The organism is Flavobacterium magnesitis, from assembly GCF_041729735.1.
GTDB lineage: Bacteria > Bacteroidota > Bacteroidia > Flavobacteriales > Flavobacteriaceae > Flavobacterium > Flavobacterium magnesitis.
Map to the genome: position 1 here is coordinate 1 of NZ_JBCFQK010000024.1, position 57,671 is coordinate 57,671.

40 protein-coding genes and 1 CRISPR repeat array (1 of these 41 running past the window's edge) are annotated in these 57,671 nt (G+C 33.2%); of the genes, 19 read left to right on the plus strand and 21 right to left on the minus strand.

Annotation, left to right across the window (positions count from 1 at the left end; all coding sequences use genetic code 11):
- The first annotated feature begins 10 nt into the window (after positions 1–10).
- A CRISPR array of direct repeats spans positions 11–2,154; the repeat unit is 36 nt; unit sequence GTTGTGGTTTGATTAAAGATTAGAAAACACGATATT.
- A gap of 162 nt (positions 2,155–2,316) precedes the next feature.
- Positions 2,317–2,877: a transposase gene (locus tag AAGV33_RS13870; protein ID WP_373392729.1), complete on the plus strand. Its 561-nt coding sequence runs from the start codon at positions 2,317–2,319 to the stop codon at positions 2,875–2,877.
- Here AAGV33_RS13870 and cas2 read toward each other — a convergent pair.
- The 14 genes from cas2 to rsfS all read right to left on the minus strand — a co-directional run bounded on the left by cas2 (position 2,874) and on the right by rsfS (position 17,104).
- Positions 2,874–3,203 carry a CRISPR-associated endonuclease Cas2 gene (cas2, locus tag AAGV33_RS13875; RefSeq protein WP_373392731.1) on the minus strand — a complete coding sequence of 110 codons (330 nt, stop codon included), beginning with the start codon at positions 3,201–3,203 and terminating at the stop codon, positions 2,874–2,876. The genes AAGV33_RS13870 and cas2 overlap by 4 nt on opposite strands.
- Entirely contained in the window at positions 3,179–4,093 is a 915-nt protein-coding gene (gene cas1, locus AAGV33_RS13880; protein ID WP_373392732.1) for a type II CRISPR-associated endonuclease Cas1, read from the minus strand. Before cas1 ends, cas2 begins: the two co-directional genes overlap by 25 nt.
- 250 nt (positions 4,094–4,343) lie before the next feature.
- The gene (locus AAGV33_RS13885; protein ID WP_373392733.1) at positions 4,344–5,804 is read right to left on the minus strand and encodes a sialate O-acetylesterase; all 1,461 of its coding nucleotides are present in this window, start codon (positions 5,802–5,804) and stop codon (positions 4,344–4,346) included.
- A gap of 96 nt (positions 5,805–5,900) precedes the next feature.
- Positions 5,901–6,650: a shikimate dehydrogenase family protein gene (locus AAGV33_RS13890; protein ID WP_373392735.1), complete on the minus strand. Its 750-nt coding sequence runs from the start codon at positions 6,648–6,650 to the stop codon at positions 5,901–5,903.
- Positions 6,650–8,047: a tetratricopeptide repeat protein gene (locus AAGV33_RS13895; RefSeq protein WP_373392737.1), complete on the minus strand. Its 1,398-nt coding sequence runs from the start codon at positions 8,045–8,047 to the stop codon at positions 6,650–6,652. Before AAGV33_RS13895 ends, AAGV33_RS13890 begins: the two co-directional genes overlap by 1 nt.
- 322 nt (positions 8,048–8,369) lie before the next feature.
- Entirely contained in the window at positions 8,370–9,551 is a 1,182-nt protein-coding gene (locus AAGV33_RS13900) for an aspartate aminotransferase family protein (protein ID WP_373392739.1), read from the minus strand.
- Between the two features lie 126 nt (positions 9,552–9,677).
- Positions 9,678–11,312: an OstA-like protein gene (locus AAGV33_RS13905; protein ID WP_373392741.1), complete on the minus strand. Its 1,635-nt coding sequence runs from the start codon at positions 11,310–11,312 to the stop codon at positions 9,678–9,680.
- Between the two features lie 174 nt (positions 11,313–11,486).
- Positions 11,487–12,266, minus strand: coding sequence for a superoxide dismutase (locus tag AAGV33_RS13910; RefSeq protein ID WP_373392743.1), 780 nt, complete (start codon positions 12,264–12,266; stop codon positions 11,487–11,489).
- Positions 12,267–12,282: 16 nt separating this feature from the next.
- Positions 12,283–12,543 carry an acyl-CoA-binding protein gene (locus AAGV33_RS13915; RefSeq protein ID WP_373392744.1) on the minus strand — a complete coding sequence of 87 codons (261 nt, stop codon included), beginning with the start codon at positions 12,541–12,543 and terminating at the stop codon, positions 12,283–12,285.
- Positions 12,543–13,196: a phosphatidylserine decarboxylase family protein gene (locus tag AAGV33_RS13920; RefSeq protein WP_373392745.1), complete on the minus strand. Its 654-nt coding sequence runs from the start codon at positions 13,194–13,196 to the stop codon at positions 12,543–12,545. Before AAGV33_RS13920 ends, AAGV33_RS13915 begins: the two co-directional genes overlap by 1 nt.
- Complete coding sequence (locus AAGV33_RS13925) at positions 13,186–14,076, minus strand: phosphatidate cytidylyltransferase (RefSeq protein WP_373392746.1); 891 nt, start codon at positions 14,074–14,076, stop codon at positions 13,186–13,188. The genes AAGV33_RS13920 and AAGV33_RS13925 overlap by 11 nt, the downstream gene beginning before the upstream one ends.
- Before the next feature lies 1 nt (position 14,077).
- The gene (locus tag AAGV33_RS13930; protein ID WP_373392747.1) at positions 14,078–14,680 is read right to left on the minus strand and encodes an LUD domain-containing protein; all 603 of its coding nucleotides are present in this window, start codon (positions 14,678–14,680) and stop codon (positions 14,078–14,080) included.
- 110 nt (positions 14,681–14,790) lie between these two features.
- Entirely contained in the window at positions 14,791–16,716 is a 1,926-nt protein-coding gene (ftsH, locus tag AAGV33_RS13935) for an ATP-dependent zinc metalloprotease FtsH (RefSeq protein WP_373392748.1), read from the minus strand.
- 16 nt (positions 16,717–16,732) lie between these two features.
- Positions 16,733–17,104 carry a ribosome silencing factor gene (gene rsfS / locus AAGV33_RS13940; protein WP_373392749.1) on the minus strand — a complete coding sequence of 124 codons (372 nt, stop codon included), beginning with the start codon at positions 17,102–17,104 and terminating at the stop codon, positions 16,733–16,735.
- A 96-nt stretch (positions 17,105–17,200) separates the two neighbouring features.
- On the opposite strand from rsfS, the gene AAGV33_RS13945 reads away from it, so the two are divergent.
- The 18 genes from AAGV33_RS13945 to AAGV33_RS14030 all read left to right on the plus strand — a co-directional run bounded on the left by AAGV33_RS13945 (position 17,201) and on the right by AAGV33_RS14030 (position 50,771).
- Complete coding sequence (locus AAGV33_RS13945; protein ID WP_373392751.1) at positions 17,201–17,929, plus strand: biotin--[acetyl-CoA-carboxylase] ligase; 729 nt, start codon at positions 17,201–17,203, stop codon at positions 17,927–17,929.
- Positions 17,930–18,341: 412 nt separating this feature from the next.
- Positions 18,342–20,027 carry a sodium/sugar symporter gene (locus AAGV33_RS13950; RefSeq protein WP_373392752.1) on the plus strand — a complete coding sequence of 562 codons (1,686 nt, stop codon included), beginning with the start codon at positions 18,342–18,344 and terminating at the stop codon, positions 20,025–20,027.
- A gap of 181 nt (positions 20,028–20,208) precedes the next feature.
- Entirely contained in the window at positions 20,209–24,273 is a 4,065-nt protein-coding gene (locus AAGV33_RS13955) for a hybrid sensor histidine kinase/response regulator transcription factor (RefSeq protein ID WP_373392754.1), read from the plus strand.
- Between the two features lie 504 nt (positions 24,274–24,777).
- Positions 24,778–26,175, plus strand: a complete 1,398-nt coding sequence (locus tag AAGV33_RS13960) for a hypothetical protein (RefSeq protein WP_373392755.1) — start codon at positions 24,778–24,780, stop codon at positions 26,173–26,175.
- Positions 26,176–26,218: 43 nt separating this feature from the next.
- Complete coding sequence (locus AAGV33_RS13965) at positions 26,219–29,230, plus strand: SusC/RagA family TonB-linked outer membrane protein (RefSeq protein WP_373392757.1); 3,012 nt, start codon at positions 26,219–26,221, stop codon at positions 29,228–29,230.
- An 11-nt stretch (positions 29,231–29,241) separates the two neighbouring features.
- A complete protein-coding gene (locus tag AAGV33_RS13970) occupies positions 29,242–30,846 on the plus strand; it encodes a RagB/SusD family nutrient uptake outer membrane protein (RefSeq protein ID WP_373392759.1) in 1,605 nt (534 codons plus the stop codon).
- 1 nt (position 30,847) lies between these two features.
- Positions 30,848–32,488, plus strand: a complete 1,641-nt coding sequence (locus AAGV33_RS13975) for a glycoside hydrolase (RefSeq protein ID WP_373392760.1) — start codon at positions 30,848–30,850, stop codon at positions 32,486–32,488.
- Between the two features lie 141 nt (positions 32,489–32,629).
- A complete protein-coding gene (locus AAGV33_RS13980) occupies positions 32,630–35,065 on the plus strand; it encodes a sugar-binding domain-containing protein (RefSeq protein ID WP_373392761.1) in 2,436 nt (811 codons plus the stop codon).
- 145 nt (positions 35,066–35,210) lie between these two features.
- Positions 35,211–36,578, plus strand: coding sequence for a glycoside hydrolase family 27 protein (locus AAGV33_RS13985; protein ID WP_373392763.1), 1,368 nt, complete (start codon positions 35,211–35,213; stop codon positions 36,576–36,578).
- On the plus strand, positions 36,578–38,515 hold the full coding sequence (locus AAGV33_RS13990; RefSeq protein WP_373392765.1) for a family 43 glycosylhydrolase: 1,938 nt from the start codon (positions 36,578–36,580) through the stop codon (positions 38,513–38,515). The genes AAGV33_RS13985 and AAGV33_RS13990 overlap by 1 nt, the downstream gene beginning before the upstream one ends.
- 164 nt (positions 38,516–38,679) lie before the next feature.
- Entirely contained in the window at positions 38,680–40,692 is a 2,013-nt protein-coding gene (locus tag AAGV33_RS13995; RefSeq protein WP_373392767.1) for a DUF2264 domain-containing protein, read from the plus strand.
- 163 nt (positions 40,693–40,855) lie between these two features.
- Positions 40,856–42,424, plus strand: a complete 1,569-nt coding sequence (locus AAGV33_RS14000) for a rhamnogalacturonidase (protein WP_373392769.1) — start codon at positions 40,856–40,858, stop codon at positions 42,422–42,424.
- 152 nt (positions 42,425–42,576) lie between these two features.
- A complete protein-coding gene (locus AAGV33_RS14005) occupies positions 42,577–43,953 on the plus strand; it encodes a TolB family protein (RefSeq protein ID WP_373392771.1) in 1,377 nt (458 codons plus the stop codon).
- Positions 43,954–44,041: 88 nt separating this feature from the next.
- Entirely contained in the window at positions 44,042–46,414 is a 2,373-nt protein-coding gene (locus AAGV33_RS14010) for a hypothetical protein (RefSeq protein ID WP_373392773.1), read from the plus strand.
- Positions 46,415–46,527: 113 nt separating this feature from the next.
- A complete protein-coding gene (locus AAGV33_RS14015; protein WP_373392775.1) occupies positions 46,528–48,783 on the plus strand; it encodes a hypothetical protein in 2,256 nt (751 codons plus the stop codon).
- 153 nt (positions 48,784–48,936) lie between these two features.
- Positions 48,937–49,968 (plus strand): GntR family transcriptional regulator, encoded by a 1,032-nt coding sequence (locus AAGV33_RS14020; RefSeq protein WP_373392776.1) that lies wholly within the window; start codon positions 48,937–48,939, stop codon positions 49,966–49,968.
- A 172-nt stretch (positions 49,969–50,140) separates the two neighbouring features.
- A complete protein-coding gene (locus tag AAGV33_RS14025) occupies positions 50,141–50,575 on the plus strand; it encodes a CBS domain-containing protein (RefSeq protein WP_373392778.1) in 435 nt (144 codons plus the stop codon).
- A gap of 10 nt (positions 50,576–50,585) precedes the next feature.
- Positions 50,586–50,771 (plus strand): membrane or secreted protein, encoded by a 186-nt coding sequence (locus AAGV33_RS14030; protein ID WP_373392780.1) that lies wholly within the window; start codon positions 50,586–50,588, stop codon positions 50,769–50,771.
- Here AAGV33_RS14030 and AAGV33_RS14035 read toward each other — a convergent pair.
- The 7 genes from AAGV33_RS14035 to AAGV33_RS14065 form a co-directional block, all read right to left on the minus strand.
- Complete coding sequence (locus tag AAGV33_RS14035; RefSeq protein ID WP_373392782.1) at positions 50,768–51,769, minus strand: FAD:protein FMN transferase; 1,002 nt, start codon at positions 51,767–51,769, stop codon at positions 50,768–50,770. The two genes, AAGV33_RS14030 and AAGV33_RS14035, sit on opposite strands and share 4 nt — an antisense overlap.
- 10 nt (positions 51,770–51,779) lie before the next feature.
- Positions 51,780–53,045 carry an NADH:ubiquinone reductase (Na(+)-transporting) subunit F gene (nqrF, locus tag AAGV33_RS14040; RefSeq protein WP_373392784.1) on the minus strand — a complete coding sequence of 422 codons (1,266 nt, stop codon included), beginning with the start codon at positions 53,043–53,045 and terminating at the stop codon, positions 51,780–51,782.
- A gap of 19 nt (positions 53,046–53,064) precedes the next feature.
- Complete coding sequence (nqrE, locus tag AAGV33_RS14045; RefSeq protein ID WP_373392786.1) at positions 53,065–53,679, minus strand: NADH:ubiquinone reductase (Na(+)-transporting) subunit E; 615 nt, start codon at positions 53,677–53,679, stop codon at positions 53,065–53,067.
- A 45-nt stretch (positions 53,680–53,724) separates the two neighbouring features.
- Entirely contained in the window at positions 53,725–54,408 is a 684-nt protein-coding gene (locus tag AAGV33_RS14050) for an NADH:ubiquinone reductase (Na(+)-transporting) subunit D (RefSeq protein ID WP_373392788.1), read from the minus strand.
- A 36-nt stretch (positions 54,409–54,444) separates the two neighbouring features.
- Positions 54,445–55,152: an NADH:ubiquinone reductase (Na(+)-transporting) subunit C gene (gene nqrC, locus AAGV33_RS14055; protein WP_373392790.1), complete on the minus strand. Its 708-nt coding sequence runs from the start codon at positions 55,150–55,152 to the stop codon at positions 54,445–54,447.
- Positions 55,145–56,326, minus strand: coding sequence for an NADH:ubiquinone reductase (Na(+)-transporting) subunit B (locus tag AAGV33_RS14060; RefSeq protein ID WP_373392792.1), 1,182 nt, complete (start codon positions 56,324–56,326; stop codon positions 55,145–55,147). Before AAGV33_RS14060 ends, nqrC begins: the two co-directional genes overlap by 8 nt.
- Before the next feature lie 129 nt (positions 56,327–56,455).
- Positions 56,456–57,671 carry the 3' portion of a Na(+)-translocating NADH-quinone reductase subunit A gene (locus AAGV33_RS14065; RefSeq protein ID WP_373392794.1) on the minus strand. It continues 140 nt past the right edge of the window, so the window shows 1,216 of its 1,356 coding nt (coding positions 141–1,356); the start codon falls outside the window, past its right edge; it ends in the stop codon at positions 56,456–56,458.

A 57,671-nucleotide genomic window follows, 5' to 3' on the forward strand; every position in this document is an offset into this window, starting at 1 on the left:
TATATAGTATGTTGTGGTTTGATTAAAGATTAGAAAACACGATATTTCTTTCAATTCTCCAACCTTGTATTGAATGTTGTGGTTTGATTAAAGATTAGAAAACACGATATTGATACGAATGCGGACGATATAATGAACGAGGTTGTGGTTTGATTAAAGATTAGAAAACACGATATTTCGGGTCATGAATTCGATATTACTTTATCAGTTGTGGTTTGATTAAAGATTAGAAAACACGATATTATTTGAGATAGTGGCATACTCAAAAGAGCTGTTGTGGTTTGATTAAAGATTAGAAAACACGATATTTCTGAAATAGATATTGTTTCTCAACCAAGCGTTGTGGTTTGATTAAAGATTAGAAAACACGATATTAGCTTATTTACTTCTCCATTATCTAGTACGTTGTGGTTTGATTAAAGATTAGAAAACACGATATTACAGTTTATTCTGTTTCTGAAAATCAATTAGTTGTGGTTTGATTAAAGATTAGAAAACACGATATTCGCTTAGGAGAAATAGGTAATACTACTGCGTTGTGGTTTGATTAAAGATTAGAAAACACGATATTAGGATTGTTTCAGTATGTCACAAGTACTGGGTTGTGGTTTGATTAAAGATTAGAAAACACGATATTTTTGTCATTGAAAGAAGCTGAGGAATTAGGGTTGTGGTTTGATTAAAGATTAGAAAACACGATATTTGTTAACCATGTTGTGTTAAGAAAAGAAAAGTTGTGGTTTGATTAAAGATTAGAAAACACGATATTTGTTTCAATTTGATAAATTATCCTATTACAGTTGTGGTTTGATTAAAGATTAGAAAACACGATATTGGAATAGTAAAAACATTTGAAGTAATTACAGTTGTGGTTTGATTAAAGATTAGAAAACACGATATTGTCTGCGCCCATGGTTCCTAAGAACACTGGGTTGTGGTTTGATTAAAGATTAGAAAACACGATATTGTAGCAACAAAACAAAATTAGTACTCCTAAGTTGTGGTTTGATTAAAGATTAGAAAACACGATATTCAGCCATAAACAAATGATTGTTCAGGCTAAGTTGTGGTTTGATTAAAGATTAGAAAACACGATATTTCTTACAAGTTCACTGTCTAAATTAGATCAGTTGTGGTTTGATTAAAGATTAGAAAACACGATATTGGAAAAATTAAGTATTTAAACTTAAACCAAGTTGTGGTTTGATTAAAGATTAGAAAACACGATATTCGTTTCAAGAGAGATATGAAACCAGGGGCAGTTGTGGTTTGATTAAAGATTAGAAAACACGATATTATTATCGAAGAAATCTTATTCGAAAACAACGTTGTGGTTTGATTAAAGATTAGAAAACACGATATTCAAGGAGGTGCAAGAGATTATATTCAAGAAGTTGTGGTTTGATTAAAGATTAGAAAACACGATATTCAATCATTTGCTTTTGGTATTAATCGCAATGTTGTGGTTTGATTAAAGATTAGAAAACACGATATTCTTAACAGGATTACCAAGCCATTGAGCCTTGTTGTGGTTTGATTAAAGATTAGAAAACACGATATTAGCAGCTGGCTCATTGAACGCTTTTGATTCGTTGTGGTTTGATTAAAGATTAGAAAACACGATATTTTAACATAATTATTTTTCTCAATGTTTACGGTTGTGGTTTGATTAAAGATTAGAAAACACGATATTAGCACGTAATCGATAGTATAACAAGTAAACGTTGTGGTTTGATTAAAGATTAGAAAACACGATATTTAGTGTATTGAAAGGATATAATGAAAAAACGTTGTGGTTTGATTAAAGATTAGAAAACACGATATTTCGATTCATAGGTACCACAGAATAAGCCACGTTGTGGTTTGATTAAAGATTAGAAAACACGATATTCAAGAAACCTTATTTTTTATATCCATTTAGTTGTGGTTTGATTAAAGATTAGAAAACACGATATTTCATAGTAATAGATTTTTAATTGGGTACAAGTTGTGGTTTGATTAAAGATTAGAAAACACGATATTGAAACTATTACAGTCGATAGCGATACGGTAGTTGTGGTTTGATTAAAGATTAGAAAACACGATATTTTTATTTGAACATCACAAAGATTGGATGTCGTTGTGGTTTGATTAAAGATTAGAAAACACGATATTAGTTGGCTTGTTACCTTCTAATAATCAAAGGATTAAATTGAAATATCGTATAAAAAAATGCTTCTTTTCAGTTCGTGATAGGCTGATTTGGGGCATTTTTTTTGTTGTATCAAATTGAGAGATTTTTTTATATTTTTATAATCTGTTAGAAAAATTTGTGTAATGAAAAGTAGAAAAAATAATCGAATAAAAGGATTCGATTATTCAAGCAATAATATTTATTTTGTCACGATATGTGTTCAAAATCGTGAATGTTGTTTTGGATACGTAGGGACAGGTCGCGACCTGTCCGTACAGGATTCCAATGAAAATCATCATTCCAATGAAATTCATCCCAATGAAAATCCAGAAAATATCATTTCAGGAGTAAAAATGAATTTGAATTTGTATGGTAAAATTGTTGAAGAACAAATAATTTGGCTGCAAGAGCAATATTTATATGTTGATATTCATAATTACATTATTATGCCAAATCATCTCCATTTAATTTTAGAAATTATTAAAGATGATTCGGTTAAAATTAAATCTTTATCGAGCTTAATTGGAGCTTTTAAAACAACCTCTTCAAAATTTATTCATAAAAAAGGATTCGAAAATTTTGCATGGCAGCGTTCTTTCCATGACCATATCATTAGAAATGCAAATGCTTATGACAACATTTATGCTTATATTGACTTGAACCCTCAAAAATGGTATCAAGATTGTTTTTTTGAAAAAAATTAAAACAATTCTAATTGTGTAGGCTGAGGTGCTGATGGTATGGCGGCTTTTCCCCAGAAGTTCAGGATATTACCAAATTGTTTATCGGTTATTCGAAGTACACTTACTTTTCCTAAAGGCGGGAGTAATCTATGAATTCTTTTTTCATGAACATCGGCACTTTCGCTACTGGCGCAATGACGTACATAAACCGAATATTGCATCATCGAAAATCCATCTTTCAATAAATTGTTTCTAAATCCAGACGCATTTCTTTTGTCTTTTTTTGTTTCTGTGGGTAGATCAAAGAAAACAAATAACCACATTATTCGATATCCGTTAAGCTCCATAATACTGGATATTTAATTTTTTTTCGATTTCCTGTAAAACATTGTTGAAGAGAACTTGCCGTTTTTTGCAAGGCTATCATCAAAGGACTTTTCTCCTCTTTAAAATAAACCGTTCGGGTTAAAATTTGTAATAATTCGGACTTAATAACTGTGTTTAGTTCTTGTTCATCAAAACGCTGCATAATTTCAAAGACTTTTTCATCTACAATAGGACGAAACGGTTCCATGATGTCATCGGCAAGTGCAAAAGCATTGTATTTACTTTTATGGTGAATTCCTAATGTATTTAATAATCCGCTTCCAGAAAGCGCTCTTGCAGTAGCTGCTCTTAAAATGGCGTAGCCGTAATTCAGGAAATTATTAGGGTAGTCGCCATATCGTTCTCGTTTAATTCCATCGAATTCTAAATTAGGCTGAGGAAAATATTTCCAATATTGTTGTGCTGCAACTCCTTCCATATTAGATGAATCTCCACTTAATACCTTACTGGCCAGAAATGCAAAACTGTTTTTGGAATTCGTTATTTTTTCGAGTAGAAATCCCTGGTTTTTGATTTTTTCAATTATAGTTTGCTGCCATAACTGTTTTTTTAAAGGTATAGAAGCTTCAATTTGATTTTTGAATATTTCCTGTTGAATATGATGGCTGTTGAGGTTTAAAAACATTCCATTAGGAAGGTGATTCTTTCCGCAGATAATAATAGAAGTGTTGTTTTCAACAAGTAAATTCATAGCAGGAATGCTGAGGTAAATTTCATTATGATCGAGAACAAGAAAGCCAATATCCTCAATTGGGATAGCACTTTCCTTAATTTCTGATTTTAAAACTAATTGGTTATTTTTTGTAGTTATCGAAAATTTATTTTCAATTAAAATAGTTTTTTTTAACATAATAAGCTCGTTTTAATTGTTAGATTGTTGTAGTTGTATTAAAGGTTTGATTACTAGTAAACTACAGTGATAGTTTTTATTAGTTTTAAAGATACTATAAATTTTGAAGCAATTCACAATAAGGATTATTCCGTTGTGAAAGCATTTAAGGCGATGTAGTTATTCATAACTACATCGCCTTTTCCAATAAAAAAAATCCCATTTTGAACGTTATGTCCAAAATGGGATTTTTTAGTTATTAGAAAATCTTTTATTTAAAAAGTTTTTCCCAGGGATTGTCGCTTCTAAAAGGAACGGCAGGAAGTCCTTCTTTATTGATAAAATTAGATTGAGCGGCTTCATTCCAGCCGAAACGTACTGAATAGGGATGTTGAACTTCGGGTGAAGAAACGATTACCTTGTTATCTTTTATTTCGGCTTTTGCGGGTAGAAATTTACCATCCGCTCCGGCAATATTAAACCAGTCTAACGGTTTTCCATCACGGCTAATTAAACCACTTCCTATGTTTGAAAAACTAACTTCAATAGTATTGTTTACAATTTTCATTTTTTGGAATACAGGTCCAGAATAAATCACATTTTTTTGATGGTAAGCTTTATTTGCCGCAACCAGACTTAATCGGCGACCTACTTCCCATTTGTATCCAGGATGTAAATCGGCGGTGTTGTCAACCAAATCAGTAATGGAAATCATTGCTGTGTTTTTCAAATGTAATGCAAGTGCCTGTGCTTCCCAAAATTCAGGAAGAGTTTCGGTGGTAAGTGGTCTGTCTTTAGAAGCTGAATAATTGTAAGGTGCAATTTGGACAAAATAAAAAGGGAGTTTTTTGTCTTGCCAATCGTTACGCCAACTTTCGATTAAGGTTTTGAATTTGTAAGTATAACGAATATTTTCGTTCAGAAAACAATTGGATTCTCCTTGATACCACAGCATTCCTTTTAAAGCAAAGGGAATAAGCGGTTGAATCATAGTGTCGTAAAATTTTCCAGAATCACCACCATCATTGTTTAGTTTGTCTAGAATTTTTCCGTTTTTGAGTTTAGGTTCAAATTCTAATTTAGAACTCTGAATCCAAGGCTCAATTCGACTGCCGGGAACAGCTGCCGAAATCATTCCTATAGGTACGTTTAATTTGGCGTATAAATCTTTTGCAAAATAATAACCAACAGCCGAAAAATCGACAAGTGGTCTTCCCATTGCTGATTCCCAACCCGTATGTTCTGGATTGGGATCCATGTATTTTCGACGATCAAGGAAAATGCGAATGTTGGTATTTTTAGCAGTATTCAAATCATCTTCAGGCGGTTTGTTTCCTTTTATCGCTGTCTGGAATTTACTATACTTACGCATCGCATACTCCATATTGGATTGCCCAGAACAAAGCCAGACTTCACCAACCAGAATATTTTTCAATACAATTGTGGTTTTACCTTTAATAGTCATGTCTTTTGGTGTGAAAGAGGCTTTCATAGCGTTGAGTTTCACCGACCAATTTCCTGATTGATCGGTAACTGTATTTTTGGTTTGGTTTGCAAAACTGACTGTTATTTTTTCGCCAGCAGCTGCAGTTCCCCATATAGGCACTTTTTGTTGTTGTTGTAAAACCATATTGTGTCCTAATATTTTAGGAAGTGTAATTTGGCTAAAAAGAGGGGAAGTACATAATAATAAGATGCTTAATGTTATGAATTTTAGTTTTTTGAAATACATATATTATTTTTTAAAAATAAAACGGGGTGGCTAAAAAAGCACCCCGTTTCTAAGATTGTCAGTATTTTTAGTTTGGATTTTACTAAAGTTACTGTGTTATTTGTTCCAAATTTCCCAAGCTTTTTCAGCTTGAAAAATAAGCATATCCAAACCGTTTTTTGTTTGTGCGCTTTGTGCTGCAGCATTTTTCAAGAATTGCGTTTCTGCTGGATTGTAAATCAAATCGTAAGCGATGTGTTGTTCAGTAAACAATTCATACGGAATATCTGGACAAGCTTCTATATTTGGACTTGTTCCAATGGGTGTTGAATTGATGATGATTTGGTATTCCTGAAATGTTTCGGCGTTGATTTGACTATAATCAATAGCGGTTTCAGATGCTTTTCTGGAAACAAATGTATATTCGATACCTAATTCTTCTAAAGCAAAAGCAACTCCTTTTGAAGCGCCTCCTGTTCCCAGAATTAATGCTTTTTTATGATGGGCTTGCAACAAAGGTTTTAAGGATTTTAAAAATCCAAAATAATCAGTGTTGTAGCCTTTTAGTTTGCCTTTTTTAGTGATTTTAATGGTGTTTACAGCACCAATTTTTTTTGCTTTTTTAGATAATTTGTCTAAAAAAGGAATGACTTCTTCTTTATACGGTATAGTAACATTTAAGCCTTTTAAATACTCGGTATTCTTAATAATTTCAGGAAATACATTAATTTCCTGAATATCAAAATTTTCGTAAGTGTAACCTTGGTATTTTTCTTTTTCGAATTTAGTTGTAAAATGTCCTTTAGAAAAGGAATAACTGATATTGCGCCCCAGTAGCCCGAAGCGCTTTCTAGAATTTTTGGTCATTATTGTTTTTTATGTTTTTCGATATAATTTTGTACCATTTTTTTTGTCCAAACTACAGGAAATAAGTCTTCGATCAGGATATAGTTGTCAAAATTCAATCGAAGTCCGTTGCTTAAATGAAATTTGGCTTTTCTGTTGTCTTGAATCATAAAATAAAGACCTGCTAAACGGTATTCTATTTCGTTTTCTTCCGGGAAATAATCCGCTGCTTGTAATAAGGTGTGAATAGCGCTTTCAAATTCGCCAAGAAACTGTAAAATATCTACCCAAAATAACCAGGTGTCTAGCTCGGTATCTCCAAATTCTACTGCTTTTCTATAACCAAATTCAGCTTCTTCAAAAAAGTTCATTTGTTTGTTTATAGAAGCGTATCTTTTCCAATACAAACGATTTTGATTGTCAATGGCTAAAGCTTTGTTTACATAAAATAATGCTTTTTGAAAGTTTTTTTCGCGTAAATAGAAATCAGTAATAGCAATCCATCCTTTGTCTAAAAGCGGATCTTCGTGTACGGTTTCGTTATAAAATTTAAGCGCTAAAATTTTATTACCTAATTTCTCATGACATTTACCTATTCGAAGCAAAGCATACGAAGTGGCATCGTCTAATTCGATGGTTCTACTGTAGCTTTCAATAGCTTCATCAAATTTACCTAAACGTTCCAGAGCTTTGGCTTTTTCCATAAAAGCACCTAAAAACTCATCGTCAATAAGTGTCGCATAGTCAAAAGCACGAATGGCTTTTTCATAATCTTTTAGTCCGTAATGCAATCTTCCTTTTTGATGCCAGGCAATTTCGCTATATGGATTTTTCTCAATATAGTTGTCTAAATAAGTGATAGCATCTTCGTTTTGATCTAAAAACTCAAAGCAATACACTACATTGTACAAGGCAGATTGATCTTCGATATCTTCTTCCAGGCATTTAATAAAACTCTCTTTGGCCAATTCCAGATTGTCCATAAAAAGATATTCCATGCCTATTAAATTATACACATCGGCATAATCATCGGTATATTGTAAAGCAATTTTTAGTAATTCAACGGCTTTTTCATGTTGGTCTCTTTTCGAGTAAATGTTTGCCTTTTGAATATAAATTTCTTCATTATTGGGTTCTATGGCATACAGCTCGTTGAGTAATTTCTCAGCTATATCCAATTTGTCATCATAAACCAGCATTTCAACTTGTACCAGCTTTAAGCCCGTAGACTTGGGGTGTTGTTCTAATGCTAGTTTAAGCGCTTTTTTAGCTAAAGCGGCCTTACCTGTATCAAGATAATGAAGTATGATTTCTTCAAATTCTTCAGAGTCAAAAAAGAGGACTTTGTTGGTTTTCAACATCGACTCAAATTTGGATAGAGATAAGTTATAATCTTCTTCTTCGTTGCTTAGTTGCATACTTTCTGTTTTTAGAATTTGGCCTAGCTTAAAGTTAGGCATCCTTAGTGTTATTTTTGAAGAAAAAAATGAATTATTGTGAACAATTTAATTAACAAGATTTTAAATGGCAATATCAATAATCAATGGCAATTTCAATTTCAATAATCAATCTGAAATCAAAAATTGGTATTCGAAAATCTTAGAGCCTGCTTAAAATTCATTAAAATTAATTTCCCCTGACCCTAAAGGGTGTAATTTTGATGAATTTTCAAGAAATTTTCCACCCTTTAGGGACGGGGAAAAAGAAAATTTCTTTTTTTAAATAAATTTAAACAGGCTCTTAAATCGATATTTCGTTCATTACTTCGAGTATTATATTGCATCCTTCACGTATTTCTTCGTTAGAAATGGTTAAAGGAGGAGTAATCCTGATGGCACATCCTTCAAAGAGTAGCCAGAATAATATGAGTCCTTTGTCTTGACATTTTAAAATAACTTCATTTGTGATCGAAGCATTTGCTGTCATAGCAGCAAGCATCAATCCTTTTCCTCTAACTTCTTGTATCAAAGGATGTACCAAAAGTGACCTGAAAAGCTTTTCTTTTTCTAAAGCTTCGCTCATTAGGCTGGTTTCGGTTATTTCTTTCAAAGTGGCTAGGCAAGCTGCCGCAATGACAGGATGTCCGCCAAAGGTAGTGATGTGACCTAATTTAGGATTTTCGGTTAATAAATCCATCATCGCTGATGAAGCAGTGAAAGCACCCACTGGCATTCCGCCACCCATTCCTTTTCCCATGGCAACAATATCTGGAACTACATCGTAGTTTTGGAAACCAAATAAAGTTCCCGTTCGTCCAAAACCAGGTTGAATTTCATCGAGAATCATCATGGCACCCACTTCAGTACATCGGGCACGTACTTTTTTCAAGAAATCATTTTGTGGTTCTATAAATCCCGCACCACCTTGAATGGTTTCGAGTAAAATTCCAGCGGTTTTAGTCGTTATTTTTTCTAAATCGACCTCGTTGTTGAAAGTGATGAATTCTACATCTGGTATTAATGGGCGAAAAGCTTGTTTGCGTTCTTCAAATCCCATGACGCTCATAGATCCCATAGTATTTCCGTGGTAGGCATTATGGCAAGAAATCAATTGGCTTCTACCAGTAACTCTACGGGCTAGTTTTAAAGATCCTTCAATCGCTTCGGTTCCAGAATTGACTAAATAGGTTTTGTCTAAAGGAGCGGGGAGGAGCGAAGCCATTAGTTTGCAATATTCTACTGCAGGACTTTGCGAATATTCGCCATACACCATCACGTGCGAATATTTATCCAATTGGTCTTTTATTGCTTGATTGACTCTTGGCGGTTGATGTCCTAAGGTACAGGCCGAAACTCCTGCAACAAAATCCAAATATTTTTTATTATTAGTGTCGTAGATGTAAGAACCTATGGCGTGCGAAACTTCCATTCCTAAAGGATATGGTGAAGTTTGCGCTTGGTATTTTATAAAATCTGAATTCATTTTTTTATTTCTTAAGTCCTTAGTCACTAGTCCTTAGATTCTAATCTTTAAAAACTATTAAATTTAAAACTGAAAAGACTAATGCCCAAATTTGAAAACTAAGGACTAGGTACTATGGACTAACAGCTACTTCTTTTTCTTCTTCTTGTCGTAATCTAAAGTTTCTTTTCTAATTTTCATGGGGACATTTTCTTCGGCTTCTTCTTTTTTGCCTTCTTCAATCATTTTATCATTGTACTCATTGTCTTCCTCAGTAAAGATGTCGTCTTTCGATTTTATTCTTTCGTCGCCACGCCATTTAAATCCTTTGAATTTCCTGTCATGCTCGTCGAGCTCGTCTTCTGGGTATAATATACCTTCAACATTTTTTATAAAGTTGATTTCTTGTATTTTATTATTATCAAAAATAATATTGATATTGCTACTTACTGTTTTGTTTATTCCAATTAGTTCTTGAGCTTCATTGCGTGAATAATAAATACTTTCTGCATTTTTTATAATATCTACATTGTGTAATTTTCCTTCTAGAAATTTTCCAAATAAATTTTGTCCTTTTACTTGATTAAAACCTGTTCCGAGGGTGTCTTTTGAAATAATAAAAGTATTACCGAGGACTTTTAGGGAATCCAGCTTTTTAGTTTTATTATCACCTATAAGATGCATAATGTCTCCTGTAATCTGGCTTTCGCCATTCCATAAAATTGGATTACCGATGAGTTTTGTAAGTGAGTTTTTAGCACTAGAATGAATCGAATCGCATTTTCCACTCATATCGATTTTGAAAAAGCGTACATTATTAAAGGCGCGAACAATTCGATTGTCTTCTTTTCCTGTTACCATCAACTTTTTTCCATGAATATACATCGAATCCTTTTCGACTAAATTGATGGCTACAGCTCTTTTGGTTACAAACATCGAATCTTTTTGCTGAAAAACCTCGGCATAATGTCCCTTTATTATTCCTTTATTGATGGAGTCTGTAATTTTTACATTTCGTGTTGCCGAAGCAAATTCTTTATTCCTGTCATAATACAAACTGTCTCCTTCTATCAGTCGGTTGTCATACTTGATGTACGATTTCCGAAGAAAATGAGCGAGATTTTTCTTGGAATCATAAAATCCTTTTTCGGTATAAATAAAGTTGGTTGCACTTGTTATAGTTGAAGGACCAAAAAGATAGGAATGCCCAGAATTACTATAATAATCCAAATGATTGGATTTTATTACATATTTTGGGTTTGTTACAACAACTTCGGTTAAAAACTTGAATTTTTTTTCGGCAACAAAATACCTGCCAGATTTACTCACTAAGGTGTTTTCTTTGTTAATAATAGTTCCTTTAGTATTGTAAAAAACTTCTTGAACGTTTCGGTCAAAATTGATGGTATCTGTTGAAAGGGTGGCATCGGGAGAAGTCATCACGGCATCTCCAGTAGCAAATGCTTTTTTTACATTTCCGTTGTATTCTGCGTATTTACTGTTCAAATAAAGCGTGTCGCCTTGAACTAATTGTACATTTCCAAAAGCTTTAATGTAATTTTCTTTTTGAAAAAAATAGGCTTTGTTACAAGTCAGTACTACGCCATCATGGTTTACTACTACGTTTCCAGTTAGTAAAAAAGCATCAGGCATTTCGGTTTGATTCACATCAGCGAAATCAGAATGTTCTACAATTATTTTTTTAGGTGTTTTTTGAGCGTTTACTTTTATCGAAGTAATTAAAAACAAACTAAAACAGATGAAAAATAGCGATTTATTCAAGGGTATATATTTTCGTCAAATTTATGAAAAAGGAAACAATACTAATAAATATTACTATTTATTTATGATTTAGAAATGGGGCTTTTTGTAATAAGTTGTTTTTGATTTAATGAAAAAAAGCTGAAACATACTTAAAGTAATGCGTCAGCTTTTATAATTTGGATTATAAAGAATTTAATATCTCTTCTTTATAAACGTATTTTGATAATTTTCGTTGATCTTTTCCCAGTTGATTACATTGAAAAATGATTCGATATAAGAAGCTCTGCGGTATTGGTATCCTAGATAATAAGCATGTTCCCAAAGATCCAAAGCTAAAATAGGAGTTCCTGGAACAGCAGCGTTTTTCATTAAAGGATTATCTTGATCTTGAGAACTGGTAATTTTAAGTTTTCCTGCTTTGTCTACAATTAACCAAACCCAGGCAGAGCCAAATTGTTTTGTAGCCTCTTGTTTAAAAGCATTTTTGAAATCAGTAAACGAACCAAAATCTCTATTGATAACAGATGCTATAGTGTCTGTTGGAGTTCCGCCAGCATTAGGAGCCATGGATTTCCAATACAATGAATGGTTGTAATACCCGCCAGCATTGTTTCTTAATTCGGTATCGTTGATGTTGAGTTTTGCTAATATGTTTTCGATAGACATATTCTCATATTCCGTTCCCGCAATTGCTCTATTGAGGTTATTAGTATAGGTTAAATAATGTTTAGAATAATGTACTTCTAAAGTAAGAGGTGAAATAGAAGGCGCTAAAGCATCATAAGGATAAGGTAATTTTTCTATTAAAAATGAACCAGGATCCGCTTTTACATCGTCTGGAAATCCAATAGTTACTTTTTCTTGTGCAGTAGGAAGTGGAACTTCTACAACTTCGGTTAGTTTTTTATTGTTGCATGAAATTAAAAAACTAAAAATAAGCAAGTTTGCAATTGTAAAAAAAAACTTTTTCATTGTAATTGTACTATTTTTAAAGCGAATTGATAATTTCAATATAGTTTTCTTTAGCTTCATCAGATGAAATATGACTAATTTGCATCCAAGCATTTGTTTTAAAAGCATCTCTCAAATGGAAATTAGTAGTTTGTCTAATTTCTACTGTGCCCATGGTTGCCTGTTTGTAAAAAGCATACAATCTTAATTGAACATCTTGAGGTAAAGATGCTTGAGTCATTTTTGCAGCTTTTTCAACAGCTTCATTAAACCTAGTATCTAAATCTTTTTTAGTCATTATTTTTTTGTTGCAATAATTGTTTTTCCTCCAATTGCTTTTTGGTTCAAAACTACATTTATTGGAGTGCCTAAAGGTAAAAATAAATCTACTCTAGAACCAAATTTAATAAAACCTGCATCAGTTCCCTGAACAACTTGCATTCCTTCTTGTGCGTAATTTACAATTCGGCGTGCCAATGCTCCGGCAATTTGACGGTATAAAACAGCACCAAAAGTATCATTTTCTACCACAACGGTTGTTCTTTCGTTTTCCTCGCTGGCTTTTGGATGCCAGGCCACAAGAAATTTACCTGGATGGTATTTGCTGAATTTTACAATTCCATTCATAGCATATCGCGTAACGTGTACGTTAATTGGCGACATAAAGATAGAAACCTGTAAACGTTTGTCTTTAAAATATTCTCCTTCGTACACTTCTTCGATAACCACTACTTTCCCATCAACAGGAGCTAGAATTAAATCATCGTTAGTAAGTACTGCTCTTTTAGGATTTCTAAAAAATTGTAGAATGATGATTAAAAACAAAACTGCAAAGATTTGAACTAACATTCTTAGCCAATAGATATCGATAAATTTGTCGGCAAGTAATAGTACAGCTACTGTAAAAACTATACCTAATGAGATTGATGGAGCTCCTTCTTTATGAAACATAATTTAAAATTTGGTAAAATAAAAATATAAATGGTGCTACAAATATAACACTATCTAGTCTATCTAGCACACCTCCATGTCCTGGCATGATATTTCCGCTGTCTTTTACTCCAGCAATTCGTTTAAATTTAGATTCTATTAAATCGCCAATAGTACCAAAAACTCCAACAATTGCAGCAATTGAAGTCCATATTAGTATAGATTTTTCGCTAAACTCAGGTCTGGGTCTAATGTAATATTTAGAGATTAAATAACCCGCTAAAATAGCAAAAAGAAGCCCTCCTACAAACCCTTCGATTGTTTTTTTAGGTGAAATTCGTTCAAAAAGTTTGTGTTTTCCAATGGATTTTCCAACGATATAAGCAAAGGTATCATTGGTCCAAATAAGAAGAAATAATCCAATTATAATTTTAGGATTATAGTCTTTTATACCAAATGAAATTTTAGTGATAAATACAAAAGGAAGTATAATGTATCCAAATAAGTATAAGTATTTGGACGAAGTACTTATTTTTTGAATGTTATCATAAAAAAGAAAAAGAATACATTTTATAGAAACAACTAAGGTTATGGCTAGTAATATAATATTCAGTTGTTGAATATTGACGTTGATTTCAATAGCAGTTCCAAAATATTGATTGATTGTAGCTGTGGTTATTTTGTTGTAATGGCTAATTAATGTTATTCCAGTATAAAGAATTGTTCCTGCAATTAACGGTAGTATTTTGTTTACTTGAGTTAAACTACAAAATTCATAAATGGCAATAACCAGAAATAAGCCAAAGAGTATAAAAAAACTTTCGGTTGAAAATAATATAGAAGCTATCAATAATAGGATATAAATAGCACCTGATATTGATCTTTTTAAAGTTTCATTCATTTTAAAGATCTTCTAAAAGCAATAAATAAAGATTTTTAGCAGAACTCCCGTATTGGGTAAAGTCTTCTTCTTTTGCTTTTTCAAAATATTTTATAGCTGTAATGTTGGTAGGATAATCTCTTTCGTATTTCTTTTTTATAGCACTTAAACCGTCGCTTTTCATAGCAAGAATTTGGCTTGTTGTTGCCAGAACTACTATGTTAGTTGGTAATTCGTTAGGCTTAAGTTGTTTGATTTGTTTAGACGAAAATAGGATAGAACCTTCTTCGGCAATCAAATTTTCACAACTTGATAATAGAAATTTAGGATTAGTAAGATTTTTATAAATGAGTTTGTTTTCGTCTAAAAGTCCAAAAAGATTAGAATCGTAGCAAAGCACTTCGCTTTCAAACCAGTCGTTTTCTTCTAAGATATTTTCGAAATGATCTTTTACTTCTTGAGCATTTTCGCAGTATAAAAATTTACCTCCATTTTTTTTAAAATTGAAGATAAATCGTTCGTCTACAGAGATGTTGTTTTCAGGAAAGAAATTGTTGTTTTGACTTTCTTTTTCCTCATCTGATGCCGAAATACTAGATCCAAAAAGTTTTCTAAAAAGACTCATATTTTGTAGGGTACTTGATATATTATATGTAACCGTCCAAAGATAAAAAAATCTTAATTCAAAACGGCGTTTTGAATTAAGATTTTAAATAATTTATATTAAATGCCTTATTAAGAGACTGTTTCTTCTAAGTTTTTGTCAAAGCTTCTTTTTCCAAAAATAGCTTCTAAGTCGTCTTTAAAAATCACTTCTTTTTCGATAAGAATATCAGCAAGTTGATTTAATTTGTCTTTGTTCTCTTCTAAGATTTGAATGGCTCTCTCGTACTGACTTTCTATAAGTGCCGATATTTCAGTGTCTATCACTTTGGCAGTTTCATCAGAATAAGGTTTAGAAAAACTATATTCGCTTTGTCCTGATGAATCATAATAAGTAACATTTCCTATTTTATCATTCAAACCATAGATAGTAACCATAGCGCGGGCTTGTTTAGTCACTTTTTCTAAATCACTTAAAGCACCAGTTGAAATACGGTTAAAAGTTACTTTTTCAGCAGCTCTTCCTCCCATAGTTGCACACATTTCGTCTAGCATTTGGTCAGGACGTACAATTTGACGTTCTTCTGGTAAATACCAAGCCGCTCCTAAACTTTGCCCACGAGGAACAATAGTTACTTTGATTAGTGGTGCAGCATGTTCCAACATCCAGCTTACTGTAGCATGACCTGCTTCGTGAATTGCAATTGCTTTTTTCTCCTCTGGAGTAATGATTTTGTTTTTCTTTTCCAAACCACCCACAATTCTATCAACAGCATCAAGGAAATCTTGTTTGTCAACAGCAGTTTTGTTATATCGAGCAGCAATTAGCGCCGCTTCGTTACATACATTGGCAATATCAGCACCAGAGAAACCTGGAGTTTGTTTTGCTAAAAAGTCTAAATCTAAACCTTCTACTTTTTTCAAAGGAGCAAGGTGTACTTTGAAAATTTCAGCACGTTCACGAACGTCTGGCAAGTCAACAAAAATTTGTCTGTCAAAACGTCCTGCACGCATTAAAGCTTTGTCAAGAACATCGGCTCTATTTGTTGCAGCAAGTACAATTACATTCGTATTTGTTCCAAAACCATCCATTTCTGTCAGCAATTGGTTCAAAGTATTTTCACGTTCGTCGTTTCCGCCTGACATGTTGTTTTTACCTCTGGCTCTACCTACAGCATCAATTTCGTCAATAAAAATAATGGCTGGCGATTTTTCTTTGGCTTGTTTGAACAAGTCACGTACTCTTGAAGCACCAACACCTACAAACATTTCCACAAAATCAGAACCTGATAAAGAGAAAAAAGGAACTTGAGCTTCTCCGGCTACTGCCTTAGCTAATAAGGTTTTTCCTGTTCCCGGAGGTCCTACAAGTAAGGCTCCTTTTGGGATTTTACCACCTAAATTGGTGTATTTTTCAGGGTTTTTCAAGAATTCTACAATTTCTTGTATTTCTTCTTTAGCACCTTCTAATCCAGCAACATCTTTAAAAGTAGTTTTTACATCATTTTTTTCATCAAAAAGTTTTGCTTTAGATTTTCCGATGTTGAAGATTTGTCCTCCACCACCAGCGCCACCACCAGACATTTTTCGCATGATAAAAATCCATACTCCAATGATGATGATTACAGGAAGTAAGCTTATAATGATATCAGACCAGTTGCTTGCTTCTTTAAAATCATAATCAACTAATTTTTTTTCTGCTTTAGCAATGTCTAATTTTTCTTGAAAAGACTTTAAATCACCAAATTTTGTAGTGTAGTGTGGACCTTTATTCGGTCTGTCAAACATGTCTTTTGCTACTTTTTTATTGGCAGGATCTTTTAATCCTGCATCAGAAAGGTAGATTTCAGCATCTTTATTATTAAAAATAATAACATTTTTAATTTCGCCTTTAGTCAACATGCTGTCAATGTTAGACGACTTTAATTGAGCAGGCTCTTGTAAGCTAGAACTTCCAGTTACAAAGCTTATAAATAAGAAAATAAGTAATATGGCTGTGTATACTAACCATGGACTTACTCTAAATTTATTAGGATTCGGATTGTTATCTTTTGCCATTATTTTTTATCTTTCTTTAATATTTGTTTGCAATTGTAGTAATTTTTGCATCTCCCCACAAACTTTCGATATTATAATATTCTCTAATTTGTTTTTGGAAAACGTGAACTACAATATTAACATAGTCCATAAGTACCCATTCGGCGTTGTCAGTTCCCTCAACATGCCAAGGTTTGTCTTTAATTTCTTTTGAAACCGTTTTTTGAATGGAGTTAACAATTGCGTTAACCTGGGTATTTGAATTTCCGTTGCAGATAATAAAATAGTCGCAAACTGCGGTATCAATTTCTCTAAGATCGAGAATATCTATGTCATTTCCTTTTACTTCTTCTATTCCTTTGATAATGTTTGCCAATAGGTCATCATTATTTACAGTCTTTTTTGCCATGAATTATTTTTATAATAAGTGTGTAAAGTTACCATTTTTTGTCATTATTTTTGAACCTTAACATAATATTAAAATATGTTACAAAAATAATTGCTAATGAAACTAATCAAACTCGATGCCATAGATTCTACAAATGATTTTCTTAAAGGCTTGTCGAACACTCAGGAGCTAGAAAACTATACTGTGGTAACTGCTGAAAATCAAACAAAAGGAAAAGGGCAGATGGGGGCAGTTTGGAATTCTGAAAAGTCTAAGAATCTAATAATGAGTGTTTTTGTTAAGGATTTGTTAGTAAGTGTAGATGAGATTTACCAACTGAATGTTGCAACGGCATTAGCTGTAATTCAAGTACTAAAAACTTTTGATATTCAGAATTTAAGTATTAAATGGCCTAACGACATTATGTCAGCTAATTTTAAACTCGCTGGCATTTTAATTGAGAATAGTTTTAAAAGTGACGGAACCATTACAACAATTATCGGAATAGGTTTGAATGTAAACCAAACTAATTTTGATAATTTGCCTAAAGCTTCTTCGATGGCAGTGGTTGCAAATTCTACCTTTGATAAAGATCAATTAGTTGTTTTGATTATTGAAAGATTAAAAGTGAATTTTGAACTTCTAGCTTCTAATTCTCAAATTTTATGGGATAGTTATATGGAACTACTTTTTAAAAAAGAGGTTCCAATGCCGTTTTCAATTGATAATGGAAAACCTTTTATGGCAATTATAAAAGGAGTTTCTACCAACGGAAAACTGATTCTTCTGTTAGAAAATGATGCAATTGTAGAATATGGTCTCAAAGAAATTCAAATGTTGTACTAAATCAATATTGTAAAGAACCAAAAATCTTTTTAAATTGTTTTTTATAATGATTTCCACGCTTTAATTTTATTTTTTTTAGGTTCTTTTAAAAAAATATATTAATAATAAATCCTATTAATGTGTTGTTTAATAGTGGTTTAGGTGTTTGTTGTTTTTTAAATGTGAAAACAACATTTAAAAAAATGATGTAAATAAGTATTTTTATTTTACTTTTGGATTTCGTTTTTCGTAAAAAATCAATCAGAATAAAATTGATGTGCTATTTTATCATGAAAATTTTAGCGAAATTCAGAAGCCGTAAATCTTAATTTTAGAGTATTCTTAGATTATTAAAGACAGTATCTAAATGATTGATTTTTGGACAAAAAACTAAATCTAAAAACTTATTAATTAACTAAACAACCATTTTCTTATGAGCTCAAGTCTCGAATTTGCAGATTATGCAGTATTCATTGTCTACTTTTTAGTAGTCTCAATCTACGGATATATTATCTATCGCAAACGCGAAAAAAACGAACACGATGCTAAGGCGTACTTCTTAGCCGAAGGAACTTTAACCTGGTGGGCTATTGGAGCTTCACTTATCGCATCAAACATTTCTGCTGAACAGTTTATTGGAATGAGCGGGGAAGGATTCTTCTTAGGAATTGCTGTTGCTGCTTACGAGTGGATTGCTGCAATTGCGTTAATTATAGTGGCAGTTTGGTTTATTCCTGTTTATTTGAAAAACAAGATTTACACCATGCCTCAATTCTTAAAAACACGTTACAACGATTCAACGGCTTTGATTATGGCTGTTTTCTGGTTGTTTTTGTATGTTTTTGTAAACTTAACTTCCATTTTATACTTAGGAGCGGTTGCTATTAATGGATTAGCAGGAGGAGAATACCTTCATGTTATTATGTTAGGATTGGCTGTTTTTGCTTTAATTATCTCTCTTGGAGGTATGAAAGTAGTAGCTTATACGGATGTTATTCAGGTTGCGGTATTGATTATTGGAGGTTTAGTAACTTCTTATATCGCTTTAACTACAGTGGGAGAATATTTTGGAGTAGGTAAGGATGCTATTGCAGGATTTAATGTTTTGATGGAAAAAGCACCAGAACATTTCAAAATGATTATTCCAAGACCAACAGCAACTTCTACACAATTAGAAATTGATAAATACCTTACTTTTCCAGGGATGATGTCTTATTTAGCAGGTATCTGGATTATCAATTTGAACTATTGGGGATGTAACCAATACATTACGCAAAGAGCTTTAGGAGCTGATTTACAAACGGCTCGTACAGGAATTTTGTTTGCAGGTATATTGAAATTATTAATGCCTGTAATTGTAATGTTACCTGGTATTGCTGCTTATGTTTTATACGAAGGAGGACATTTACCTCAATTAGTAGGAGGAAAAGACGGAGCTTATTCAGCGATGTTAACTTTCTTGCCAACAGGATTAAAAGGATTATCAGTTGCGGCTTTGACTGCTGCTATTGTGGCTTCGTTAGCTGGTAAAGTAAACAGTATTTCTACCATTTATACCTTAGATGTTCATAAAAAATACATTCAAAAAAATGCTTCAGACAGCGCTCAGGTAAACATTGGTCGTTATGCAGTTTTTGCTTCAATGGTTCTTGCTGTATTGTTTACTTGGAACGATGTTTTAGGAATTGGTGGAGTTGGAGGATTTACTTACATCCAAAAATACACAGGATTCATTAGCCCTGGAGTTTTTGCTATGTTCTTTTTAGGTATGTTCTGGAAGAGAACTACTGGAACGGCTGCTATTGTGGGTGTAATTGCAGGTTTCTTATTATCGGTTTTATTCAACGAATTTGCACCAGCGATGTTTGGAAACGAAACGTTATTGTACACAGCTTGGCCAAATGGAAAAGGTGGTTTTGAGATTCCATTCCATATTTGTATGGGATTGTCATTTGTATTTACAATGATACTTATGATTGCAATCAGTTTTGCAGGACCAAAAGTAAACCCGAAAGCATTCGAATTAGATACTGAAATGTTTAAGGTGAAACCACAAACAACAGTATTAATCATTATTACATTATTAATTATCGCTGCTTTATACGTGAAGTTCTGGTAAAATATTAAAAAATTATATTTATAAAAAGTGCGATTTAATTTAATTATTTCGCACTTTTTTTATTCTAAGTCAATGCTGAATTTATCAAACAACACTTTGAAGATTTTATTAGATTAACTAATTTTATTATATCTTGTGCTGTTAAATAAAAAACAATTTGCAAATATTTAAACCCTACATTTTGAAACATTTAGCCTTATTATTAACACTTGTTTTTTCTCCATTTATAAGTATATCACAAGAATATTCAGTTCGGTTTCTTGATATATTAGATGGATTATCAAACAATTCGGTTACTACTATTTATCAGGACAAAGACGGCTATATGTGGTTTGGTACTTATGATGGTTTAAACCGATATGATGGCTATACTTTTAAGGTTTTTAGGAATGAGATTAATAACGAAAATTCATTATCAAATAATACTGTTTATTGTTTAGAAGGAGATGCAAAAAGACAAATTTGGATAGGCGGGAATAAAGGAGCAAGTGTTTATGATAAGTCAAAAGCTTTGTTTTATCCCGTTAAGTACAAAGAAGGAGCGACTGGAGCCACAAAAACTTTAAAAAATGTGGTGCATCAAATTAAATCAGTTTCTGATGATTTGGTACTATTGGCTACACAAAACTCAGGATTATTAGCTTTTGAAGAAGGTTCTTTTATTGGAAAAACGATTCCGCTAAGCCAATTAAAGAATGCATATAATTATGAGGTTCTGGGAATCCAAAAAGATAAAAAAGGCATTAGTTCTTGGGTTTATGTTAGAAATTTAGGGATTTGTAATTACAACTATAGTTCTAAAAAAATCAAGTTGATTGCGCCATTGCTTATGGATGTAAAGTGCATGGAAAGTGATAGCAACGGAAATCTTTGGATAGGAACAGATGAAGGACTTTTTCTATTTAATACAACTACTTTTTCCATTTCAAAAAATTATTTTGCTAATAAATGCATTGTTTCGAATATTCTTAGCGATAAGAAAAATAAATTATGGATTGCTACCGATGGATGTGGGCTGTATACTGTAGATAAGGTTAATAATGTGGCAATTTCATATCGAAAAGATAATCCACAGCAAATTATTAAAAGCAGTTCGATTTGGAGTGTGTATGAAGATTATTTTGGAAATATATGGTTCGGAACGCTTCGCGGTGGAATTAGTATGATAAGTGCTGCTCCCAAATATTTTAAAACTATAAAATACAATACCAAAGAAAATAACCTGGCTCAAAATTTTATTTTGTCGAGTTGTGAAGATGAAAATCAAAATTTATGGATTGGAACCGATGGAGCAGGATTGCGTTTTTGGAATCGGAAAAATAATAGTTATACTATTTATAATAATAATCCAAATTCGTCAAACTATATTACCAGTAATTTTATAACCAACGTTATTTCCGATAGTAATAATGAAATATGGCTGTCAACATGGGCTGGAGGCATCAATCGAATTAATCCTAAAACCAATTCGATAAATCATTATTCTTGTTATAATCCGTTTACAAAACAAGTAGAAAAAAATATTTGGTTGGTTTATGAAGATGCTCAGAAAAATATTTGGGCAAGTGCTACTAACGAAGGTTGTTTGTATCTTTTTAATCGAAATAAAAATTCGTTTTTGCTTTATGATAAAACCATTAACAACCTACAATGTTTAACTCAAACCAGCGATGGAAAGCTGTGGGGTGGAAACTATACTTCGATTGTTTGGATAGATAAAACCAATAAAAAAAAGGGAGAGATAAATATAGGTTATCCTGTTCGATCTATACATGAAGATAAAAACAAGCAACTTTGGGTGGCTACACAAGAAGGTGGATTGCTGCTTTTTAATCGAGAAACCAATGCTTATAAAAGATTTACAACCGCTGATGGTTTGTCTTCTAATACTATTTTGAGAATATTAGAAGATAAAAAAGGCAATTTATGGATGAGTACTTATAATGGTTTAAGTAGGCTGAATATAAAAACAAAAACCTTTCGGAATTTTTCTGCAAATGATGGTTTGCAAAGCAATCAGTTTAGTTTTAATGCCGCTTTGAAATTGGATTCAGGTGAATTTTTATTTGGAGGAATCAATGGTTTTAATTTGTTTTATCCTGAATCGATAAAAGAATCAGTTTCGAATACTAAAATTCTTCTTTCTGGCATAACTGTAAATAATGAACCCATTGAGACTAAACCCGAATTGATTTCGGAATGGAATGAGAAAAATCAAATCAAAGAAATTCGATTGCCATACAATCAAACTACATTGGCAATAACATTTGTCGCTTTAGATTATTCGAATGCAAATATGATTAATTATGCCTATTTCTTAGAAGGCTGGGATAATCAGTGGAGTAATGTGGGGCAAAATCGACAAGCTAATTATCCACATCTTTCAGAAGGAACCTATCTTTTTAAGGTAAAAAATTCCAATTTTCAGGATAAATTCAGCAAAGCAGAAGAAACACTGATTCGAATTGTGGTTTTACCACCTTGGTATCGCAGTTGGTGGGCATATCTTTTGTATTTGATCATTGGAGTAACCATTATTTATAATTATATCCGATACAGTAAATACAAAGAGCGATTAAAGTATAAGGTTCGAATAGCAGAATTAGAAAGAGAAAAAGAGAAAGAAATTGCCGAAAAACAATCGTCGATGTTTACCTATATTTCTCATGAATTCCGTACGCCGCTTTCGTTGATTATAAATCCTTTGAAGAAAGTGATTAAAAAGGAAGAAGTTCAAAATGATTCATCCAAAGGCGATTTACAAATTGCTTATCGAAATGCAAGACGTCTTTTAAGTCTGGTTGATCAATTGTTACTTTTTCGAAAAGCCGAAAACGATGCCGATGTATTGCGATTGTCTGAAATCAACATGAATCATTTGGCTGAAGAAGTCTATCAATGTTTTGTAACCCAAGCCAAAGACAAAAAAATAGACTATACATTTGAAGTTCCTGAGCAAACTATTTCCATAATTGGAGACTATGAAAAAATTGAAATTTCATTGTTTAATTTGGTTTCGAATGCTTTCAAATATACTGACGTGGGTGGAAAAATTGCATTGAAATTAACTGAAACTGAAAAAGAAGTTTCAGTTGTAGTTTCGGATACAGGAAAAGGAATTGCAACAAAAAACATCGAAGCTATTTTTGAAAAATTCAAACAATTGGATTCTAATATTTCTATTAGTACTGGTTTTGGTATCGGACTTTATATTGTGAAATATTTTGTGGATAAACATAAAGGAACAGTTTCCTGCGAAAGCGAAATAGGAAAAGGAAGTACGTTTACATTACGATTTTTGAAAGGGCAAGATCATTTTGCTGATTTACCAATTAGTACCAATGTTCCAAAAATGAGTGAATTAACAGAAGAACTTTTGGTTGCTGATTTGGATGAAAATAACGATTATGACACTAATAATTTAGACGAAGAACTCAATAAAGAATTGCTCACCGATAAAAAATCGATTTTAATAATTGATGACAATGCTGAAATTCGAAATTATTTAGTGCAGTTGTTTTCTAAAACGCATTTGGTTTACAGTGCAATAAATGGTTTTGAAGGTTTGAAATTAACTAAAAAGCAAATGCCTGATATTGTAATTTCGGATGTTGCCATGGAAGTTATGGACGGACTGGAATTGTGTAAAAAAATAAAAGAAAGTGAAGATTTGTCTCATATTCCAGTGATATTATTGACGGCTTCAAATAATCCTGAAACGCATTTGCAGGGAATAACAGATGGAGCCGATGATTACATTACAAAACCATTTGATGATGATATTCTTGTAGCGCGTGTAGATACTTTATTGAAAAACAGAAGTAATTTGAGAAAATACTTCTTAGACAGTATTACCTTAAAAGAAAACGCCCAAAAAGTCCCAGCGGAATATCAGGATTTCTTAAAAAGATGTATTGATATTATTGAAGCAAATCTAGGAAATCGGGATTTTTCGATTAAGAATTTTGCTTTCGAAATGGGAATGAGTCACAGTAGTCTGTATAAAAAGATAAAGATCATTTCCGGAGAAACTTTAAATGCCTTTATGCGTTCCATTCGTTTAAGAAGAGCTGCCATGTTATTACTTACCGAAAACATGAATATTGCTCAGGCAAGTGCCGAAGTAGGATTTGAAGATCAAAAATATTTCAGACAACAATTTGTAAAACTTTTTGGTATGACTCCTTCCTTATATGTCAAAAAATACAAAGATTCATTTAACAAAGATTTGAATATTATTAAATAGTTATTTTCCTAATTAAAATCATTTTTACATATTGTTTTTTTACAAAACAATTATAATCACAAGTAATCCTAATCTTATTAATAATATGATTGGGATTTTTTGTTGATTTGAAAAATTTATAACACATAATTTGCAGACAAAGTAAATAAAGTCAGATTTTTTTGTTAAATCGCATTTTTTGAAGAATTTGTCCTTATTGTTTTCAAATTTACCCTTGTTTTTTTTCGAATTTACCCCCTATGGATAACGCTATTTAATCATTCCTTTGCTTAGATGATAACCATATTATTTCAAATTTGAGATTTGTCTTAAGTTAAATTATCATAAAAAAGAAAACCGATCCACACTAATTTATTAACCATACTAATTAAAAAGGAAGCTTATGAAAAGTATAAAACCCTAATAAAAAATGTTGCATAAAAACTAAGAATTACTATTAAAACCAAACTAGTTGTTTAGAACACAATAAAGAATTACGTAAACAACTGCAAAAACTAAAACCATATGAAAAAACTTTCTTATTTATTTTTACTAACTTTTTTAATGCTCTTTTTCACAGGATGTCAAGAAGATGAGCCAAGTTTTCCCTCATCCGATGACCCAACGATTGTGGTTTCTACCAATGAAATTTATGGAGCTCCAAACAGAAAGTTTGAGATTAAAGCAACTTTGAATGATGATTTAGGATTAAAAAGTGTAAGAATCCAAATTCCTGAATTGAGCTTAGACAAAATGATCAATTTTTCAACAGACCCACTTTTAACAACTTATAATTTAAGTTATTTTTTCGAAGTTCCTGCTGATAGAGGTGTGTCGGAAGCTTTTAAAGTTAAACTAACAATTACAGATGTTTCTGAAAATTCAATTGATCAGGATATTAATTTACGTTTGGATGGCGAATTTAGCGCTCCAGCAATTAGTATGATTACACCTAAAGAAGGTACTGTAGTTTTATTATCATCAAGTAACCAATTACCAGTAAATTTTGTTGTTAATGATGATTCAGGCATTGATTATATTGAGGTTAAATGCGAGGCATTAGGAATTAGCGAGATGGTTCAATTAACAGGATCTCCTCAATCGTATACGTTTAACAAAACTTATACTTTGCCAGTGACCGCTGCCGAGTATGTGTTGACTATTACAGCAAAAGATAAATTTGCAATTCCAAATATGGGAACATTAAATCTCAATATTGTTGCAACCAATGAGTATCCTGCTATTTATTTATGCGATCAACCCAAAGGAACTAATTTAACTACCGATGCCGTAGGAGTGCCAATGTATTTCCATGAAAAAGTGGGACAGGATTTTGAATTTAAATATTATGCAGATACGGATAATAAAGAAATTTATTTCTTAGGTCAGGAATCTGATTTTGCACCACATTGTTTTGGCTTAAATTCTTCAGGAGATTTAATTGATGATGTTACTTCCTCAGCTATTGTTTTGCCAACTAAAGGTTACTACAACATAAAAGTTAATCCAAGTACACTAGTTTACACGGTAACAAAATATACTCCAACAAGTCAGGTTTGGGCTAATATTGCTAATGGTTTATGGCACGATGTAGAAGCACAAAGAAAACCTTTCGTTAGTGTATGTGGTGCTGGTATTCAAGGTGCAACATGGGATACCTGGGATGCCTGGGTCCAAAAAGGTTTACACTTAGCTAATAATCCAGACAATCCATACCAATTAGTAGGTGAGTATACTTTGACAGGACAAATGGAAGCCACTTTTACAGGTCAGTGGTGGAGTCCTTCCTGGAGATTAATAAGAAATGGTATTGCTACTATGTCTCCAGGTGAAAATGGAAATGCTAAATATCCTGCCGCTCCAGGTGTTTATAAAGTGGTTCTGGATACAGAATTAGAAAGAGCGTTTATCACTAAAAAATAGTTTGTTATAGCTGATATAACATTAATTAAAAAAATATCTTGATATGAAATATAAATTTATAGGCTTACTAATTGCTATATTATGTAGCTCGGCAGCCTTTGCACAAATTACAGTAAAAGGAACTGTTAAAGATAAAGCAGCTATCCCTGTTCCTGGTGTGAACGTTTTTGTAAAGGGAACACAAGCTTCGGCATCAACTGATATGGATGGTAAATATGCTATTGTAGTTCCAAATAGTGAAGCACAGATTGAGTTTTCTTTTATTGGCTTTGCTACACAAACCATAACAGTAGGTCAAAAAACAGTATTAGATGTAGTTTTAGCAGAAGACAATCAAACGTTAGACGAAGTTGTGGTAGTAGGATATGCTACTGTAAAAAAGAAAGATGTTACCAGTTCAATTGCATCTGTAAAAGGAAAAGATTTACAGACCATGACAGTAGGTAATGTTACCGAATCATTGCAAGGAAAAGTTGCGGGAGTTCAAATTACTGGAGCTGGTGGTCCAGGTGCTCAGCCCAGAGTACTTATTCGTGGAATTTCAACAGTAAACCTGAGTACTGATCCATTGTATGTAGTAGATGGAATTCCAATGGGAACAAATATTAATTTCTTGAGTAATAATGAAATTGAATCGATGGATGTTCTTAAAGATGCCTCTGCAAGTGCTATTTATGGTTCTCGTGCTTCAAATGGAGTTATCTTGATTACTACCAAAAAAGGAAGATCTGGAAAAACAAAATTCACTGTAGATATGAGTACAGGCTATCAAATTATGGATAAGCCTTATGATATGGCAAATGCTGAAAACTATGCTAACATCTTAAATGAAGCTTATAATAATTCAGGTTACACAGATTATTTACCTAATGCAGAACAATACAGAGGAAAAACTACTGATTGGTGGAAAGCAGGTATAAGTAAAGGTTCATCAGTAACTAATACTTCTATAGGTGCTACAGGAGGTTCAGAAAAGCATACTTATGCTATCAGTTTGAACTATTACAATTCAGATTCTTTTTATGAAATTGGTGGATGGAAAAGAATCACCTCTAGAATTGCAAATGATTTTAAATTTACTGATAAATTTTCGGCTGGTGTAACCTTAAATCCACGTTATGAAACCTGGGGAGGACCTGGTAACTGGGCTGATTTTGTAAAGATTGATCCAATTACTCCAATCTACAAACCAGCAGATCAATTAAACGGTACCGAAAATGAATACAGTATTTATGCTCGTTCCCCTTCTTATGTGTGGAATCCTGTAGCTGCTGTAAAAAGATACGATGATTATAGTGATTTGTATAATTTAAATTCAAATGCTTATTTGCAATACGAACCCATTAAAGGTTTAGTTCTTAGAACACAGGGATCGATTGAGTTTGGAAATAATATTCGAAATATATTTAGACCCGATTTTGTAATTGATGCAGCACATGAAAAAGCAGAAATCAACAGTGTAGAAAGAAAAGCAACTACAAATGTGGATTGGACATGGCAATCTACGGCGACTTATTCTAAAACATTTGCCGAAAAACACAATACGAGTTTCATGGCAGGTCTTACTATGGAAGAGTATGAATCATCAGATGTGTGGGGTTATGGAGAAGGAGTGCCAAATAATTCTGATTTGATGAGAGAAGTAAGTGCAGCCACTAAAAATCGTAATAGTAGTGGAACAAGCTGGTCTAATTCGTTAATGTCTTATATTTCTCGTTTTTCTTATAATTATGATAGTAAATATTATTTAACAGCTTCGTTTAGACGAGATGGTTCATCTAAATTTATGGCTAATAATAAATGGGCTAATTTTCCAGCAGCATCTGCTTCTTGGCGAATTTCGAATGAGGATTTCATGGCAAATGCTAATTCTACAATAAATAATTTAACATTTAGAGCTGGTTGGGGTAGAGTTGGTAATCAGAATTTACCAGCAGCCGTCTATCAGTCTAATATTGGACAAGGCTATTATGTTATTGATGGTAATGTGGTAGATACTTCATTTCCTTCAACTATGGCTAATCAGGATATCCGTTGGGAAATGGTTGAAGACATTAATTTTGGTCTTGATTTTGGACTTTTTAATAATAAAATTTCAGGGACATTAGAATACTATCAAAAAACAACAAAAGATATGTTGTTCTTGAAACAATTCCCTACTTATAGTGGTTTTCCTGCTAATGCAACTATTTGGACAAATGTTGGGTCAATGCGCTCTAATGGTATTGATTTACTTTTATCATATAAAAATAGCAAAGGTGATTTTACGTATGGGGCCGATTTGACTTTTACCACTGTTAATGTTGAAATGATTTCACTATCTACTAAAGGGGAAAAATTGTATGGTTCAAGCAATAGAACACTTACAGCGGAAGGTGAAGCACCAGGTTATTTTTATGGTTATGTAGCGGATGGTTTGTTCCAAAATCAAACAGAATTAAATTCTCATACGGATGATCAAGGAACTAAATTACAGCCTTATGCTCAACTGGGGGATATTCGTTTTAAAGATGTAAATGGAGATGGAAAATTAGATGATAAAGACCGAAAAAAAATTGGTTCTCCTTGGGCTGATTACAATATTGGTTTGAATTTGAATTTTGCCTACAAAAATTTTGATTTAGTTGCTAATTTCTATTCTAGTATTGGAAACGAATTGGTAAACCAAAATATTTCAGACTTGTACAACGGAGCAAGCTTAACAAATAAAGTAAATGGATTAGATCAAAAAGCTTGGCATGGAGAAGGAACATCCAATTATATTCCTAGACTTTCTAAAGATGATAATAATGAGAACTACACTAAATTCTCTTCTTTTTATATAGAAGATGGTTCTTTCGTACGTATGAAAAATCTTCAACTGGGTTATTCCTTCTATAATAAATTTGGATTAGATAAATTAAGATTGTCTTTATCAGGTCAAAATTTATGGACATGGACAAAGTATACCGGAGTGGATCCTGAAGTTGGAGGAGGAGTTTTAGGATCAGGATTTGGAGGATGGAACTATCCAGTTCTACCTACAATTTTGTTAGGACTTAATGTAGCATTTTAATAAAAAATAATATGAAAAAAATAATAGTATCAATACTAACTTTTGCTGCTGTTGCAGTTTCTTGTAGTGATTTTATTGAAAAAGACGAAAGAGGAAAACAAACCTTGGAGAATTATTTTCAAACAGCACAAGAATGCGAAAATTACGTAAACGAATTAACCCGTAGATTGTTATTAGCTAATGAGTGGTGGGTATTAGTTGCACCAAGAATGACAAACGAAATGGCAACTGATGATGCCTGGATGGGAAATACAGGACAAGACAACAGTTCTCACAGACCAGCTTCTCAATACCTTATTACTCCTGATAATATGGGAAATCTAAATGGGATGTACACCGCTCATTATTATACAATACAATCTTGTAATATAGGTTTGGCTAAAATGGAGTTAGCTCCAATTAGTGAGTCTCAAAAAAATCAATACATAGGAGAATCATTATTTGTTCGTGCATATTGTTATTATGAGTTGGTTAACAATTACGGAGGTGTTCCATTGTATACTACCGCTCTGGGAACTAATGATTTAAAATTGGCACGTAGTTCAGTTGAGGAAGTATATGCTCAAGTAGAATCAGATCTTAAAGAATCGGCTGCAAAATTAGAGAATGTTGAAGCAGCAAGAAATGGAAGAATCAATAAATGGGCAGCTTATGCTTTATTAGCGCGTGTTTCTTTATTCCAGGAAAAATGGGCTGAAGCGAAACAATATTCCAATAAAGTAATTACTGAAGGACCTTTTTCATTAGAGCCTAATTTTATAAATATTTGGGATGTTAATAACCATAATGGAGTAGAATCTATTCTTGAGGCACAATCATCTGGTGTTCAGGATAGAAATTTAGGAAGTGCAATACCTACTTTTTCTGGAGCCAGAGGAGAGGATAAAAAGAATTTCCCAAGTAATGATGCTATAGATGTACTGGATGGCTGGGGATGGTGTATGCCTACCAGCGATTTAGAAAATGCTTATATTTCAGAAGGAGATGATATTCGTCGTAAAAGTACTATTACTAAATGGGGTGATGCCGCTTATGGAGATGAAGTTCTTAATCCTACACATAAATTTAGTTTAAACGATAATAAATCAGGACGTATTTGTCGTAAATATTATATTCCTATAGCTACACGGCGTTCATTGGATAAAAGAGATGGTCACTTACCATTAAATATTCCGTTAATCCGTTTAGCCGAAATGTATCTTACAAGAGCTGAAGCTAATTATCACTTAAATGATGCTGGAGCAGCCATGAATGATATTAATGTGGTTAGAGATCGTGTAGATTTAGATCCAGTTGAGGGAATGGCTGGTCCTAACCTTTTGAGAAAAATTTACAAAGAACGTCGTCTAGAGTTGGCGTTTGAAGGATTACGCTTGTTTGATATTAGAAGAGAAAAAGATCCAAGTACAGGAAAACCAGTTATTGAATCTTTGATGGGACCAAATGGAACTTTTGTACAATATAATTTGAATTCAAGTGATCCTTATGAAACAACTAACACAAGAGAAGCTCAGGATAAGGGAATCAATTTCAATGCTGCCAGACATTTAGTTTGGCCAATACCGCAATTAGAAGTTGATTTAAGTGGAGGAGTAATTACAAACCCAAATTATTAATATGAATTTATTAAAAAAATATAAAGTAAGTCTACTATTTGTAGGCTTACTTTCCATTAACTCAGCATTAGTTAGCTGTTCATCTGATGATGCTAAAGATTCAGAAACTGTAGTGGAAACTACAAGAGAACTGAAAATTAATCTCGATATGAACCTTCAAACGATGGAGAGCTTTGGAGCCTCTGATGCTTGGCAATGTAATAATATTGGGAAAAATTGGCCTACTGATAAAAAGAATGCCATTGCAGATATGTTATTTAGCAGAGAGCTTGATAGTGAAGGAAATCCTAAAGGAATAGGTTTGTCATTATGGCGTTTTAATCTGGGAGCTGGAAGTACTGAACAAGGTGATGCAAGTGATATTACTGATGAGTGGAGACGTACGGAATGTTTTACTACTGATGGAGTAACTTACAATATGAATAAACAAGCTGGACAAGTCTGGTTTATGAAAGCAGCTAAAGAACGTGGTGTTGATAAATTATTAGCCTTTACTAATAGTGCTCCTGTTTATTTAACTCAAAACGGGAAAGCGCATGCAACAATCAATACTTTCTATAATTTGAAAGATGGAAAAATGCCTGACTTAGCTGATTTTTGGATTAATGCCATTGATAAGCTAAAATCAGAACACGATTTAACAATTGATTATGTGAGTCCGTTTAACGAACCACAATATGAATGGGATGGTTCGGGTCAAGAAGGTTCTCCAGCTTCTAATGCAAATATTCACAGTTTTGTAAATATATTGGCTCCAAAATTACAAGAAAAAGGATTGAATTCCCAAATTGTAGTAGGCGAGGCTGGTGCTTTTGAACCGTTATATAAAACGGTTACTGGAAAAGAAAATCGTTCCAATCAGATAGATTATTTTTTTGGTATAAATTCAACTAAAAATATTGCCAGTTTAACGAACGTAAAGAAAACAATTTCGGGACATAGTTATTGGCAAGCATGGCCTTTAAGTGAATTGATTTCATCTAGACAGTCAGTTGCTAACAGAGCTAAAACAGTTCCTGGATTGAGTGTTTGGGCTTCTGAATATTGTATTCTGGAGAATCCGGGAACTTCAGAGCTTCCTGGAGGAGCGGGACCAGGAAGAGATTTAGGGATGAGAACAGCGCTTTGGGTAGCCCGTATTATCAGTACTGATATTTCTATTGGAGGAGTTACTTCTTGGCAATGGTGGACAGCTGTTAGCCGTGGAGATTATAAAGATGGATTGCTACACGTGGATGACGGTTTATCAAATGGAGCTGGTGATGCTAACTATTGTAAATACGATGGTAATGTAACAGAAACCAAGATTCTTTGGGCTTTAGGAAACTTTTCTTTCTTTGTAAAACCAGGCATGCAAAGAGTTCAAATCCCTGAATTGGATAATTCTTCTGCTACTACGGATGTGATGTTGACAGCTTACAAAGATGAAGTAGCTAAAAAAATGGTTATTGTAGCAGTTAATTACAGCAGTTCAACAAGAACATATAGTTTGAATCTTTCAGGAGGTAAATTGGTAAATAATACATTGACACCTTATACTACTTCTGAGACCATGAGTTTGAAAAAAGGATCTGATGTAACAGCAACTAATTTCGAAATTCCTGCAAGAGCAATAGTAACATACGTGGGAGTTTATGAATAAAAAGCAGTGTTTTTGATCCCTAAATTTATGAATTTACCCCTCTTAGTTATAGTTATTTAATCATTTCTTTGCTTCTATAAATTGATATCTTTATGGAATTTCTGAATTAGATAGCCTACTTATTTATTAAAAATACAAAATATGTTTACAACAAAAAAAATCGCACTGGCATTTCTTATGCTTTCTTATGTATCTGTTTTTAGTCAGATTGCATTTGGAGATTCCCAAAAAATTAATAACCAATGGAAGTTTATTTTACAAGATAATCAGGATTTCCAAAAAGAAAGTTATGATGACAGCAAATGGCAATCTGTTTCGCTTCCTCATGATTGGAGTATTAAAGGACAATTGAGTCCTACTTTAGCCAGTGCTACAGGATTTTTACCTGGAGGAATTGCCTGGTATAGAAAAACTATGGATGTTCCATCAGCCAAAAAAGGTCAAAAAGTATACTTGTATTTTGAAGGCGTTTATAACAGAAGTGAGGTTTTTATCAACGGACATTCTTTAGGAAAACGTCCTAATGGTTATATTTCTTTTGCTTATGATGCTACTCCTTATGTTAAATACGGAGCTGAAAACACGATCTCAGTTCGTGTAGATCACAGCAAGAGTGCCGATTCTCGTTGGTACACTGGATCAGGAATTTATAGAGATGTTTGGGTAGTTTATGCTAATCCAGTGCATATTGAGCAATGGGGCGTTTATGCGTATCCGGAAGTGAACAAAAAAACAGGAACTTTGAATGTTGAAGTAGCTGTTGAAAATGGTTCAGCAGAAAAAACTACTGTAACTGTGGTAAACGAATTGATAGCAAACGATGGTAAAACGGTTGCAAAAAGCTCAAATAATGTAGCCATTGCAGCGAATCAATCGGGAAAAATTGCTACAAAATTAAAAGTGAATAATCCTAAAATATGGGATTTAGAGCATCCTAATTTGTACCAATTAAAAACGACAGTTTTAAAAGACGGACAAGTAATTGATCATTCTACAACGCAAACAGGTTTTAGAAATTTTACTTTCGATGCTAATAAAGGATTTGCTTTAAATGGCAATTGGATGAAAATAAAAGGGGTTTGTTTGCACCATGATGCGGGAGTTTTAGGTTCAGCAGTTCCTCGTGAAGTTTGGGAAGGCAGATTGAAAACGCTGAAAGAAATAGGGGTAAACGCAATACGTACGAGTCATAATCCACAAGCACCAGATTTTTATGAATTGTGTGATCAATTAGGATTATTAGTTTTAAACGAAGCTTATGACGAATGGGAATTTCCTAAACGCAAATGGTTAGAAGGCTGGAATCAGGGAACACCTGGATTTGAAGGTTCATTTGACATTTTTGCAGATTGGGCAGAGAAAGATTTAGAAGATTTTGTACGTCGTGATAGAAATCACCTTTCCGTTTTTGCCTGGAGCATTGGTAACGAGGTAGATTATCCTAATGATCCGTATTCTCATCCCGTTTTAGATGGTGGAGGAGATTCAGGATTCTCACAAGCGGCTTATGGAGGTTATAAGAAAGATGCGCCAGATGCTATGCGTTTGGGAGCCATTGCAAAACGATTGGTTGCTGCAGTAAAAAAATACGACAAGTCACGTCCTACAACTGCTGGTTTAGCTGGTGTTGCGATGTCTAATGAAACGGAATATCCAGCAGCATTGGATATTACAGGATACAATTATACCGAAAGTAAATACCAATCGGATCATAAAAAATACCCTAAACGAGTGATTTTTGGTAGCGAAAATCGTCATGATTATGAAGCTTGGTTAGCGGTTAAAAACAACGAGCATATTTTTGGACAATTCTTATGGACAGGAATTGATTATTTAGGAGAATCAGGAAGATGGCCTTCAAGAGGATTCTATTCAGGATTAGTTGATTTTGCTGGGCAAATTAAACCTAGAGGCTATTTCCGTCAATCGCTTTGGTCTGATACTCCAATGATTTATATTGGAACTTATCTTTCGAATAATCCTAACAAAAAAGATTTGTCTATGGATGCCTGGGCTTTATGGAATTATAATGAAGGTCAAAAAGTGAAGGTAGTTTGTTATACTAATGCAGCAAAAGCCCGTTTGGAATTAGATGGAAAAGTAGTGGGTGAAGTAAAAGATTACGATCAGGAAACTGGCATTATTTCATGGGATATTCCTTTTCAGTCTGGAAAATTAGAAGCCGTAGGATTGGATAAAAACAATAAAGAAGTGAGTCGTTATGCAATTACTTCTTCAAAACAGCCGCATGCCATTGTTGTTAAAAATACAGATGCAGTTATCAATAAAGACAAAGGTGTAGCTGAAATTTTGTTGCAAATTGTAGACGAAAACGGAATTCCAGTACAAATTGCTGATAACGAAATTACTTGTAAAATTGTAAGTGGTTCAGCCAGTTTATTAGGATTAGAAGCTGGAAATAATTCGGATATGACTGATTATACAGATAATGTGCAACGTGTTTTCCACGGACGTATTTTAGCTTACATTCAGGCAAATGGAACAAACGAACCTATTAAAGTTCAGTTTTCTAGCCCATGGTTAAAAGCTGTTGAAGTTACTATCAATGTAAAATAAGCGGCTTTTCTACAATAATTTAGCATTTTAAAAAAATATATTTCTATAGAATAAGCTGTTTGTTTTTTTAGCAGACAGCTTATTTCTTATGATTAAAAAGTTCATTATATTTGAAGTGTAATATTAACACATATAAAACCAAAAAATGAAAATTAAGAATAAAATTGCTCTGGCACTAGGAGTTGTATTGGTATCGGTCACTACCAATGCGCAAAAATCAGTTTTCAAAAAAGATGAGTTTAAACAATGGGCTCAAACACCGCCCATGGGATGGAACAGTTGGGATTGTTATGGTTCTACAGTAGAAGAGCATGAAGTAAAAGCCAATGCTGATTACATGGTCAAAAACTTAAAAAAATCAGGTTGGGAATACATTGTGGTAGACATTAGATGGTTTGTAGAAAACGACAAAGCGGGAGGCTACAACCAGAAAGATCCACGTTATGTAATGGATCAATACGGAAGGTATTTGCCAGCATTAAATAGATTTCCTTCGGCAAAAGATGGACAAGGTTTTAAACCATTATCGGATTATATTCATAAAAAAGGATTGAAATTTGGAATCCACATCATGCGTGGAATTCCTAAAAAAGCAGTAGAAGAAAAATTACCAATTAAAGGAGCTAGCGGAATTACTGCTGACCAAATCTACACAACAGACTTGCAATGCGAATGGTTGAAAGACAATTATACTATTCTTGCTGACAAACCAGGAGCTCAGGAATATTATGATTCTTTGTTCGAATTGTACGCACAATGGGGAGTAGATTTTATTAAAATTGACGATTTGTCAAGACCGTATCACGAAGCAGAAATCAATTTGATTAGAAAAGCAATCGATAAATGCGGACGTAAAATAGTTTTGAGTACTTCGCCTGGAGAAACGCCAATTTCGGCTGCTAATCACGTAAGTTCTCATGCTAATATGTGGCGAATGGTGGATGATGTTTGGGATACCTGGCCACACATTACACATTTAATGGATGTTGCTCAAAAATGGTATCCACACATTGCACCAGGAACCTGGCCTGATTGCGATATGATTCCGTTGGGAAGAATTTCGTTAAGAGGAGAACGTGGCGAAGACAGAATGTCTCGTTTAACAAAAGACGAACAATATACACTGATTACATTTTTCAACATTTTTAAATCACCGTTATTTTTTGGTGGAGATTTACCAAGTAACGATGCTTTTACTTTATCATTATTGACCAATAAAGAAGTCCTAAAAATGCACCGTGAAAGTACTGATGTAAAACAACTTTTTCAAAAAGACGGAAGAGTGGCAGTGACTTCAAGAAATCCAAAAGACGGAAGTATTTATTTAGCCTTGTTTAATATTTCAGATAAAAAGACTGAAAAAGTAGCTGTTTCTTTAGCTGATTTAGGAATTAAAAATGCCGATGTTACTAATCTATGGACAGGAAAAAAAGTAGCTTCAGTTTCTAATGAAATTTCAGCTTCGTTAGCGGCTCATAGTTCTGTTCTTTATAAATTAAAAGCGAAAAAATAATGCGTAAATTACAATTCAGTTTAATTCTATTTTTACTATTAACTAGTTTTTCAAAAGCTCAAAATAAAAGCGGTGTTCCGCCTGTTATTGCCGAAAAAGATTTGACAGCCTATTTGTTTGTTTATTTTACAGGAAATGCTGTTGAAGAGGAAGCGGTGCGTTATGCCATTAGTGCCGATGGTTATCATTATTACCATCTGAATAACAATCAACCAGTAATTGATAGTAAAATAATCAGTGAAACGGGTGGCGTTCGTGATCCTCATATTTTAAGAGGTCATGATGGTAAAACTTTTTATATGGTGTTGACTGATATGACTTCTTCTAAAGGTTGGGATTCTAATCGTGCGATGGTGTTACTAAAAAGTACCGATTTCGTTAATTGGGAAAGCAGTAAAGTAAACATTCAAAAAACATTTTCAGGACATGAAAATTTAAAACGTGTTTGGGCACCGCAAACTATTTATGATGCTAAAGTGGGTAAATACATGATTTATTTCAGTATGCAACACGCTGGTGGTCCGGATATTATTTATTATGCTTATGCCAATAAGGATTTTACAGCCTTAGAATCTGAGCCAAAAGTGTTGTTTGTTCCAAAGGCTAAAAATGCTTGTATTGATGGCGATATTATTGAAAAAGACGGCGTTTATCATCTTTTTTATAAAACTGAAACCAATACGCCAGGAATTAAAGTGGCTACAACAACTGATTTAACATCTGGAAATTGGACAGAAAATGACAATTATTTGCAACAAACGAAAGATGGTGTTGAAGGTTCCAGTGTGTTCAAATTAAATAATTCTGACGAATACATTCTGATGTATGATGTTTATACCAAAGGAAAATATCAATTTACTAAAACAAAGGATTTAGAACATTTCACGGTAATTGATAACGAAATTTCAATGGATTTTCATCCGCGTCACGGGACGATTTTACCTATTACACGTTCTGAATTGAAAGCTTTGATTGCCAAATGGGGAAAACCAGCAGCTTATCCTCAAATTAATAATAATCCTGCTCTTGAAGGGTATCATGCCGATCCAGAAGTTTTGTATGCTGAGAAAACGGGTAAATATTATATTTATCCAACTAGTGATGGATTTGATGGATGGGGCGGTTATTATTTTAAAGCTTTTTCTTCGGATAATCTAGTAGATTGGAAACCAGAAGGAGTTATTTTAGATCTTAAAAAAGATGTTCCTTGGGCGGGAAGAAATGCTTGGGCACCTTGTATTGTCGAGAAAAAAATAAAAGGAAAATACCAGTATTTCTATTATTACACAGGAGCACAAAAAGTAGGAGTAGCGGTTTCAGACAATCCTACAGGTCCATTTAAAGATAGCGGAAAACCAATTGTAGCTACCCGACCTGAAGGAATAAAAGACGGCCAGGAAATTGATCCGGACGTTTTTACTGATCCAAAAACGGGTAAAAGTTATTTGTATTGGGGAAATATGTATATGGGAGTGGCTGAGTTAAATCCTGATATGGTTTCGTTAAAACCAGGAACTACAAAGGTAATTGCCGTAAATGATAGTTACCGCGAAGGAACTTATGTATTTTATCGAAATGATAAATATTACTTTATGTGGAGTGAAGATGACACCAGAAGTCCAAATTACAAAGTGAGATATGGTATTTCAAATTCACCACTCGGACCAATTGAAATGCCAAAGGATAATATTGTTATCCAAGGAAATAAACAAGAAGGGATTTATGCAACAGGGCACAATTCGGTAGTGAAAGTGCCTAAAAAAGACGAATGGTATATTGTTTACCACCGTTTTTCATATCCTACTGGAATTAGTATGGGAGATGCAGCTGGTTTTCATCGTGAAGTGGCTATTGATAAATTAGAATTCAATACCGATGAAACTATCAAACAAGTTGTTCCTACACATGCAGGGATTAGTCCTGTAAAGAAGAATTAAAAATAAAATTTTTTGCCTTTAAAAAGGAAAGTACTATTTAATAAAGTGACTTTCCTTTTTTTATGGAATCAACAAACTGGTAGGGAGTAGTTCTATTTATTCGATTGACTTTTTATCTTTGGAAACTGCTATAACCAAAATTTAGTTTAAATTTTATAACCATTATGAAAAAGAACCAATTCTTAGTTTTTTTATTTTTATTGGGTTTACCCATTTGTGCACAACAATCAAAAGGCAATTCGGCTTTCGAAATTAAAAATCCTGATTTTAAATTAAGTCCTGAGACAGGAATGACTAAGCAACATTGGAAAGATGCTGCAATGTATCTTTTGGAAGGTGCTTTTGGTTACATCCATTCGTTAGACGATCCGATGAAGTTTCCCAAACAAGAAGGAAAAAGTTATCCTTTGGATGAATCCAAAGTACCGACTGAAAAACTAGAAGGTTTGTGCAGAACTCTGTTTGTGGCTGCTCCGCTTTTGAAAGAAAATCCTTCATTAGTTATCAATAATATTAAAGTTGCCGATTATTATCGATATCAAATCACCCAATTAACGAATCCTAAAAGTGCTTCTTATATTGTTCCTCGTTCTAAAAATGGTGGGCCAAGCCAGAATTTAGTAGAATTTGGCGCTTTGTCCATTTCATTATTAGTTAATCCTGAGGTATTGTGGGATCCTTTAACTAAGGAACAAAAAGACGCTTTGGCAAAAAGTATGTTGAGCTATGGCGATGGTCCCACGGTGGATTCGAACTGGAAATTCTTCAATATTTTTGTATTGAGTTTCTTTAAGGATAAAGGCTATGCGGTAAACGAAAAATTATTAGTCGAATATTTAGATAAATCACTAAAAGATTATAGAGGAAACGGCTGGTATAATGATAGTCCTGCTTATGATTATTACAGCATGTGGGCTTTCCAGATGTATGGAATGATGTGGTCAGAATATTTTGGAAAAGCAAATTATCCGGAATATGCAGCCAAGTTTAAAAAGAACTTTGCCGATTTAAACAATAATTATCCGTATTTATTTAGTCAAAATGGCGATATGATTGTTTGGGGCAGAAGTATGAGTTACAGAGTGGGAGCTGTTGTTCCGTTTCCGCTAATGGGATTTGACAAAGATCCATCAATTAATTATGGTTGGATGCGAAGAATAGCTTCGGGAGTGATAAAACAATTTTTTACACATCCTGATTTTATGGAAGACAATGTTCCCACGCTTGGGGTTTATGGTCCTTTCGAACCTGCGGTGCAAGTGTACAGCTGTCGTGGCAGTGTGTATTGGATGGGCAAAATCTTTTTTGGGTTATTAGTTCCTGATGATAGCCCGTTTTGGACAGCCAAAGAAAATAATGGCGCCTGGGAAACCGAATTCAAGAAAAATAAAGTCTACAATAAATACCAGGGTGTTTCTGAAATTCTGATTACCGATTATCCCAATATTGGCGCTTCGGAAGTTAGAGCCTGGTGTCATGAAAAAGTAAAAGACGATTGGCAAAAATTCAGATCCACAGAAAATTACAATCGATTATCGTATAACAGTGCTTTTCCCTGGCAGGCTGATGGTGAGAAGGGCGAAGTGGCGATGAATTATGTCATCAAAAATAAATCGGACAAATGGGAAGCTTTTCGATTGTACACTTTTAAAAAATTTGAAGATGGCATTTATTACCGAGATGTAGTTTTAGAAACTGATGCGAATGTAAAATTCAATCTGGCTGATATTCCATTGGCAAACGGAATTTTAAGAGTAGATAAAAATAATAGTGCAACAGCATTTGCAATGCGATTGGGGCATTATGCCTTGCCAAAATTAGATCGAGAAATTAAGACTACTGTTCGAAAAATAAAAAACCACGAAGTAACGATTATTGATAACGGAAAGTACCAATTGGCAATGATTCCGCTTTTAGGTTGGGATAAATCAGAAGTAGTTCAGGCTAAAGGTTTGCATCCGGAAGCCAATGAAAGTTCCGTTATTAATCTTTCAAATAATTATGTTCCTCAAAAAGAGCAATCCACTGTTTATGCCACATTAATGTTGTGGAAAAAATCAGGAGAAAAATGGAGTGACAAAGAATTATTAGCCGTTAAACAAATTGATTTTTCTTCGAAAGAAAATACAGTCAATGTTTCTTTTGCAAATGGAGAAAAGAAATTGGTGAAATTTTAAAAATTTAGTTCTTCAAATAGAATTCAAAACCAGTAAATAATTATGTTTACTGGTTTTTTTGTGCTCTTGATTTTTGAATTTTAAAATGCAGGATGCTACAGGATGAAGTGTTCATTTTCTATTTCTAAATTGCTATTCCATTACTTCAATTTATATTTATTAGATGAAAAAAAATATTGGTTTTTTTAAGTTGTTTTTATTTCAGTATAGGCTTTGTTGGTGTTTTTTGTTTTTAGGGTTAAATACCATTCAGGCTGCGCCAGATACAGTTTTCAATGTAAAGGCTTTTGGTGCCAAAGGAGATAGTAGTACATTAGATACACAAGCCATCAATAACACGATTCAAGCTGCTGCAAAGGCAGGTGGTGGTACTGTTTATTTTCCAGCGGGTACTTATCTTAGTTTTTCTATCCGACTTAAAAGTCATATTTCACTTTATTTAGATCAAGGAGCTACTATTTTGGCAGCAACACCTTCTGAAAAAATGGGATATGATGCTCCCGAAAAAGCAGATAATGAAATATATCAGGATTTTGGGCATAGCCATTGGCAAAATAGCCTGATCTGGGGTGAGAATTTAGAGGATATTTCCATTCTTGGACCAGGAATAATTCATGGAAAAGGATTGTCCAGAAGCGGTCCTTATCGAGAGCCAATTGGAAATAAAGCGATTGCTTTGAAACTTTGTCGTAATGTAACGCTAAAAGATTTCACTATATTATACGGTGGACATTTTGGGATATTGGCAACTGGAGTAGACAATCTAACTATCGATAATTTAAAAATTGATACCAATCGGGATGGAATGGATATCGATTGTTGTAAAAACGTTCGTATTTCAAATTGCACCGTAAATTCTCCGTGGGATGATGCTATTTGTCTTAAAAGTTCATTTGCTTTGGGTTATGCCCGACCAACCGAAAACGTAACTATTACCAATTGCAGTGTTAGCGGTTTTGATCGAGGTACTTTTTACAACGGAACTTACCTGCGCAATGAAGCTCATTTGGTTCCTGATAAAGAAGGGCCAACAGGAAGAATAAAATTTGGAACTGAATCGAATGGCGGTTTTAAAAACATTACAATCAGTAATTGTGTTTTTGAATATTGTCGCGGATTAGCACTGGAAACTGTTGATGGAGGTTTGTTAGAAGATGTGACTATCAGTAATATTACAATGCGTGATATTATCAATTCGCCTATTTTTTTACGTCTCGGAGGTCGAATGCGTGCGCCTGAAGGTACAGCAGCGGGTGCTTTACGACGTATTAATATCAGTAATATCAATGTGTACAATGCTGATTCTCGTTTTGCAACTCTAATTAGTGGAATTCCGGGACATGATATTGAAGACGTACGTTTGAGTAATATTAGTATTTGGTATCGTCCGCTTGATGCTGCATCAAAAAATAGTATTCAACAAGAAGTTCCAGAATATGAAAAGGGATATCCAGAACCACAGAAATTTGGTGTTATACCAGCTTATGGCTTTTTCATTCGTCATGTAAAAAATATAGAATTGAATAATGTTAATCTTCATTTGATAGGTAATGAAACACGTCCAGCTATGATATTAACGGATGTAAAAGGAATAAAACTACGAAATGTAACTACCGCTAAAGGAGCCGATTCCAGAACGCTAGTAATGAAAGATGTGAGCGAATTATCGATAAAAGATAGCGCACCTTTAAGAGATAAGGATGATAAAAAAATACAGTCAAAGAGTTATTAGATTCTGTTTAAAATTACAAAAATAAATTTTCTTTTCCCCAACCCTAAAGGGTGGAAAATTTCTTTAAAATTCATCAAAATTGTACCTTTTAGGGTTGGGGAAATTAATTTTGATGAATTTTAAATAGGTTCTGAATTAAAAAAAAATAAAATATGAAACAGTTTTTTAATAGTATCGTTTTGGTTAGTTTTCTACTTTTAATACAAGGTACGAATGCTCAAATAGGCAAACGCTTTCCCTCGGAACGAAAAGAGGTCAAAGATCCGGTAACTGGCACGATGTTAACTTTTTTGACAAGTACGCCAAATGGTGATAATAAAATTTACCAAACGCACAATCAGTGGACTTTTGATGGCGAATGGCTTATTTTTCGTTCGAATAGAGTAAAAGGAGAAGCCATGGCTGTAAATGAAAAAACAGGCGAAATGGTTCAGGTAACTGAAGGCGGTTATGTGGGAATGCTAAATGTGGCTCGCAACAGCATGAAACTTTTCTTTATGCGAAAACCACAGGATAGTATTGCTAAGCAAAATGATAAATTAAAAAACAGAAAACGTGAGTCTGTTTCAATGCAGATTGTAGAAGTAGATTTGGGGAAATTATTCGCTGATAGTAAAATTGGAAAACTTAAAAAAGCCGATTATTATCAACGTGTTTGTGGTGTTACTCAACCCGAAATGGGAGCTGGTGGCGACTTGGCTTTGGACGGTGATGAAAACTGGGCTTATTTTCGAGTAGGAAAAGAATATGCAGCAAAATATTTGCCTTCGGGTACCAAACTGGAAGAAAGTTATGGTCCCAGAAAAATGGGAGCAGGACCAGGGGGAATTGCAGCGATGAATATAAAAACAGGAGAAATTAAATATGTAATATCAGTTCCTTTTCAAATTGGGCACATCCAAACGAATCCTTGGGTAGCGGGCGAAATTGTTTTTTGCTGGGAAACGGGTGGGAAATCGCCACAACGTACCTGGACAGTACTAAGTGACGGAACAGGACTTCGACCTTTGTATCCTGAATCAGAATACGAATGGGTAACGCATGAAGCAGTGATTAGTAAAGACGAAGTGGCAATGGCTATTATGGGGCATCGAAAAATTCAGAGTCAAGATACTACGGGAACTGCAGTAAGCGGAGCAAATCCGGGTCAGGAAGCGGCTTGGGGAGTTTCGGGAACTAGAGAAAAACCCACGGGATTAGCTATAGTTAATTTAAGAACAAGAGAAATGAAAATAGCAGGTCAAACAGATTCAGGAAGTGGTTTATGGCATGTTAGTGGTTCTCCCGATGGTCGCTGGGCGGTAGGTGATGATTTTTCACGTAGCATTTACTTGATTGATCGACATACAAGTGAAATGATGTTGCTTTCTACAGGTCATAAACAAACGGCATCAGATCATCCACATCCTACGATGAGTCCTGATGGAACTAAAATTCAAATACAGTCGGCTATGCTGAGCGAAGATAATCGGAGTATGAATATTTGTATTATTCCAGTACCAGAAGAATGGTTGCAAAGAAAGTATTGATGATTATGATTAGTATTAAAGAATTTCATTTATATTGTAAGCTAAATCTTTATATAAGATAATTTTAATTTATTTAAAATAGTTAAAGATGCAATTAAAACATTCTATTTCAAAAATAGTATTAAGGTTTATTCTATTACTGTTCTGTCTGTTTACAGCTGTAATCTATTCACAAACTAGTGAAGGTATTGCTGATGCAATAGCAGAAAAAGTTCAAGTGTTAGCCCAAAATCAGAATTTAGATAATGTTTATTTACAAACTAGCAAAGGCATTTATGAAACCAAAGAAGACCTTTGGTTTAAAGGCTATGTATTAGATGCACAAAGTTTAATTCCTTCTAACCGAAGTAAAATACTATTTGTTCAGCTAATAGAAGATGAAAGTGATAAAGTGGTATGGGAAGAAAAATACGAGATTGAAAATGGTTTTGTTGATGGTCACCTATATTTGAATGATTCTTTAAAATCGGGTTCTTATACATTAGCTGCTTATAGTGCTGCTTCTTTCTATGAAGGAATCAAAAAATTTGATGCAGTACGTAAATTACAGATTTTAAAAAGCATAGATGATATCCCTAAAGCAGTTATTCCAACTACAAAAAAAGAGCAGGTTGCAAGTTTTCAAGTCTTTCCCGAAGGCGGGAATATGGTTTCGGGTATTCAAAATAGAATCGCTTTTAAGGCTTTAGACGCAAAAGGATTGCCTGTAATTATTACTGGGAAGCTGTATGAAAATGATATTCCTATATTAGACTTTAAAAGCATGCATGCTGGAATGGGTAGTTTTATCTTCAAACCCGATTCTAGTTGCAATTACCATATAGAACTTACAGATTATAAAAATTTCAAGTATCAATTACCACAAATTCATCCTCAGGGTACAGTGCTACAATTAGTAAGTAATGACAACGACTTTGCAACTTTTAAAGTAGTAAAAACTAAAAGCATTACCAAAGAGAATATTTATTTAAGATTACAATCCAGAGGTATAGTGTATAGTATAGCAATGGGGGTTTTAGATGAAAAATTAACAGTCAAAATTCCTCTAAAAGATATTCCTCAGGGTATTGCCGAAGTCACCCTTTTTAATGGAAATATAGAACCTATAGCAGAACGTTTAATTTATGTTAATCAACAAAAAAAGTTAAATGTATCAGCAATAGTAGATAAAAGCGATTACCAAATAAGAGAAAAAGTTAGCTTAAAGATTAAGGTAACTGACCAAAAAAATCAACCAGTTGTTGCTCATTTAGGTATAAGTGTATTTGATCAGTTGTATCAAAATAAGTTGGATTCAAAAAACATCCTGACTCATTATTATCTTTCTACAGAGCTAAATGGTACTATTTATGATCCCGGCTATTATTTTAATGAAAAAAATGCTGACAGACATCAAGCACTCGACTTATTGTTACTTACCCAAGGTTGGAGGCGCTATGTTTGGAATGAACACAATTTAACAGAACGCAATGCACATTTTCAAACATTTCTATCTGATAGTATTATAGGACATCTGGGATTAGAGAATCCAAATAAAAAAACAGCCGAACTAACATCAAAGGTTGTAATGGTTTTTACAGCCGATCCTTTAAAAGAAAAAGATATTTTCACTACTGATTCTAATGGAGTGTTTAGTGTTAATTCCACTCATTTAAAAATAGGTGAAAGAGCATATTTGTATCTAAAACCCATGGCAGCAGAAAAACCAAAGCATGTAATCAATATCAGAGATAATTCTTTTACAAACATCAATTCTACTAGGAAGGAAGTAACAATAAACTATCCGTTTTCAAAATTACAGGATAAAACTGTTAAAGACATACAAGAAACTTGGATGCGACTCAATGATATTCAAAAATTAGACGAAGTTGTTATTACATCTAATAAAAAAAAGGTTTTTAGAGATAAATACTTAGGTACTCTGGATAGTTTAGCAAGATTGGATAGTGGTAATATGGATTTTGTATGTCTGGCAGGAGGTCCTAAACGTCCTATTCTGAATTGTTTTATGAGAAATCACCATGATGGTAATACGAGAACTCCAAAAGATGGAGAGATGGTCGTTGTCTTACTCGGTAAAAACAAAGAGATATTGGGAACAGATTACCCTCAACAAGCTTATTATGGAACCAGAGAGATTGTTTATAAAGATTCAAATCAAAATTTAACAGAAGAAGAACTTTTAAGAAAATTTAATCTAAAAATGATGAAAGGATATTATGGGAAGCGAGAGTTTTATCAAGCGGTATATGATGAAGTAACCATAACTGATCCGCTACCTGATTATAGAAATACCCTTTTTTGGAAACCGGATGTTATCACTAATGAGCAAGGAGAAGCTAGTATAGAATTTTATTGTTCTGATATTAATTCTTTATTTTTTGGAAATATTGAAGGCGTGAGTGGAGAGGGTCTGTTGGGAACTGATAAATTTGAATTTAGAGTTAAGAAAAATAGGTAAATAAACATTGAAAAAGAATGAGAAAAATAAGATGCTTTTTTTTGAGATTTTTACATTTATTTCTTTTGTCGTGGATATTGATACTCCCTATCGGTGCTCAAAATAATAGTGCAGTGACAGACCAATTAGCGGAGCAATTACATAGTGTTTCCAAAAACAATGCTGTTGATTTAGTGTACTTACAAACCAACAAAAGTATTTATGAAACTGAGGAAGACCTTTGGTTTAAAGGCTATGTATTAGATGCGCAAAGTTTTATTCCTTCTAATCGAAGTAAGACACTATTTGTTCAGTTAGTAGAAGATGCAAGCGATAAAGTGGTATGGCAAAAAAAATACGAGATTGAAAATGGTTTTGTAAACGGACATCTTTTTTTAGAAAGTGCACTGATAGAAGGAAGCTATACTTTATCAGCCTACAGTTCTAATTCTTTTACTAAAGAGCCTGGAGAATTTTATGCACTAAAAAAAATAAAAGTTGTACAAACGATTAATCAAAATCCGACTGTAGTTCCTGTTGAAAAAGATAGTATTATCCATTTTACAAGTTTCCCCGAAGGGGGGCAACTCGTTTCACGAATCAATAGTAATTTAGCTTTTAAAGCGGTAAATTCAAAAGGATTGCCTCTAGCTGTTTCAGGTACTTTATTTGAAAACAACACTCCTTTAGTTGATTTTAAAAGCAGTCATGCAGGTATGGGATTACTTACTTTTACTCCCGATAACAACAAAAAATACCACATTCTACTTAGTGAACCAGCATCAGATACAATTTATGCTATTGCCTCTGTAGCTTCCAGTGGCAAGGTATTACGCTTGCTAAGTAACACTAAAGAAACATTGACTTTTAAGGTTACACAAAGTGACGGACTTAAGGAAGAAAGAGTATATCTGCGATTACAAATTCGAGGTATTGTTTATAGTATTGCAACAGGGGTTTTACAAAAAGAATTGACCATTAAAATTCCATTAAAAGAAGTGCCCCAAGGTATTGCCGAAGTCACTTTGTTTAATGAAAATGCGTTGCCAATTGCCGAGCGATTGGTGTATGTAAATCAGGAACAGAAATTAACGATTCAAACTGAATTGGACAAAAGCAGTTACACCACTAGGGAAAAAGCCAAGTTAAAAATAAAAGTAACCGACCAAAACGGACAGCCCATTATAGCGCATTTGGGATTAAGCATCTATGACGGAATTTATCAAAACAAGCAAGACGTAAAAAACATACAAATACACTATTTACTATCCACTCAATTAAAAGGGAACATCTACAATCCTGTTTATTATTTTAATGAACAAAATAAAAATCGCAACCAAGCATTAGATTTATTGATGCTGACACAAGGATGGCGCTCCTATGTTTGGAATGAAACTAATTTAAAAGACTTAGGAACTGCTTTCAAACCGATTATTTTGGAAGAAATCAAAGGGAAAGTTCGTTTACAAAATCCTGATAAAAAAGCAACAACAGTTATTGGAGAAAAAGGAATGACAGTTTTTTCAGCTGACGAAAGCAAAGGAAGTGATTTTATGCTGACTGATACAACAGGTGTTTTTACTATTATTCCCAATGATCTAAAAAAAGGAGAAGGAGGTTATACTTATATTAAATTAATGACTGCGCCAAAGCCAAAATATACTATGGCTATTAAGGATTTTTCGTTTGAAACTATTAATAATGAACGCAGTACTAAAACCTTGCTATATCCTTTGGCGGAGATAGAAAAAAGAAATACTCAAGTAGTTTCCCCTTTTATAGGACGGGAATCCATCAACAAATTAAAAGAAGTTACCATTACTTCGAAAAAGAAGGGAATAGTATTTAGGGACAAGTACATTGGCAAACTCGATAGTTTGTATAAAGCACAAAATCCTACAGCTGATTTTGTATGTTATGAAAACATTTTAAACTGCAAACTTCATCGGGAATGTCCGGGTGAACATAAAAGACCCATCGAAGGAGAAAAATACAACATATGTAGTGATATTAAATGGCTTAATGGGAGTGGTCCGTGCGGTGGTGCTTTTATGCCTGGACAGTGTAATGAAATTACTTATCATTATCCTAAGCTAACGGAAACGCAGCTTTTAGAAATGTTTAATATTGCCATGATTGAAGGCTATTATGGCAAAAAAGTGTTTTATGAAGCTGTATATGATGAAGTGACCATAACTGATTCTACCCCAGATTATCGCAATACTTTATTCTGGAAACCCGATATTATAACAGATACTAATGGTGAAGCTAATATAGAATTTTATTGCTCTGATATTAATTCCTTGTTTTTAGGGAATATTGAAGGTGTGAGTGGAGAGGGTCTGTTGGGATTTGATAATTTTGAATTTAAAATTAAGAAAGATAGGTAAATAAACAGGGGTATTAAAAACAAAAAAGTTCTATGATTTTTAGGAAGGTAGAAAATAGTGTTTTTATTTAAAAATCTATGTTTTGATTCGATTATATGAATAATTCTATAATCAAAGTATTAGATTTGTTTAATTATAATTTCAGCACAAAAAATGAAAAAAACTTCAAAAATAGCTAGTCTTACTATTGATGAATTTTCGGCTACGCCAAAATACCAACAGTTGGTGAATGCGATACTGAATGCCATCAAGCAAGGAGATTTGGAAAAAGGCGATGCGATGCCTTCTATTAACGAACTCAGCTTTCAGTACGAAATATCAAGAGTCACTATAGAAAAAGGATATAATATTCTTCGAAAAATGGGAATTCTAGAAGCTTTTCATGGTAAAGGTTATTTTATTGCTAATACTGATGTGTCACAGGATATCAAAATATTTTTGATGTTCAATAAACTAAGTGCACATAAAAAAATAATTTATGATGCCTTTGTGGAAACATTGGGAGACAAAGCAGCGATTGATTTTTATATCTACAATAACGATTATGCGTTGTTTAAAAAGCTATTAAATCAACAAAAAACCGATTATACTCATTATGTAATTATTCCCCATTTTATTGAAAAATCAGATGGGTATCAGTTGTTGATTGAAGGACTTTCCAAAGAAAAACTTGTTCTAGTTGGGAAAAAAATAAAAGGTATCACTGGAGATTATGCTGCCGTTTATGAAAATTTTGAGCAGGATATTTACAATGCTTTAACGGAGGCTTTAGAACCATTGAGTAAATACCATACTTTAAAATTGATTTTTCCAGTCAATAGTTATTTTCCAAAAGAAATTGTAAAAGGCTTTGAAAATTTTTGCTACAATTATGCATTTAATTTTAAAATTGTCAACAACCTTGATGAGGAAAAAGTTAGCGAAGGAGAAGTTTATATTAACCTAATGGAAGAAGATTTGGTAAAAATCTTAGACAAAATTATAAGTTTAAATCTCATTTTAGGAGAGCAAGTAGGTTTGATTTCGTATAATGAAACTCCGCTTAAAAATTATATTATGAATGGATTAACCACCATTTCAACCGATTTTAAAACTATGGGAATTACAGCAGCTAATTTAGTGTTGAATAATTCCAAAACCCATATCGAAAATCCTTTTAAATTAATCCTTAGAGGCTCCTTGTAGTGATATTTTAAAAGGAATTATATACAAACTAAATTGCTTGTACTTCTGTAAAATCTATTTTATTTTGAAGTTTTTTATGAGAATATATCAGTAAAATTAAAATATATTTTAGATTTCATTTTTTTGTTTTCATTTTTTTCGTTAAATTTATAGATACTTAAATTTATCTATTATGAATGTAAATCAAATATTAAGCGTAAAAGGGAATGAGGTTCATTCCATACTTTCTACCATTACAGTATATGAAGCATTACGAATAATGGGAGAAAGAAATGTCGGAGCTGTTTTAATTATTGAGGATAATGTTTTAAAAGGAATATTATCTGAAAGAGATTATGCTAGGAAAATTGCCTTGAAAAACAAATCTTCAAGAGATACCTTTGTGCATGAAATCATGGATACAGATTTAATTACGGTAACCCCAACAGATGATTTAGATTATTGTATGGATTTGATTACTAATAAAAGAATCCGACACTTACCTGTTTTATTAGAGAACGAAGTTGTTGGAATTATTTCAATAGGTGATGTGGTAAAAACGATAATGGAAAATCAAAAAAACACCATAGACTATTTAGATTCTTATATCACAGGAACTAAGACGTAAAAACATTATTATGATAACCATTATATTATCAATTTTTATTTTAGCACTTGGAATTGCTGGGATTGCCATTAAATTATTGATCAAAAAAAACGGAACTTTTTCAGGTACTTGTAGTAGCAATAATCCATTGATACAAGATGAAGGTGGCTCCTGTAGCATTTGTGGAGCAAAACCAGAAGAAAAGTGCAAATCTTAATGTATTTCTTCTATCGAATTTTTTAAACTTTCGGTAGTATATGTTTTCCAAGTTCCTTTATCATCATAAATGAAGTAAACCTCTAGGTTTAATTCTTTATTGTTTTCTAAAAAAGTCTTTGACTCCTCTAACCCCATTATCATAAAAGCAGTGGCGTAAGCGTCTGCAGTAATGCCATCATGTGCAATTACTGTGGCACTTAATAAATTTTGCTTTGCGGGATAACCCGTTTTTGGGTTGATGATATGAGAAAATTTCTGACCATCTTCTTCATAAAATTTTCGATAATTTCCAGAGGTGGCAAGAGCTTTATTCTTTAAATTTATAATAGCCTTAAGTTTTCTTTCAGCTGTTGTTTTTTCATCAGGTGTGTCAATACCAACTCTCCAGTTTTCATTTTCTTTTTTTCCTTTGGCTTTTAGTTCTCCTCCCAATTCAACTAAGTAATTGTTTATTCCTCTGATTTCAAGATAATTGGCTAAAACATCAACAGAGTATCCTTGTGCTATGGCGTTGAAATCGAGTTTGATTTGTGGTTTTACTTTTATTATTTTATTGTTTTCTAGTTTTAACATTTTATAACCAACAAGTTGTAGTAAACTATCAATTTTGGTACTATCTAGACTAGTTTTTTTTGAAAAACCAAATCCCATAGCATTTGCTAATGGCCCAATAGTGATGTCAAAAACACCATTTGTTTTTTCTGAGACTTCAACCGATTTATTAAACACATCAATAAAATATTGATCAACTAGAACAATACTATCATTGTTGTTTATTTTTGAAATAATCGAATTAGGAAGCCATATTGACATGGATAAGTCAATATTTTTTAAAAGAGAATCAATGGCTTTTTTGTGATTAATTCCATCATCTGATAGATAAGAAATGTGATAGGTGGTACCCTGTGCATTTCCTTCCAATTTGATTATCCTATCAGCATTACAACCAGTAAAAATAGTGAGAGATGTAAAAAGTAAAATCAGGATTTTTTTCATAGATATTTTTTTATCCTCCAAAATCATCAAAAGCAATATTTTCAGGCGGAACACCCAGTTCGTCAAGCATTTTAAAAACAGCACTGTTCATCATTGGAGGACCACAAATATAATATTCAACATCTTCTGGGGCTTCATGATTCTTTAGATAATTTTCAAACAATACATTATGAATAAAACCTGTATAACCAGTCCAATTGTCTTCAGGTAAAGGTTCTGAGAGCGCAATATTATATTCAAAGTTAGGGAAATCTTTTTCTATGTCAAGGAAATGATCAGTATAAAAAACTTCTTTTAAAGATCTTCCTCCGTACCAAAAACTTATTTTTCTTTCTGTTTCTTTTTGGGTATGAAAAAGATGAAAAAGATGCGAACGTAACGGAGCCATTCCTGCACCACCACCTATATATATCATTTCTCTTTGTGTAGGCTTAATATGAAAATCGCCAAAAGGACCTGCAATATTGACTTTGTCTCCAGGTTTTAGGGAGAATACATACGAGGAACAAACTCCTGGATTTACTTTCATAAATCCGCCTGCTTTTCTGTCGAAAGGAGGAGTGGCAAGGCGAATATTCAACATGATAATATTACCTTCGGCAGGATGATTAGCCATAGAATAAGCTCTAAAAAGAGGTTCTTTATTTATCATCTTTAAATCCCAGATTTTGAATTTATCATAGTCTTCCTTGAATCGATTGTCAATGTTATAAAGATCTTTTTCAAAGTCAATTTCAGATACAGGTACATCTAATTGTATATAACTACCGGATTCAAATTCCATGAATTCATCTTTAGGTAATTTAACAACTAATTCTTTGATGTAAGTGGCTACATTATTATTTGTAACCACTTCACATTCCCATTTTTTAATTCCTATTACTTTGTCAGGAATGATTATTTCCATATCCTGCTTTACTTTTACCTGGCATCCTAGTCTCCAGTTTGATTGCTGCTCTTTTCTGGTAAAATATGGGGTTTCCGTAGGTAAAATTCCACCACCACCTGATAAAATCTGGCATTTGCACATACCACAAGTTCCTCCACCACCGCAGGCTGAGGGTAAAAATATTTTTTTATTGGACAATGTTGCTAGTAGCGAAGAGCCTGCTTCGCTTTCTAATTCGTCTTTTTTATTAATGATTATTTTTACTAGCCCTGAGGGAGTCAATTTTGATTTAGCATATAGAATTATATACACAAGTAGTGAGTTGAATAGTAAAAAAACGACTATACTACAAATGATTATGGTGCTATTAATATTTAAAACTATCATTGTTTACTTGATTAGATATTTATAATGAAATCCCCATAAAACTCATAAACCCTATAGCCATCAATCCAGTTAAGATAAAAGTAATACCCAAACCTCGTAGTGGCGCTGGAACATTTGAATAGCGTAATTTCTCTCGTATAGCTGATAATGCTACTATGGCTAAAAACCAACCTACACCAGAACCTAGACCAAAAACGGTAGCTTCTCCTAAAGTGGTATATTCTCTTTCTTGCATAAATAAAGCACCTCCTAAAATAGAACAGTTAACTGCAATTAATGGTAAAAATATCCCTAAAGAAGTATATAATGTGGGTGCAAATTTTTCAATAATCATTTCTACTAGTTGCACTATTGAAGCGATTGTTGCAATAAACATAATAAAGCTTAAAAAACTAAGGTCAACCGCTTCAAAATCGGGTGATAACCAACTTAAAGCGCCTGCTTTTAAAACATATTTTTCTAATAAATAACAGGTAGGTACTGAAATAAATAAAACAAATGTTACTGCAAGTCCTAATCCAATAGCACTTTTTACGGTTTTAGAAATGGCCAGATATGAACACATGCCTAGAAAATAGGCAAAGATCATATTCTCAATAAAAATTGCTTTTATAAAGATATTTATATGTTCCATAATAGAATGTTTATTTAAAACGGTATTTAATAATTACTAGTTAACTTATTTAGATTCTATTAGCTTTTGATTTCGACTTCGTTGTATCCAAATAATAATTCCAACAATGATTAATGCCATGGGAGGCATAATGATGAGACTATTATTAAAATATCCTAATTTATAAATCGATTCGGGTATAACTTGAAATCCCATTAATTGCCCTGAACCAAATAATTCTCTAATCATAGAAACAATCACCAATATTAATCCATACCCTATACCATTCCCGATTCCATCTATTAATGAGGCCCAGGGTTTGTTAGCCATTGCAAAGGCTTCTAACCTCCCCATGATAATACAATTGGTAATGATTAATCCTACGAAAACGGATAGTTGTTTACTTACATCAAATAAAAAAGCTTTTAAAAACTGATCTACTAAGATTACCATAGTAGCTACAACGGTTAGTTGAACTATAATCCGAATACGGTTTGGGATAATATTTCGGATACAGGAAATAATCACATTTGAAAAAGCACATACCACTACCACAGCAATTGCTATAACAATAGAAGGCTTCATTTTAACTGTAACTGCTAAAGCCGAACAGATTCCCAATACCTGAACCGTTATTGGATTATTGTCGTTTAGAGGGTCATACAAAAGCCGTTTGTTTTTTGATGAAAACAAAGGCTCTTTTGGTTCTTTTTTAGATTTTGCAGAAGCTGCAGTTATTTCTTTGCTCATACTACTTTTATTTAAGTTGGTAAATGCTATTGTTTTTTACTTTTTAAAATAGGGGATGTAATTGCTAAGGGTTCTTTGAAACATTTCACTAACACCGTTACTGGTAATTGTTGCACCAGATATAGCATCAACACCGTGTTCATCATTAGGAGAAGAACCTCCTTTTATAACTTGTACTGAAACAAATTTCCCTGATTCATCAAATATTTTTTTTCCGATAAACTGTTGTTGAAATTTTTCTGTTTCAATTTCGGCACCAAGACCAGGTGTTTCTCCTTTATGTCCAAAACTAGCACCATAAACGGTGTTCATATCACTTTCTAAAGAAATATATCCCCATATTGGTCCCCATAATCCTTTTCCTCTAACAGGAATGATATAAAAAGATTTTCCGTCTTTATTACAAATGAATAGCGGAAACAATTGTTCATCTGCTTTACCTATTTTGGTTTTATCCAATTCCTTTTTAAGGTCTATATCAAAAGCGGGAACTTTACCAGTTACTTCTTCTCCTTTATTATTCAGAACAATTTCTTTACTAATATATTTTTTAAATAGCTGTTCGGTTTCAGGAGTTTCCGTATTTATAGCAACACTTGTTAAAATGTTTTTCATTTTTTCTATTCGACTGTTTTTTTCTTGATAGGGACTGAGGCTAATTGAGGTTACTGATAGCAATATTGCCACCACCACCACCATGATAGAGGAAAATAGAAATGTAGCTTTGTTACTGTCTTTATTCATTTGGATTTTGTATTGGTTTTACTCTTTTTAATCTACGTTTGATATTTGCAGCAACTACATAATGATCAATTAAAGGCGCCATTACATTCATAAACAAGATGGACAACATCATCCCTTCGGGATAGGCTGGGTTAAATACCCGGAATAGAATGGCAAACATTCCTATTAAAAAACCATAGATGTATTTTCCTGTATTGGTTTGTGTTGCACTCACTGGGTCGGTTGCCATAAAAATGGCACCAAAAGCAAAACCTCCTAAGGCTAAATGATGTAGAGGAGTGATTTGCATTAAGGTATTTAGTCCAAAGACATTGAAAAGGAGCGCCATTATATATCCGCCAACAAAAACAGAGCTCATAATCCGCCAGCTACCAATACCTGTATACAATAAAATAGCTGCTCCTATCAAACAGGCAATTGTAGATGTTTCTCCTACAGATCCAGGAATAGCACCAATAAAAGATTCCATTATACTGGGGATTTTATCGGCATGACCTGCTGCCGCTTCACCCAGAGGAGTGGCGCCGCTATAGGCATCAACTACAGCTTGTCCCTTTTCTGTACTTGTATTTATCCATACTTCGTTCCCAGACATTTTAGTAGGATAAGCAAAGAACAGAAATGCTCTAGCAGTAAGTGCAGGATTTAGAATATTCATACCAGTACCGCCAAAAACTTCTTTTCCAATAATAACTGCAAAAATAGTAGCTACAGCCAGCATCCATAAAGGTACATCAATAGGCATTGTCAGCGGTATCAATATTCCTGAGACAAGAAAACCTTCGCTGATAGTATGTTTTCTTATAATGGCAAAAATAAATTCGGTGGTCAAACCCGCACCATAAGAAACAACAACTAAAGGCAGCACTTTAATAGCACCAAAAATAAAATTATCAAAATGAGAAACATTTTCAATTCCTAAAGCTAAATAATGTTGGTATCCCACGTTCCACATTCCAAATAGCAGACAGGGAATTAAGGATATTACCACCAATATCATGGTACGCTTTAAATCTATAGCATCCCGCACATGTGTTCCTTTGCTTTTTGTTGTGTGATCTGGAACAAACAGAAAGGTTTCAAATGCATCAAAAGCTGGATAGAATTTCTCCAGTTTGCCTCCTTTTTCAAAATTAGGCTTTAGGCTGTTTAGTAATTTTCTTAGTGGTTTCAAATTCAATTATTTTTAATGATGAAATTCAGATAGGATCTTTATCTTGTGTTTGATTACTTCTTTTTTCAATTTAAACAAGAGTTGACTATTTAAAAACAGATTTGAATTAAAAGCAAATCAAAAAATGGATTAACTAAATTCTTTGCGAATCATTTCAAGACCGCGATGAATAATTTCCTGAGATTTTATCTTTGAGGTACATACTAATTCACATAGTGCAAAATCTTCTTCCACAACTTCATAAATCCCTAACTTTTCCATCATATCTATATCTTCAATCAATATTGATTTTAAAAGTTGTACAGGATAAATATCCAGAGGAAAAACTTTTTCATACTGTCCTGTCATTACAAAAGGACGCTCTTCGCCATGTGTATTAGTAGTAAGAAGATGTTCTTTATTTGGTGTTAACCAGGAAAAAAAGGTTCGAGACACACTGAATTTATTAAATCCAGGAGCTAACCAGCCCATAAATTCAAAATCATTTCCTTCGGGAATAGCTGTTATTTGGGAATCATAAAAGCCTAAATAACCGTCAGCGGGTATTTGGCTACCAGACAAAACAGAACCACTAATGATTCGATTTTCTCCTTTTTTTAGACCGCATTCAGCAATAATATTTTTTATAGAAGAACCTACAATGGTTTTAAAATATTTAGGATTTTCAATTTGTGAACCAGTCAAGGCAATAGTTCTAGTGGCATCAAATATTCCTTCATTAAACAATTTACCAATAATTACTACATCTTGCGGATTGATATACCATACAATATCTCCTTTATTTATGGGATCAATATGATGAATTTGTGTTCCGATATTTCCAGCTGGGTGCGGCCCGGATATTTTGTTAATTTGTACGTTTTGCGCCTGAATAAAAGTTGAGGCAGGTGATGAATCTGCTTTTATATTCAAATGTATTTTTCCTTGGGTTAATTTTTTTAAAGCATCTAATCCAGTTTGAAAATCAATTTCTTTTCCATTCATTATAAAATTATAATCTGGTGCCAATGGATTACTGTCAAATGCAGATATAAAAATAGATTTCGGAATATCAGTTGGGTTAGCTGTAATTCCATACGGGCGTTGACGAATAAAAGGCCAAACACCGCTATTTAATAATTGTTCAATAATTTTTTCTCTGCCTAATTGATTGGGATTTGATTTTTGGAATTTGACATACTTAATTTCTCTGTCAGCTACTATTTTAATTTCTAGGATTACTCTTTTTTCTCCACGAAGAATTTCAATTACTTTACCGCTAACAGGAGAGCAAAATGTAATGGCTTCACTATTTTTATTATAACACAAAGGGGTTCCTGCCAGGACAGTATCACCTTCTTTTACG

Excerpts from the sequence above, each read along its gene's own strand:
- AAGV33_RS13870 (WP_373392729.1), top strand. The coding sequence starts at position 2,317 with ATGAAAAGTAGAAAAAATAATCGAATAAAAGGATTCGATTATTCAAGC.
- cas2 (WP_373392731.1), bottom strand. The coding sequence starts at position 3,203 with ATGGAGCTTAACGGATATCGAATAATGTGGTTATTTGTTTTCTTTGAT.
- cas1 (WP_373392732.1), bottom strand. The coding sequence starts at position 4,093 with ATGTTAAAAAAAACTATTTTAATTGAAAATAAATTTTCGATAACTACA.
- AAGV33_RS13885 (WP_373392733.1), bottom strand. The coding sequence starts at position 5,804 with ATGTATTTCAAAAAACTAAAATTCATAACATTAAGCATCTTATTATTA.
- AAGV33_RS13890 (WP_373392735.1), bottom strand. The coding sequence starts at position 6,650 with ATGACCAAAAATTCTAGAAAGCGCTTCGGGCTACTGGGGCGCAATATC.
- AAGV33_RS13895 (WP_373392737.1), bottom strand. The coding sequence starts at position 8,047 with ATGCAACTAAGCAACGAAGAAGAAGATTATAACTTATCTCTATCCAAA.
- AAGV33_RS13900 (WP_373392739.1), bottom strand. The coding sequence starts at position 9,551 with ATGAATTCAGATTTTATAAAATACCAAGCGCAAACTTCACCATATCCT.
- AAGV33_RS13910 (WP_373392743.1), bottom strand. The coding sequence starts at position 12,266 with ATGAAAAAGTTTTTTTTTACAATTGCAAACTTGCTTATTTTTAGTTTT.
- AAGV33_RS13915 (WP_373392744.1), bottom strand. The coding sequence starts at position 12,543 with ATGACTAAAAAAGATTTAGATACTAGGTTTAATGAAGCTGTTGAAAAA.
- AAGV33_RS13920 (WP_373392745.1), bottom strand. The coding sequence starts at position 13,196 with ATGTTTCATAAAGAAGGAGCTCCATCAATCTCATTAGGTATAGTTTTT.
- AAGV33_RS13925 (WP_373392746.1), bottom strand. The coding sequence starts at position 14,076 with ATGAATGAAACTTTAAAAAGATCAATATCAGGTGCTATTTATATCCTA.
- AAGV33_RS13930 (WP_373392747.1), bottom strand. The coding sequence starts at position 14,680 with ATGAGTCTTTTTAGAAAACTTTTTGGATCTAGTATTTCGGCATCAGAT.
- ftsH (WP_373392748.1), bottom strand. The coding sequence starts at position 16,716 with ATGGCAAAAGATAACAATCCGAATCCTAATAAATTTAGAGTAAGTCCA.
- rsfS (WP_373392749.1), bottom strand. The coding sequence starts at position 17,104 with ATGGCAAAAAAGACTGTAAATAATGATGACCTATTGGCAAACATTATC.
- AAGV33_RS13945 (WP_373392751.1), top strand. The coding sequence starts at position 17,201 with ATGAAACTAATCAAACTCGATGCCATAGATTCTACAAATGATTTTCTT.
- AAGV33_RS13950 (WP_373392752.1), top strand. The coding sequence starts at position 18,342 with ATGAGCTCAAGTCTCGAATTTGCAGATTATGCAGTATTCATTGTCTAC.
- AAGV33_RS13960 (WP_373392755.1), top strand. The coding sequence starts at position 24,778 with ATGAAAAAACTTTCTTATTTATTTTTACTAACTTTTTTAATGCTCTTT.
- AAGV33_RS13965 (WP_373392757.1), top strand. The coding sequence starts at position 26,219 with ATGAAATATAAATTTATAGGCTTACTAATTGCTATATTATGTAGCTCG.
- AAGV33_RS13970 (WP_373392759.1), top strand. The coding sequence starts at position 29,242 with ATGAAAAAAATAATAGTATCAATACTAACTTTTGCTGCTGTTGCAGTT.
- AAGV33_RS13975 (WP_373392760.1), top strand. The coding sequence starts at position 30,848 with ATGAATTTATTAAAAAAATATAAAGTAAGTCTACTATTTGTAGGCTTA.
- AAGV33_RS13980 (WP_373392761.1), top strand. The coding sequence starts at position 32,630 with ATGTTTACAACAAAAAAAATCGCACTGGCATTTCTTATGCTTTCTTAT.
- AAGV33_RS13985 (WP_373392763.1), top strand. The coding sequence starts at position 35,211 with ATGAAAATTAAGAATAAAATTGCTCTGGCACTAGGAGTTGTATTGGTA.
- AAGV33_RS13990 (WP_373392765.1), top strand. The coding sequence starts at position 36,578 with ATGCGTAAATTACAATTCAGTTTAATTCTATTTTTACTATTAACTAGT.
- AAGV33_RS13995 (WP_373392767.1), top strand. The coding sequence starts at position 38,680 with ATGAAAAAGAACCAATTCTTAGTTTTTTTATTTTTATTGGGTTTACCC.
- AAGV33_RS14000 (WP_373392769.1), top strand. The coding sequence starts at position 40,856 with ATGAAAAAAAATATTGGTTTTTTTAAGTTGTTTTTATTTCAGTATAGG.
- AAGV33_RS14005 (WP_373392771.1), top strand. The coding sequence starts at position 42,577 with ATGAAACAGTTTTTTAATAGTATCGTTTTGGTTAGTTTTCTACTTTTA.
- AAGV33_RS14010 (WP_373392773.1), top strand. The coding sequence starts at position 44,042 with ATGCAATTAAAACATTCTATTTCAAAAATAGTATTAAGGTTTATTCTA.
- AAGV33_RS14020 (WP_373392776.1), top strand. The coding sequence starts at position 48,937 with ATGAAAAAAACTTCAAAAATAGCTAGTCTTACTATTGATGAATTTTCG.
- AAGV33_RS14025 (WP_373392778.1), top strand. The coding sequence starts at position 50,141 with ATGAATGTAAATCAAATATTAAGCGTAAAAGGGAATGAGGTTCATTCC.
- AAGV33_RS14030 (WP_373392780.1), top strand. The coding sequence starts at position 50,586 with ATGATAACCATTATATTATCAATTTTTATTTTAGCACTTGGAATTGCT.
- AAGV33_RS14035 (WP_373392782.1), bottom strand. The coding sequence starts at position 51,769 with ATGAAAAAAATCCTGATTTTACTTTTTACATCTCTCACTATTTTTACT.
- nqrF (WP_373392784.1), bottom strand. The coding sequence starts at position 53,045 with ATGATAGTTTTAAATATTAATAGCACCATAATCATTTGTAGTATAGTC.
- nqrE (WP_373392786.1), bottom strand. The coding sequence starts at position 53,679 with ATGGAACATATAAATATCTTTATAAAAGCAATTTTTATTGAGAATATG.
- AAGV33_RS14050 (WP_373392788.1), bottom strand. The coding sequence starts at position 54,408 with ATGAGCAAAGAAATAACTGCAGCTTCTGCAAAATCTAAAAAAGAACCA.
- nqrC (WP_373392790.1), bottom strand. The coding sequence starts at position 55,152 with ATGAATAAAGACAGTAACAAAGCTACATTTCTATTTTCCTCTATCATG.